The sequence below is a fragment of the Streptomyces eurythermus genome, assembly GCF_014649115.1.
Classification (GTDB): Bacteria; Actinomycetota; Actinomycetes; order Streptomycetales; family Streptomycetaceae; genus Streptomyces; species Streptomyces eurythermus.
In genome coordinates this window covers 1-55,338 of record NZ_BMSK01000014.1, presented here as the reverse complement: position 1 = coordinate 55,338, position 55,338 = coordinate 1, and the positions used below count along the sequence as shown (strand labels likewise).

Below are 55,338 nucleotides of genomic sequence, written 5' to 3'. Positions count from 1 at the left end.
CCGCGTCTCCGGAGGCGATCAGGCGCAGGGAGGCGTCACCGGAGGCGGAGACGGCGTCGTACGCGCCGGTCTTCATCAGCTTGACCATCTCGTCGGAGCTGGCGGCGACCTTGGAACGGACCTGGCATCCCGTCCGCTTCTCGAAGCCGCTGACCCAGTCGGCGCCCGGATCGTTGGAGCCGTCCTCCACATAGCCGGCCCACGCGATCAGGTTGACCCGCCCCTCGGTGCGGCCCAGCTCCGCCGGGGCCTTCAGGGCGGGCGGGTGGAGGCCGGTGGCGGACGAGCCGCCGGACCCGGAGGAGCCACAGGCGGTGGTGAGCAGCAGCGCGGCGGCGCAGAAGGCCGCGGCGCGCGGGGTACGGATGAGACGCACGGCGTTCTCCAGGAGTGGGGGGATCAGGAAGGGAGCCGGACGGCGTGCCGGCGGTGCCAGCGGAGGCGGACCCGGCTGCCGCGGTAGGCGGCGACGTCCGCCGAGGAGGTCTCCAGGTTCTGCTGGAGCGCGGTGAGCCGGCCGCCGCCGTCGAGGTCGACCACGAAGCGGGTGGCGTCCCCGAGGTAGACGACCTCGGCCACGGTGCCGGTGGCGGTGGCGTGTTCCGGCTCGTCCGGTCCGGCGGACTCCCTCAGGACGCGGATCTTCTCCGGGCGGATGCTGTAGGTGCCCGGGGAGCCGGCGATCCGGTGGGCCGTCTCGCCGTCGAGGAGGTTGGAAACGCCGACGAAGGAGGCGACGAACGCGGTCGCCGGACGCTCGTAGATCTCCGCGGGCGTGCCGGTCTGGGCGATCCGGCCCCGGTCGACGACGGCGATCCGGTCGCTCATGGTCAGGGCCTCCTGCTGGTCGTGGGTGACGAGGACGAAGGTGATGCCCACCTCCCGCTGAAGCGCCTTGAGTTCGACCTGCATCTGCTGACGCAGCCTCAGGTCGAGGGCGCCGAGCGGTTCGTCCAGCAGGAGCACGCGGGGGCGGCCGACGAGCGCGCGGGCCAGTGCGACGCGCTGGCGCTGTCCGCCGGAGAGCCGGTCGGGCCGCCGCCGTCCGTACCCTTCGAGGCGGACCTCGGCGAGCGCCTCGCGGGCGCGGGCCAGCCGTTCGGCCTTCGGCACCTTGCGCACCCGCAGCCCGTAGGCGACGTTCTGCTCGACCGTCATGTGCGGGAAGAGCGCGTAGTCCTGGAAGACGGTGTGCACGTCCCTCTCGTACGGGGCGAGGTCCGTGACCTCCTGTCCCGCGAGTTCGATCCGGCCCTGGTCGGGCGTCTCGAACCCGGCGATCAGCCTCAGGAGGGTCGTCTTCCCGGAGCCGGACGGGCCGAGCAACGAGAAGAATTCGCCGTCCCGTATCTCCAGGTCGACGCCGGCGACGGCGGCCGTCTCGCCGAACGACTTCCGAAGTCCCTGCAGCCGGATCGCAATTCCCTCCATACAGGAACCTTTCTGGCGCCATCGACGTTGACCGCAAACCTATGAACTCATAGGTCACGTCTCAAGAGGGCGTTAGGGTAAATCTTCAGTCAACGAGCGAGGTGGTGACGTGAGCCGGCCCGAGACAGACGGCGGCGCCCGCCGGGCCGTCTTCAGCCCGGTGGACACCCGGGCCCGCGTCGACGCGGTCGTCCGCCGCATCGGCGACGCCATAGAGCTGGGTCTCCTCGCCGACGGCGAGCAACTGCCGGGCGAGAGCGAACTGGCCGGACAGCTGGGCGTGTCCACGGTCACCCTGCGCGAGGCGCTCATGGCCTTGCGGCAGCGGGGGCTGGTCACCACCCGGCGGGGCCGCGGCGGCGGCAGTTTCGTCGCGCTGCCCGACGTCCCGGCCGACGACCGGCTCAAGGACCGGCTGCACGACTGGAGTACCGAGGAACTGCGCGACCTCGGGGACCACTGGGCCGCCCTGTCCGGCGCCGCCGCCCGGCTCGCCGCCGAGCGCACCGGACCCGCCGACCTGGAGCCGCTGCGCCGTACGGCACGGGAGTTGGCGCGGGCCACGGACGCGGCGGCGCGCGGCCGGCTGTACGGCCGCTTCCATGTCGAACTCGCCGCCGCCGCGCAGTCCGCGCGGCTCACCCGCGAACAGGTCGCCCTGCAGAGCGAGGTGGGCGCGCTGCCCTGTCTGGTCCTCGCCGAGGACGCATATCGTGAAGAAGTTGCGGACCGGCACCGCCGGGTCGTCGCCGCGGTGCAGGATGGGGCCGACGAAACGGCCGGCGCGCTGGCCGAGCGGTGCGTCAGGGAGTCGGCGGCGCGGCTCGTCGCCGTACGCCTCACCCTCTGACCGCGCCGCGTGAGGTTCCCGCCGGCTGGAGGACACCATGGGCGTCAGGTCCGGGCTCGCCGCCGTCGCCACGGAACCGGAGAGACGGGTCGCCGCGCAGGTGGGCGGTGCGCTGGGGGCCGTGTTCGAGACGGTCGCCGCCACCCGCGCCGAGACGACGGCCCTGCTGCGCCGGGTGGCCGCCGAGGGGCGCCGGCCGGTCAGCCGCGACCTCGCCGCCCTGCGCCCCGGACTGCACGCGCGGCTGGCCCGGGACGCGATCGTCTCCGGTGCCGGTTTCGTCGCGACCCCCGGGCTGCTGGCCGACGCGCCGGCCTGGCTGGAGTGGTGGCAGTCCGGCGCGGACGGTGTCGTACGGCCGCTGCTGCTCGATCTCGACCCCGGCCGGTCGGCCTACTCCGACTACACGCACTGGGACTGGTTCGCGCTGCCCCGCGACACCGGGCGCCGGGCCGTGGCCGGACCGTACGTGGACTACCTCTGTTCCGCCGAGTACAGCCTCACCGTGTCCGAACCGGTGGGTGTCCAGGGGCGGTTCGCCGGGGTGGCGGCGGCCGACGTGTATCTGCGGCACTTCGAGGCGGCCGTGCTCCCGCTGCTGCGCGGCCTGCCCCGCCCGGCCCATCTGGTGAACGCCCACGGCCGGGTCGCCGCCTCCGCCGACGCCGCCCACCTGGCCGGTTCCCTCACCCGGGGCCCGGACTTCGGCGAACTGCTCGACACCGCCCGCCCCGGCACCCACGACGGACTGCGCCTCATCCCGTGCCGGGGTGTGCCCCTGGTCCTGGTCGTGGCGTGAGCCTGTCGTCCACGGTCCGGCGTCGAACGCGATCCGGGCCTGCCAACGCCCTACTCACCGCCTGAGTGTCGGCTCCCGGTCGCGGAGAGGGCGCGCAGATCGTCGAAGGCCCGGACGAGATGGGCGTCCAGGTTCTGTGCGGGGTCGTCGATCCAGGCCTGGGCCGCTTGGTGGAAGGCGGCCCAGCCGGTGTGGGCCGCCAGGCCGGCCAGCCGGCCGGGGACTCCGCGCTGCCGCAGGGCCTCCGCCAGGGCCTCGGTGAGCGAGGCGGCCTTGGCCAGGTCGCGTTCGCGCAGGGCCGGCGTCACCGCGATGATCTTCAGCCGGGGTTCGGAGAACGGGCGGTTGTCCTCCAGGATCCGTCCGGCTCTCCGGAAGGCGCGGAGCAGGACGTCGAGCGGTCGCAGGCCGTCGGGGGCGTCGGCGACCTCCCGCGTCAGCGCGGCACGGAGGTCGGCCTCACCGTCGAAGAGCACCTCGCGCTTGTCGGGGAAGTGCCGGAAGAAGGTGCGCTCGTTGACTCCTGCCCGGGCGGCGATCTCGGCCGTGGTGGTCTGGTCGAACCCCCGCTCCTGGTACAGCTCCAGGGCCGCCTGCTGAAGGCGGCGGCGCGCTTCTGCTCCGCTCCGTGGCATGCCTCGAGGATACCTGAAACGCCAGTGACTGACGCTTCTTGACGCCAGTCACTGGCGCTACGTAGGGTCCGGCCGTACGTAGTGTCAGTCACTGGCGTCAAACGGGAGGGTGTCATGCATGTCTTCGTCACCGGGGGTACCGGCCAGACCGGCCCGGCAGTCGTCGCCGAGCTCGTGGCGGCCGGCCACTCGGTCACCGGTCTGGCACGCTCGGACGCCGCCGCGGCCCGGCTGGAGTCACTGGGGGCCACACCGCACCGAGGCTCCCTGGACGACCTCGACAGCCTGAGCGCCGGCGCCGCGGCCGCCGACGCCGTCCTGCACATGGCCTACGGCGGCGACTTCTCCGACCTCGACGCCATGACGCGGCGCGACCGGACCGCGATCGAGGCACTCGGCAGGCCGTTGGAACACTCGGGCAAGCCGCTCGTCGTCACCTCGGGCACGCTGGTCATGCCCGCCGGCCGGGAGACCACCGAGCGGGACGAGCCCGACCCGGCCGGGATCGCCGCCTTCCGCATCGCGGGCGAGCGAGCGGGCCTGGGGTTCGCCGCGCGAGGAGTGCGCGCGAGCGTGGTCCGCCTCGCTCCCACCGTCCACGGTCCCGAGGACCACGGCTTCATCCCCATGCTCATCGCCACCGCCCGGAAGACGGGCGTGTCGGCCTACATCGGCGACGGCACCAACCGGTGGCCCGCCGTACACCGGCTCGACGCGGCGGTGCTGTTCCGCCTCGCGCTGGAGAAGGCACCCGCGGGCAGCGTGCTGCACGGAGTGGCCGAAAGCGGCGTCACCCTGAAGAGCATCGCGGAGACGATCGCCCGGAGACTGTCCCTGCCCACGGCCTCCCTGACGCCCACCGAAGCCGCCACCCACTTCGTGAGCCCGTTCATGGCCACCGCCTACGGCTTCGACGGCCCCGTCTCCAGCACTCACACACGGAAGCTCCTCGCCTGGTCCCCCACCCACCCGACACTGCTCGAGGACTTGGAGCACGGCGATTACCTGACCGGGCCGACGCCCTGAGCCTTTTTACCGATCCACCAGGGCGTGCGGGTCTCACACGGACATCACCGACTCGTCGGCGACTGGACGTCGCGCCGGCGGGCGGTCGAAGAGCATCACCACGTTGCCATGGAAACGCTGGACGGCTTCGTCGACGCTGCGGATGAATCCTGTCTCGGCGTTGCCGCGGCCGCTGCCCATACTCTTGAACAAAGAGAGGCGGAACCCGGTGATCCGGGCATCGTCGGCCTTGGGCAGCAGGTCCGCCGGCTCGGGGCGCAACCGCTCCAGTGTGCCTCGCGGGCCACCCGTCTCACCGTCGACCAGTGTCTCGATGTGCAGGTCGGCCGGTGCCTCGGCCAACCGCCGGACGAGCCTCTTGACCCAGGCCAGGGGATATCCCTGGGCAGGGGCGGGGATGTCCGTGGAGACCCGGAGCCTGCCAGTCCGCAGATCCGCCCCGACCGACAGCACACCGGACGTGCCGTCGATACGAAGTTCCGCCTGAAGCCGCCCTTCGACGCAAAGCCGGTCTGCCCGGGCCTGGCGCAGTTCGCGCGGGTCCCCGCCACGCTTGCCCCGTTGTACCGGCAGCACCTTGCGCCCGAGTTCGCCGCCAAGTCCGAGGCACACCTGTCGGATGAGCCGTTCCCAGCTCTCCACGACTTCCAGCGCTTTTGGATCGCCCTGGCTCAGAGTCTCGTCGTCGATGCCGTTGCGCACCGGCACCCAGGCGGGTCCCATGTTCTGAAACCCGTGACAGCCGGAATTCTCGTGCTGGAGGTAATGCAGCAGCTCATGGAGCAGCCAGGCGTGCGCCGCGTTGCCGACGCCCTCGTGACGGATCAACACCTGGGCTTGGTAGGCGACTTCCGCCCAGGAAAGGTGCCAGAGGGCCACCTTGTGCTTACGGCGTCCATCGGTCTTGACGTCCACCAGAGGACTACCCTCCAGGGCTACGTCGTTGGACAGCGTGATCACGGCCTCGTAACCCCGCCGCCCGGCGATGTCCATATACGCCTGCACCTGGTCGCTCTTGAGCGCATTACCGTTGGTCTTCGTCTCGATCAACGCAGTCCAGAGCTTGCCTGCCCGCTCGACGCGGACGACACCGTCCGGGCGCCGAGGTGTGTCGCCGTACGGCAGAGAGACCTCGACGAACGTCTCCATACGGCCCGCCGGCGCTCCGAACCCGGCCATGAGTCTTCTGCCGAACTCCGGCACCTGGGCCATCACCGACAGCAGAACCGAGGTGGCGCGGGCCTCCCGGTCCCGGTCGCTCTTGAGTGCCGAGACCGGGAACAACCTCGATTCCCTCCAGGATTCGTTCTCGGCGAGAGACTTCTTCGCCTTCACCGCTTTGGGGAGCGTGATCTTCCTCTTGGCTGTACGGGGGCGCGGCGTCCGGCCGGGCCCTTGGGTCGCTCCCGCCGACCGCCGGGGGGAGGGAACGGCGGGCAGGGCCGACTCGGGAACCGGCTGAGCGGTGACGGCTCGCACCGTCACGCCCTCCTCCTCGGTCGGACCGTCGTCCAGCACGGACTCCGTCGCCGCGTCGTCATCGATGTCGACGCCGAAATCCCTCGCCAGACCGGCCAGTCCTTCGGCGTACCCCTGGCCAACGGCACGGAACTTCCATACGCCGTCCCGGCGGTACAGCTCGCCGAAGATGACCGCGCTCACCGATTGCGCGTCGTCGATGGCGAACCGAAGGATGCCCTCGCCGGCCGCGTCGGACAGAGTGACTCCGAGATCCTCCAGCTCACCGAAGCGGGCGCCACCGTACCGGCTCGCGGCGACGACCATCCTGTCGACGTTCTCCGGTACCGCCGTCAAGTCGAACCCGATCCGGTCCTCATCGCCCCGTTCCGCCGGGACCTTGCCGAGCAACTGCACGCTGCCGTCCGGGGCCACCGGGTTGTTGTAGAAGTAGAAGTCGGCGTCGCTGCGCACCTTGCCGTCCGGTCCCAGCAGCAGGACCGATACGTCAGCGTCTCCTTCACCGCCCGGACTGGCCCAGCGGAGACTGACGATCACCGAACCGACGTTCTCACTCAGAGCCGAAAGCGTCGCGTTCGAGCCCTTCAACATCTCCTGCACCAACAATCCCCCCAGACTGCCTCGTTCACCCAGGCGCACGCCATCCGCCCCCATCGCACCACTCGGTGTGATGTGACCCACAGGCGACGACTGTAACCTCCGGACATCAGCGCCAAGGCCGAAACGGTGGGACGTGGTGCGACGAGGCCGGAGGGGGCTTGGGTGGGTTATGAGTTGCAGGCGGTGATCGCTGGGGACGGGTTGCTGCGCGGGGTGGCACGGGACGTCGCGGGGGCTCGGGTGGTGGGTCTTCGGCAGGGGTTGTCGTTGGTGCCGATGACGGACGAGCTGGTGGACGCCGTCGCGGGCGGCGGTGGTGCGGAGGCTCTGGGGTTCCGGCGGCTGTCGGCGGGCTTCGAGAGGATGCTCGCCGGGTGGTCCGTCGCGGGTCCCCTCGCGTATGTCGAGGCCGAGTACTTCGGCGGTGTGGGTGAGGAGCGTGCCGTCGTGTGGGCGGACGGAAGGTTGGCGCTGGGGCCGCTGGACGCGCCGGTGAAGAGGTGGTTCTCGCGGCCGGCCGGTCCTGTCTCGCAGGCTCTGCGGCGGCTCGGCGCGCGCAGGGGGCTCGGCGGGGACGAATTCGGCGCCGTGGGACTGGACCGGCACCGGTGGACCGACGACTGGGCGGCTTCCGGAGCCGGTTGAGGCTGTTCCCTCGGCTTTGTGCCGATGCGCCGGCTCGGCCCGCCGTTTCCTGGTTCGGCGACGGCTGGCGGCGGAACGGGCGCGCCCGCCGCGTCAGGACGCGTTCCGGCCTGTTCTGCCGGTCAGGGCACGTTCGGGCGGTCCTGCCGGTCAGGGCACGTTCGGGCGGTGCTGCCGGTCAGGACGCCGACAGGGCTATGCCCAGGGTGATCAGGGTGGCGGTCTTCAGGATCTCCAGTGCCACGTACCACAGGTGGCTGCGTGAGCGGGGCAGGTCCTCGCCCGCGAGGACCCGGTCCGACCTGCGGTTGAGGACGGGGCGGACGGCGGCGAGCTGGACGGCGAGGAGTGCCGCCACCGCCGCGGTCAGCGCGATGATCCCGGTCGGTGCGCCGCCCACCGCGACCGTGACGATCACGACGGCCGCCAGGACGGTCTCCACGCCGTTCAGCGCCCGGAACACCAGCCGGCCGATGCCCAGCCCGACGGGGATCGTGACACCCGGGGCGCGGAACTTCAGCGGCGCCTCGAGGAAGGAGATCGCCAGCACCATCCCGAGCCAGACGAAGGTGACCGCGCCGGCGGTGGCGGCGGAGGTGGTGTTCATGGGGGTTACGGGCCTTTCTCCGCCGGGGCGGCGGCTTCCGCGCGTGGCTCAGGAGGCTCGGGCCGCCGACGCGCCGGCCAAGTGGGCGACGCAGGAGTCCGGTTCGGCGAACGGCTCCAGCGCGGTGGCCGTCAGCGGCGCTTCCATCCGGTCCAACGCCCCCTGGATCAGACCCAGATGGAGCGAGCACACCAACCCGCCCTGTTCCTCGGCGAGTTCCAGGAAGGGGCAGTGCCGCAGCCGGATCCGTTCCGGGGGCCGGCCGGGCTCGCCGGCGCCTTCGGCCCGCGGTGCGAAGCCCAGGCCGTCCAGCAGGGCGAGCAGCCGTGCCGTCGACCGTTCGGGCGTCGGTGTCTCGTCCGGCGCGGGCGGGTCCGCCAGATAGCGGCCCCAGGTCCGGCCCGTCTCCCGGGCCTCCGCGCGCGCCTCGGCCGGGTCGGCGGCGGTCCACCGGCTGAGCAGCATGCGGGCCAGCAGCCGGTAGTCGCGCGGGCCGCCCCGGCCCATGCCGGGGCGCGCGGTGTAGACGGTACGGGGCCGGCCGGGCCCGGAGGGCTCCTCGGTCCGGCGCTCCACGAGCCCGTCGGCCACCAGGGCGTCCAGGTGGAACCGCACGCTGTTGGGGTGGAGTCCCATCCGCTCGGCGGCCTCGGCGACCCCGAGCGGCGCGGGCGCCGCGCGCAGTACGTCCAGCAGCGCTCGGCGGCGCGGACTCTCCCGCGTGCTCACGTCCGGACACCCCATCTCCACCGCGGCCGGTTTTCACGAATCCTACATGGATTAATTGTAGAGTGGCCGGGAGTGCGAGCGGGGGATCGTGAGAGCCGAGGGGAACACCAGATGACATCGCCGTCCGCGACCGACACCGGACCGGCCGCCCGCCCGGCGACCCGGCCGCGCGTCCTGTGCGAGACCCGCGCGCTGGCCGAGGCACCGCCGGTGCCCGCCGGGGTGCTGTGGAAGCTGGCCGAGAGCGGGCGCCAACTCGACGCGAACGTGGTCCGGCTGGCCCCGGGCGGCCGGGTACCGGCCCACACCGAGACACAGCTGGACGTACTGGTCCTGGTCGTCGCCGGGGACGGTCTGCTCGGCGACGGCTCCCCGGCCCCGGGGCAGCCGCTCGCCGAGGGCGCCCTGGTCTGGCTGCCGCACGGCTCCGCGCGCAGCATCACCGCCGGCCCGGCCGGGCTGACGTACCTGACCGTGCACAACCGGCGCCCCGGCATGCGGATCGGCTCGCGCCCCGATGCGGCCACGGCGTGACACCCGGGGTGGCCGGGCCGCCCGCACTGACCGTTAGGGTGCCCGCGTGAGTACGTTCACCGATGCGAGCACCCCCGGCCGCCATGACCCGTACGCCACCACCGAGGCCGACCCGCGCGAGGTCGGCCGGGTGCGCACCGAGTACTCCCCGGCCCACGACGGCGACCCCGACCCCGGGGAGATCGTGTGGACCTGGGTGCCGTACGAGGAGAACGACGGCCGGGGCAAGGACCGCCCGGTGCTGGTCGTGGCCCGGGAGGCGGCGGGCACGTTCCTCGCGCTGCAACTGTCCAGCAGGCGGCACGACGGGGACCGGGAGTGGGTGGCCATCGGCGGCGGCCCGTGGGACCGCTCCGGCCGCGACTCCTGGGTGGACGTCGACCGGGTGCTGCGGCTGCACGAGCGGGGCATGCGCCGGGAGGCCTGCGCGCTGGACCGGATGCGCTTCAACCTGGTCCGACAGCGACTGCACGAGCGCTACGGCTGGACCTGACGGCAGGACCGCCGCCCTTCACGCTGCCCGCGCCTCGGGAAACGCCCGTACGAACGCCTCCCGCACCACCGCCTTCGGGGTCCGGTCCAGCACGCCGAACACCACGTGGTCGAACGTGTACGCGAACCGGCCCCCGGGGCCCAGGGCCGCCCGGAAGGCGCCCGCGACCCGCGCCGGGTCGTTCTGGAAGACACCGCAGCCCCAGGCGCCGAGCACCAGCCGCCGGTAGCCATGGGCCGCGGCCGTCTCCAGCACGCGTTCCGCCCGTACCGCCAGCGCGCCCGGCAGTTCGGCGGCCCGCTCCGGCGCCGTACGCCGGATCACGCCCGCGTTGGGGGCGGCGGCCGTCAGGAACCCCACGGGATACGGCTCGGCGAGCAGCCGGCCCCGGTCGTCGCGGAAGACGGGGACGCCCGGGGAGTGGATCACCCGGTCGGTGTAGAACGGGTCACGGTCGGCCCGGTGGTGGTCGTAGAAGCCGCGGGCCGTCAGCAGGCAGGTGTGCAGCGCGGAGGCGCGGCACAGGGCCTCCTCCTGGGCCTGCGCGCCGTTGAGGTAGCCGCCGCCCGGGTTGCGGGCCGAGGCGAAGTTCAGTACGGCCACGGGGGCGTCGGCCAGTCGGCGGGCCGCCTCCAGACTGCTCTCCCCGGTGACCTCGAACCGCGTGCCGCCCTCGGGCCCCGCGCCCGAAGGCGCCGCTCCCGAAGGTCCGACCTCCGAAGGCCCCGCCCCCGACAGCCCAGTCCCCGTAAGCCCCGGCGCCAGAGCCTCTGACGACGAAGCCCCCGGCACCGGCACCGGTTCGGGACCGAAGATCCGGGTGCCCGCCCGCGCGGCCTCGACCGCCTCGGCGATCGGCACCTCCCGGCCGTCCGGCGTCCGGTACCCGCCCGCGGCCACGATCCGCTGTGTCTCCGCGGCGATCCCGCGCAGGCGCGCGCTCACGGCGCCACCCCCGTGGGCGCCGCGACCGCGCCCCGCGCGGTCTCCCCCGTCGTGCTCATGCAGGCATCCTGGGTGATGCTGGTATGCGGCGCAACGGAATTGCGGTCGAGCCCGGAATGTCCGCATCCGCACTCTTGTGCGCGCCCGCCGAAGGGTCTTGGCTGGGATGAGTGCCCGCTCGGCCCGCGCCATGGGCCGATGGCATGCTGGAGCCTCAGGAGGATCCCGACATGTCCGACATACAGAGCGACGGCGGTGACTGTACCGAGCACCGCACCGCCGTCACCGAGGCCGAGGCGGAGGCCCTGATCCGGGGCATCTGCTTCAAGACCGGACCGCCCCGCGCCCTCGGTGTCGAACTGGAGTGGCTCGTCCACTCCCTGGAGCTGCCACAGCTCCCGGTCACACCCGAACAACTCGAAGCGGCCTACGCCACGGTGCGGACCCTGCCCCTGGCCTCGGCGCTCACCGTCGAACCCGGCGGCCAGCTGGAGCTGAGCTCGCCGCCCGCCGCCTCCCTGATGGAGTGCGTCGACACCGTGTCCGCCGACCTGGACGCCGTACGGGCCGCTCTGGCCGGGCACGGCCTCGGTCTCACCGGCCTCGGCCACGATCCCCGGCACCCGCCCCGCAGGTTCCTGCGCGCGCCCCGCTACGACGCCATGGAGACCTGCCTGGACCGCACCGGTCCGGCCGGCCGGCGCATGATGTGCTCCTCCGCCTCCGTCCAGGTGTGTGTGGACGCGGGCCAGGAGGAGCCGGGCCCGCTGGGGCACACCCGGCGCTGGTGGCTGGCGCACCAGTTGGGCGCGGTGCTGGTGGCCGCGTTCGCCAACTCCCCGCTGGCCGGCCTGCGGCGCACCGGCTGGCGGTCCACCCGTCAGCTGATGTGGATGGAGATAGGGCCCGGCCGGGCCGGCGCTCCCCCGCTGGACGGCGAGCCACGGGCCGCCTGGGCCCGGCACGCGCTGGACGCGCCGGTGATGTGCGTCCGCCGGGACAGCGGCCCCTGGGAGGTTCCCGAGGGGCTCACCTTCCGGGAGTGGACCCGTTCCCGGTCGCCCCGGCCACCCACCCGGGCGGACCTCGACTACCACCTGAGCACCCTGTTCCCGCCGGTCCGGCCGCGCGGCCATCTGGAGCTGCGGATGATCGACGCGCAGCCCGGCACGGACGGCTGGCTCGTGCCGCTCGCGGTGACGGCCGCGCTGTTCGACGACCCGGGGGCCGCCGAGACCGCCTACCGGACCGTGAAGCCGCTGGCCGAACGGGCCCTGGACCGGCCCGCCCCGCACAATCCGCTGTGGGCCGACGCGGCCCGGCACGCCGTCGCCGATCCGGAGCTGCGCGAGGCCGCCGACGGCTGCTTCGCGGCGGCCCTGGAGGCGCTGCCCCGGCTCGGCGCCACGACGCGGGTCATCGACGCCGTGGCCGGGTTCCGCGACCGCCATGTCGCCCGGGGCCGCTGCCCGGCCGACGACCTGCTGGACGAAGGACCACCCGGGGGCACCCGCGCCCACGGGAGGAAGGACATCCGCACATGACCGCCCCGGAGACCGGCACCACGACCACCGAGACGGACACCGAGGCGCTGCGCGAGCGGGCGCTGGCCTGCCTCACCACCGCCCGTGCCCGCACCACGCTGCTGACCACCTGTGTCGACGAACCCGACCTGACCGCCCAGCACTCCCCGCTGATGTCCCCGCTGGTGTGGGATCTCGCGCACATCGGCAACCAGGAGGAGCTGTGGCTGCTGCGGGCGGTCGGCGGCCGGGAGGCGATGCGGCCGGAGATAGACAGTCTGTACGACGCCTTCGAGCACCCGCGCGCCGAGCGCCCCTCGCTGCCGTTGCTGCCACCCGCCGAGGCCCGCCGGTACGCGGCCGAGGTGCGCGGCCGGGCGCTGGACCTGCTGGCGTCGGCGGACTTCCACGGCACCCGCCTCACCGAGGCCGGTTTCGCCTTCGGCATGGTCGCCCAGCACGAACAGCAGCACGACGAGACCATGCTGATCACCCATCAGCTCAGGAAGGGCTCGCAGGCGCTGACCGCGCCCGACCCGGACCCGGCGCCGCCGTTCACCGGGCCGGCCGAAGTCCTCGTACCCGGCGGCCCGTTCACCATGGGCACCTCCGCCGAGCCCTGGGCGCTGGACAACGAACGCCCGGCCCACCCCCGGGAAGTGGCCCCGTTCTGGATCGACACCGTCCCGGTGACGAACGCCGCCTACCAGGCGTTCATCGAGGACGGCGGCTACACCACCGGGCGCTGGTGGGACCCGCGGGGGTGGGCGCACATCCGGCGGCACGGCATCACCGCCCCGCTGTTCTGGCAACGGGACGGCGACCGGTGGCTGCGGCGCCGGTTCGGGATCACGGAACCGGTGCCGCCGGACGAGCCGGTGCTGCACGTGTGCTGGTACGAGGCGGACGCCTACGCCCGCTGGGCCGGACGCCGGCTGCCCACCGAGGCGGAGTGGGAGAAGGCGGCCCGCCACGACCCGGTCACCGGCCGCTCCCGGCGCTACCCGTGGGGCGACGCCGACCCCGGGCCCGAGCACGCCAACCTCGGCCAGCGGCATCTGCGGCCCGCCCCCGCCGGCAGCTACCCGGCCGGCCAGTCGCCGCTGGGCGTACGGCAGTTGATCGGTGATGTGTGGGAGTGGACGGCGAGCGACTTCCTGCCGTACCCGGGGTTCCGGGCGTTCCCGTACAAGGAGTACTCCGAGGTGTTCTTCGGCTCCGACCACAAGGTGCTGCGCGGCGGCTCCTTCGCCGTGGACCCGGTGGCCTGCCGGGGCACGTTCCGCAACTGGGACTACCCCGTGCGCCGGCAGATCTTCTCCGGGTTCCGCACCGCCCGTTCGGAGGCCGTCTGATGTGCCGTCACCTCGCTTACCTGGGGCCCGAGGAGCCGCTCGGCCGGCTGCTCGTGGAGCCCCCGCACGGCCTGTACCGGCAGTCGTGGGCGCCGCGCCGGCAGCGGTACGGGACCGTCAACGCCGACGGGTTCGGGGTCGGCTGGTACGCGCCCGGGGATCCGGAGCCGGCCCGCTACCGGCGGGCCGGGCCGATCTGGGCCGACCTGTCCTTCGCCGACCTGGCCCGGGTGGTGCGCTCGGGCGCCGTCCTCGCCGCGGTGCGGGACGCGACGCTGGCGGGGGCGGACGCCGAGGCCGCGGCGGCACCGTTCGCGGCCGGGCGGTGGCTGTTCAGCCACAACGGGCTGATCGCGGGCTGGCCGGACGCGGCGGCACCGCTGGTGTCCGCGCTGCCCCCGGTCGAGCTGCTGTCGCTCCAGGCCCGCACCGACTCCGCGTTCGTCTGGGCGCTGGTCCTGCACCGGCTGCGGGCCGGACAGCCGCCGCGGCGGGCGCTGGGCGAAGCGGTGCGCGAACTGGCCCGGGCGGCCCCGGCGTCCCGGCTGAACCTGCTGCTGACCGACGGGGACACGATCACCGCGACCGCCTGGGGCGACTCGCTGTGGTACCGCGCGGAGCCCGGCCGGAGCACGGTCGTCGCCTCCGAGCCGTACGACGACGATCCGCTCTGGCGGGAGGTCCCCGACCGCACCGTGCTGACCGCGAGCCGCGCCGACGTGCGCCTCGCCCCGCTGGAGGATCCGGCGGCCGTACCCTCGAAGGAGCCCTGCACTTGAGCCCCTTGCACATCACCCGCACCCTCCCCGAGGACGCGACGGAGGCCGCGCTGCGCGCCGACGTCCTCAGCGGCCTCACCGCCACCCCCAAGCGGCTGCCGCCCAAGTGGTTCTACGACGCCCGCGGCAGCGAGCTGTTCGAGCGGATCACCGAGCTGCCCGAGTACTACCCGACGCGCGCCGAACGGGAGATCCTCGCCACCCGGTCCGGGGAGATCGCCGCCGCGAGCGGTGCCCGCTCCCTGGTCGAACTGGGCTCGGGCTCCTCGGAGAAGACCCGCCACCTCATCGACGCGCTGCCCGCTCTCGCCGCGTACGTGCCGGTCGACGTGAGCGAGAGCGCGCTCACGCAGGCCGGGCGGGCGCTCGTCGAGGAGCGTCCCGGTCTCCATGTGCACGCGCTGATCGCCGACTTCACCGCCCCGCTCACCCTGCCCGCGACGCCGGGGCCCCGGCTGGTGGCCTTCCTCGGCGGGACGATCGGCAATCTGCTGCCCGCCGAACGCGCCCGGTTCCTGGCCGCCGTCCGCGCGCTGCTCGCCCCGGGCGACGGGCTGCTGCTCGGCACGGACCTGGTCAAGGACGAGCGGGTGCTGGTCCGGGCGTACGACGACGCGGCCGGGGTGACGGCCGCGTTCAACCGGAACGTGCTGGCCGTGATCAACCGTGAACTGGGCGCCGACTTCGACCCGGAGGCGTTCGAGCACGTCGCCCTGTGGGACGCCGGACAAGAGTGGATCGAGATGCGGCTGCGCTCCCGTACCGCCCAGACCGTGAAGGTGCCCGCCCTCGACCTCGCCGTGGACTTCGCGGCGGGCGAGGAGCTGCGTACCGAGGTGTCGGCCAAGTTCCGCAAGGAGGGGGTGACCGCCGAACTCGCCGCCGCCGGACTGGAGCTGACGCACTGGTGGACGGACGCGCCGGGCCGCTTCGCGCTGTCGCTGAGCGTGGTGCGGTGAGCGGGGCGAGCCGGGTCCGGCGGCTCAGCCGATGTCGGGGGCGAGCGCCTCGGTGATCCTCCGGGAGGCGCGGCGGGCCTCGGCCGCCGGGTCCCCGCCCTGGAGCACCCGGGTCATGTACTCCTTGATCGGGTTGTCGGCCTCGACGTCGGCCCACTGAGGTGTGGTGGGGGTCGCCCGGCCGTGGGCCGCGCCCGCGGCCATGGCGGCGACCCCCTCCGCGCCGGCGACCGCGCCGGCCAGCGTGGTCTTGTTGGGCACGTAGTTCATGGTGCGGGCCAGCTCGGTGTCCCACTTGGTGCCGGTGAGCGCGCCGACGACGGTGGTCGCGGCGAACTGGTCGTCGGTGTTGCGCGGGACGACCAGGTCGGAGCCGCCGGTGAAGACGGTGCCGGGCCGGCCGGCGGTGGGGCCGGGCACGGGGAAGAAGCCGAGCTTGTCCTTCAGGTCCGGGTTCTGCCGGACGATCGACTGGGCGAGCCCGGGTACGGCGATGATCTGCGCGACCTTGCCGCCGGCGAACACCCCGGCCTGCGGCGGGTGTTCCTCGTCGGCGTCCACGGGTCCCGCGCCGAGCGCCTGGAGCCGCCGGTAGAAGTCCATGCCGCGCAGCGCGGCCGGGCTGTCCAGGGTGCCCCGCCACTCGTGGTCCTTCTCCTCGGCGAGTTCGCCGCCCTCGTCCCAGATGAACCCGGAGAGCGTGTACCAGTCCTGGCCCGCGAGGTAAATGCCCTGGTTTCCGCCGGTGTTGAGCTTCTCGGTGGCGGTGAGCCATTCGTCGCGGGTCCCCGGCGGGCGGGTGATGCCGGCCTGCCGGAACAGGTCCTTGCGGTAGATGACGACCCGGTTGGCCGCGTACCAGGGGATGCCGTACTGCTTGTTGCCGTCCTTGCCGGGCTGGGCGAGGCCGGGCAGCCAGGTGTCCTTGCCCCAGTCCCGCATCGACTCCAGCGTGAGGTCCGCCAGCCGGCCGCCGTCGGCGTACAGCGGCACCTGGGTGTTGCCGACCTCGATGACGTCCGGTCCGTCACCGGAGGACTCCTTGAGCGCGCCGCGGACCTTCTCCACGATGCCGGTCCATTCCTGGATGCGGATGTCGAGGCGCAGATCGTCGTGGGTGCGCTCGAAGTCCTCGGTGAACCGCCGCAGGAACTCCTTGGAGGCGCTGTCCTTCATCAGCCACACGGTGACGGTCTTCCGCTCCTGGTGGTCGCCGGGGAGCATCCCGCAGGCGCTGACGAGGGAGCCGGTGACACAGATGAGGGCGAGCAGACGACGTCTCACGAAGGGTCCTGTTCTGTCTGGCAGGTGGTGCCGCGGGGTGCTGGGACAGGGTGGGGGGCCCGACGTGGGGGGACGAGCGCGGAGGCTCGTACGGGTGTGCTGGATTTTGGTATGTACCAATGCGGAGGTCAAGCGCTACCCGGCGGTACGCCCGCGACGCCATGCGGAGCGGGCGCGGATAGTGCACGGTGGAGTACGGCCTGACATGTAAGGAGCACCCGCATGACGAACCACACCTACCGGGTCACCGAGATCGTCGGCACCTCGCACGAGGGGGTGGACCAGGCCATCCGCAACGGCATCGCCCGCGCCGACCAGACGCTGCGCAACCTGGACTGGTTCGAGGTGACCCAGGTCCGCGGCCAGATCGAGAACGGCCGGATCGAGCACTACCAGGTGGGTCTGAAGGTCGGCTTCCGCATCGAGGACAGCGCCTGAGCCGTCCCGGCGCGCGTCAGGTGCGGCCCTCCCGCTCCTGCGCCTCCTCGACCGCGGCCGACTTCCTCGCCCAGCGCGCCCGTACGACGGTGAACCCGGCGCGTTCGGCGTCGTCGCACACCAGCTCGTCGTCGTCCACGAGGACCCGGACCTCACGGTCCCGGGCGAGCCGGCGCAGGATCTCCAGCTTGGTGCGGCGGGCCGGTCTGCGGTCGGCGTCGCGCCGCATGAACACCCGCCCCTCGGGCAGTCCGTGCGCCGCGAGCCAGTCCAGTGTGTCTCGGCGGTACCGCTCGGGCCGGCCGGTGAGATAGACGACCTCGCAGCCGCGGGCGCTCTCCACGGCCAGCGCCACGCCCTCGGCGAGCGGCGGGTCCGCGGGCGCGGCGGCGAAGAACGCGGCCCAGTCCCGCGGCCGGCGCTCCAGGAAGTGCTGACGGTGGGCGGTGTCGGCCAGCGTGTTGTCGAGGTCGAACACCGCGATCGGCGGCCTGTCGCGGTCGGTCACACGGTCACCCTAGCCAGTCGCCGTTCCCCGCGCGCCCGCACGGACATCCGGGAATCCCGCGCGCGTCCCGGCGTTGAACACTGCGTGAGCAGCACAGTGATCAGCCGCACCCGGTTCTCCGTCCTCGACCGCTCGCGCACCCGCGAGGGCCGTCCGCCCGGCGAGGCGCTGCGGGACACCGTCGCGCTGGCCCGGGAGGCGGAGGCGCTCGGTTACCACCGGTTCTGGGTGTCCGAGCACCACGGCGTGCCCGGGGTCGCCGGGTCGGCGCCGACCGTGCTCGCCGCCGCGGTCGCCGCCGCCACCCGCACCGTCCGGGTGGGCACCGGCGGGGTCATGCTGCCCAACCACCGGTCCCTGGTCGTCGCCGAGCAGTTCGGGGTGCTGGAGGCGCTGTTCCCGGGGCGCATCGACATGGGGCTCGGCCGCTCGGTCGGCTTCACGGACGGGGTGCGCAAGGCGCTGGGCCGGGACAAGGGCGACGCCGAGGACTTCGCGGCCCAGCTCGCGGAGCTGCTGGAGTGGTTCACGGGCGGCTCGCCGACCGGGGTGCGGGCCCGGCCCGCCGAGGGCCTGACCGTGCCGCCGTTCGTGCTGGCCCTGGGCGAGGGCGCGCGGACAGCGGCCCGCGCGGGCCTGCCCATGGTCATCGGCGATCTGCGGGGCCGGGAGAAGATGCTGCGCGGCATCGACCAGTACCGCTCCCTGTTCCGCCCGTCCCGCTGGGCGGCCGAGCCGTACGTGGTGATCTCCGGCACGGTCGCGGTCGCCGGCACCGAGGCCGAGGCGCGCCGGCTGCTGGTCCCCGAGGCCTGGTCGCTGGCGTACTCCCGCACCCACGGCACCTTCCCGCCGCTCGCCCCCGCCGAGTCAGTGGAGGCGCGGACGATGACGGCGAAGGAGCGGGACCTGTACGAGTCCGCGCTCGCCGGGCACATCGCGGGCACCCCGGAGCAGGTCGCGCACGAGCTGGAGAGGGTGCTGAAGGAGACGGGCGCCGAGGAGGTGCTCGTGACGACCAGCACCTACGACCGTACGGGGCTGCTGGACTCCTTCCGGCGGCTGGCCGCGCTGTTCGCGCCGGGCCGGTGAGCCCCGGTCCCCGAGATGCGGTTCCGGCGCGGGCCGGTGACCCTGGGAGGGCAAGCCTGTCAGCGACGAGGAGACTGCCATGTCCATGCTGGACAAGCTCAAGCAGATGATCAAGGGCCACGAGAGCACGGCCGACAAGGGCATCGACAAGGGCGGCGACTACTTGGACCAGCGCACCGGCGGCAAGTACCAGTCGCAGGTCGACACCGGGCAGGACAAGCTGAGGGACGAGTTCGGCACCCGGCCGCAGGACCCCGGCAACCCTCCGCGGTAGCGGCGCGCGGGGGCGGATAGAGTTCCCCCGATGCACACCCCTCACGACCCTTACGTCCGCGTCCGCGGCGCCCGCGAGCACAACCTCAAGGGCGTGGACGTGGACATCCCCCGGGACGTGCTGGCCGTGTTCACCGGGGTCTCCGGCTCGGGCAAGTCCTCGCTGGCGTTCGGCACCGTCTACGCCGAGGCCCAGCGGCGCTACTTCGAGTCGGTCGCGCCCTACGCGCGCCGGCTGATCCACCAGGTCGGGGCCCCGAAGGTCGGTGAGATCACCGGGCTGCCGCCCGCGGTCTCGCTCCAGCAGCGCCGCTCGGCCCCGACCTCGCGCTCCTCGGTGGGCACGGTCACCCATCTCTCCAACTCGCTGCGGATGCTGTTCTCGCGGGCCGGCAGCTATCCCCCGGGCGCGGAGCGGCTGGATTCGGACGCGTTCTCGCCGAACACGGCCGCCGGGGCCTGCCCGCGCTGCCACGGCCTCGGGGAGGTCCACGACACCACCGAGGAGTTGCTGGTCCCGGATCCCTCGCTGTCCATCCGCGAGGGGGCGATCGCGGCCTGGCCGGGGGCCTGGCAGGGCAAGAACCTGCGGGACATCCTGGACACGCTCGGCCACGACGTGGACCGGCCCTGGCGCGAGCTGCCCGCCGAAGAGCGCCACTGGATCCTGTTCACCGACGAGCAGCCGGTCGTCACCGTCCACCCGGTGCGCGACGCCGACCGCATCCAACGGCCCTACCAGGGCACCTATATGAGCGCGCGCCGGTATGTGCTCAAGACGTTCTCCGACACCAAGTCGGCCACCCTGCGGGCGAAGGCGGAGCGGTTCCTGACCAGCACCCCCTGCCCGGACTGCGGCGGCAGCCGGCTGCGGCCGGAGGCGCTCGCGGTGACCTACGCCGGCCGGACCATCGCCGAACTCGCCGCGCTGCCGCTGACCGGCCTCGCGGGGCTGCCCGACGGCGACGACGAGACGGCGCGCGTCCTCACGGCGGACCTGAAGTCCCGGATCGCGCCGGTGGTCGAGCTGGGCCTCGGCTACCTCAGCCTGGACCGGGCCGCCCCCACACTGTCCCCGGGCGAACTGCAACGGCTGCGGCTGGCCACCCAGTTGCGCTCCGGACTGTTCGGCGTGGTGTACGTGCTGGACGAGCCGTCCGCCGGACTGCACCCGGCGGACACCGAGGCGCTGCTCACCGTGCTGGAGCGGCTCAAGGCGGCCGGTAACTCGGTGTTCGTGGTGGAACACCATCTGGACGTGGTGCGCGGCGCCGACTGGGTGGTCGACGTGGGTCCCGGAGCGGGCGAGCACGGCGGCCGGGTGCTGTACAGCGGGCCGCCGGCCGAACTGGCCTCGGTGGCCGGGTCGGCGACGGCCGCGTACCTCTTCGACGAGTCGCCCGGTCCGGCGCGGAAGGTCCGCGAGCCGCGCGGCTGGCTGACGGTGGGGCCGGTGACCCGGCACAATCTGCGCGCGGTCACGGCCCGGTTCCCGCTCGGCGTGTTCACCGCGGTCACCGGTGTCTCCGGTTCGGGGAAGTCCACGCTCGTCGGGGAGTTGACGGAGGAACTGCCGGGGGTGGGCCGGCTGGTGCGGGTCGACCAGAAGCCCATCGGGCGCACCCCGCGCTCCAACCTGGCCACCTACACGGGCCTGTTCGACGTCGTACGGAAGGTGTTCGCCGGCACCGAGGAGGCGCGGGCGCGCGGGTACGGCGTCGGCCGGTTCTCCTTCAACGTGCCCGGAGGGCGCTGCGAGACCTGCCAGGGCGAGGGGTTCGTCAGCGTGGAGCTGCTGTTCCTGCCGAGCGCCTACGCGCCCTGCCCGGACTGCGCGGGCGCCCGCTACAACCCCGGGACGCTCGAGGTGTCGTACCGGGGGCGGACCATCGCCGAGGTGCTGGACCTGACCGTGGAGGCCGCGGCGGAGTTCTTCGCGGACACCCCGGCCGCGGCCCGGAGCCTGCGCACCCTGCTCGACGTGGGCCTGGGCTATCTGCGGCTCGGGCAGCCCGCGACCGAGCTGTCCGGCGGGGAGGCGCAGCGGATCAAGCTGGCGAGCGAACTCCAGCGGGGGCGCCGGGGCCACACCCTGTACCTGCTGGACGAGCCGACGACCGGACTGCACCCGGCCGATGTGGAGGTGCTGACGGACCGGCTGCACGGGCTGGTCGACGCCGGGCACACGGTCGTCGTGGTCGAGCACGACATGACGGTGGTCGCGGACGCCGACTGGGTGATCGACCTCGGCCCGGGCGGCGGCGACCAGGGCGGCCGCATCGTGGCGGAAGGCCCGCCGGAGGAGGTGTCCCGGGCCCGGGGCAGCGCGACGGCGCCCTATCTGGCGCGGGTCATGCCCTGATCGCCCGGGACGGCACCGCTCGCGCCCCGGTCATGCCCTGAGGACCGGGCGGCGCGCCCGGATGTCGCCGAGCGGGCGCGCCTGGGCGCCGGCGACCAGGGCCGCGTGGGTCCAGGCCGGCTCGGAGGCGGGCGGCTGGGCGGCGCGGGCCAGGGTGCGGCGGTCGGGGTGGGTGCCCGGCCGGATCAGCGGGCGTATCTCCACCTCGGCGACCAGACCGCGGGTCCGGGCCACCCTCCACAGGGAGGCCAGCAGGGTGTCCTCGCCGACGAAGGCCGCCGCCGTGCCGGGGCCGCCGTCCGGCCGCCGGTAGCGCAGCCCGACCGGTTGCACCGGTACGCCCGCGTCGAGCGCGGCCTGGAAGACGGCCCGGCGGAAGCGGCCCTGGGCGCGTCCGCACCAGGTGCTGCCCTCGGGGAAGGCGGTCACGGCGCCGCCCGCGCGCAGGGTGCCGGCGATCCGGGCCACCGTGCCGGGCAGGGCGCGCAGCCGGTCCCGTTCGAGGAACAGGGCCCCGCCGCGCGCGGCGAGCGCGCCCGCCAGGGGCCACCGCCGCACCTCGGCCTTGGCGAGCATCCGGGCCGGGCGGACGGCGGCGAGCAGCGGGATGTCCAGCCAGGAGACGTGGTTGGCGACGAGCAGCAGCCCGCCGTCCGGCGGGGCGGGGCCGGTGACCCGTACCCGGACCCCGGCGGCCCGCACGAGCAGCCGGCACCACCGCCGGACCCACGCGGCCGGGACCCGCCCCCCGAACGGGGACAGCGCGATCCCGGCCAGCACCAGGGCCGCGAGCGCGGTCAGCCGCAGCACGGCCCGGGGGACGGACGCGGTGGCCCGGACGGGCTCCACGCAGGCGGCCGGGGTGCACGGCGCGGTGGGCAGCCAGCCGCTCATCAGGCCGGGACGAGGGAGAGGAAGTGGCGCAGGTAGCGCGGGTCGACCCGGCGCATGGACAGCAGGACGTAGAGGTCGGCCACCCCGAAGCCGGGGTCGTGCGCGGGCTCCCCGCACACCCAGGCGCCGAGCCGGAGGTAGCCGCGCAGCAGGGCGGGCAGCTCGGTGCGGGCGGCCGGGGCGTGCGCGGGCGCCGTCCACGGCAGCAGCGGCCGGACCCGGAACTCCTCGGGTGCCAGGTGCCGTTCGCGCACCCGCTGCCAGGTGCCGGCGGCGAGGGCGCCGCCGTCGGCGAGCGGTACGGAGCAGCAGCCGGCCAGCCACTCGTGGCCCCGGTCGGTCATGTAGCGGGCTATGCCGGCCCAGATCAGGCCGATGACGGCGCCGTCGCGGTGGTCGGGGTGGACGCAGGAGCGGCCGACCTCGACCAGCCGCGGCCGGATGGCGTCGAGCGCGGTGAGGTCGAACTCGCCGTCGGAGTAGAGCCGGCCGGCGACGGCGGCCCGCTCCGGCGGCAGCAGCCGGTAGGTGCCGACGATCTGCCCGGTCGCCTCCTCGCGGACGAGGAGGTGGTCGCAGTAGGCGTCGAAGGCGTCGATGTCGTGCCCGGGTTCCGGGGTGGCCAGCAGGGCTCCCATCTCCCCGGCGAAGACGTCGTGCCGCAGCCGCTGCGCGGCACGCACGTCGGCCTCGTCGTGGGCGAGGGTGACGGTGTAGCGGGCGGGGGCCGCGGGCTGCGGGGGACGGTCGAGGGTGGGAACGCCGGTCATGGCTTACTCCTGGGCACGGGCCGGGTCGGCAGGGGCGGCGGGCCCGGTGTGCGCGGCCCTCCGCTCCTGTTCTTCCGATGCCGGTTGGCGTGCGCGTGACCGGTGCCGGGAGCGCGGATGTGGGGCCGGTGAACGCCCCGGTCACCCGTCCTGGGTGACGCAGCCGGCGAGCAGCCGCCCGGCCTCGTCCGGATCCAGCACCCGTTCCAGGACGAGGTCGCCCCTCATGTGCGGGAAGAAGCGGCCGGCGGGCCAGCTCCGCTCGTACGGCGGCGGGTCCAGGACGAGCAGCCGTACGCCGTCCACGACGGGGATGTCCGAGGGGGTGCCCTCGTTCCACACCCAGTCGCCGGAGGGGGTGACGAGGTTGAAGGAGCCGGTGGTGTCCACCTGTCCGGGCCGGTCCCGGCAGACGGCGGCCTCCTCGGCGGACGGGGCCCGGCCGGGCAGGTGGCCACCGCCTATGAGGACGTCGGCGAGCAGGGTGTGCAGCTGGAAGTTGTCGCCGATGCCGGTCATGCGCAGGGCGTAGCCGGTGCCGGTGGGGCGGTGCAGGACGACGAGGGGTTCGTCGAGGACGAGCAGGGCGTAGGCCAGGCACTTGAAGTCGTGCCCGGAGTCCTCCTCGACCGAGCGCAGGGTCCGGAAGAGGCGGGTGCGGGTGCCGGCGTCGAGCGCGGTGCGGACGGCGGCGTGGTTGAGCATGGCGACGGCGGCCATCTCCCAGTGGTGCAGGGTGAGCCAGGCGACGGCCTGGTCGGGGTCCACCCGGTCGAGGAGGTCCTCCGGCGGCTCCTCGGCCTGCGGGTCGGGGAAGTCGCCGCCGCCGGTGGCCGCCCAGCGGTCGCAGAACGCGCGGGCGTCGTCGAGGGCCCCGGCGAGGCCGGCGAGGACGTGGGGTGCGCAGGCGGTGGGGTCGGCGCCGCGTTCGACGCACGCGCCGACGAGCACGGCGACGGTGGCGCGGGGGTACGGCGGCATCTCGTCGAGGACCGCCGCCAGCCGTGGCCCGGCCTCCTGGAACTCCTGGTCGTCCGCCTCGCGGAAGTACCGGTGCAGGTCCTGGTAGTACTGCTGCGAGCGGTCCGCGTCCTGCGCGCGGACGGCGGTCTCGAAACCGGCCACGGCATCACTGAACGGTGCCGTCCGCTTGTTCCCGAAGATCATGGCGGCAGGCTACAGGGGGGCCGGAACACCAGACGGGGCCGGGTGAGCACCTCCCCGGCCCCGCCCGCCCGCCTGATGTCGGCGAACGTATCTTCAGGCGGCGGCTACCTCTTGCCGGCCTTCCGGGTGGCCCGCAGCCACTCCTTGTTCATGCTGGTGATGGACATCAGCGGGATGCCCTTGGGGCAGGCCGTGGCGCACTCGCCGGTGAGCGTGCAGCCGCCGAAGCCCTCCGCGTCCATCTGGGCCACCATGTCCAGCACCCGGGTCTCCCGCTCGGGCGCGCCCTGGGGCAGCACGTTGAGGTGGTTGACCTTGGCGGAGGTGAACAGCATCGCCGCGCCGTTGGGGCACGCGGCCACGCAGGCCCCGCAGCCGATGCACTCGGCGTGCTCGAAGGCGAAGTCGGCGTCGGCCTTGGGCACCGGGGTGGCGTGGGCCTCCGGCGCGGAACCGGTGGGGGCGGTGATGTAGCCGCCGGCCTGGATGATCCGGTCGAACGCCGACCGGTCCACCACCAGGTCCTTGATCACCGGGAACGCGGACGCCCGCCACGGCTCGATGTCGATGGTGTCGCCGTCCTTGAAGGACCGCATGTGCAGCTGGCAGGTGGTGGTGCGCTCCGGCCCGTGCGCGTCGCCGTTGATGACGAGGCTGCACGCGCCGCAGATGCCCTCGCGGCAGTCGTGGTCGAAGGCGACGGGCTCCTCACCGGACAGGATGAGCTGTTCGTTGAGGACGTCCAGCATCTCCAGGAAGGACATGTCGGGCGAGATGTCGTCCACCTCGTAGGTGGACATCGCTCCTTCGGCGCCGGCGTTCTTCTGCCGCCAGACGCGCAGGGTGAGCTTCATGCGTAGCTCCGCTGGGTGGGGTGGACGTACTCGAAGACCAGGTCTTCCTTGTGCAGGACGGGGGCCTCGCCGGTGCCGGTGAACTCCCAGGCGGCGGCGTAGGAGAACTCCTCGTCCTTGCGGGCGGCCTCGCCGTCGGGGGTCTGGGACTCCTCGCGGAAGTGGCCGCCGCAGGACTCGGTGCGGTGCAGCGCGTCGAGGCACATCAGCTCGGCGAGCTCCAGGTAGTCGACGACGCGGTTGGCCTTCTCCAGCGACTGGTTGAACTCCTCGCCGGTGCCGGGGACCTTGATGCGGCGCCAGAACTCCTCGCGGATCTGCGGGATGCGTTCCAGGGCCTTGCGCAGCCCGGCGTCGGAGCGCGCCATGCCGCAGAACTCCCACATCAGCTCGCCGAGTTCGCGGTGGAAGGAGTCCGGGGTGCGGTCGCCGTCCACCGCCAGCAGCAGGTTGATCCGGTCCTCGGTCTCGGCCAGCACCTCCTGGACGGCGGGGTGTCGGTCGGTGACCGGGTCCTGGTGGGGGTTGCGGGCGAGGTAGTCGTTGATGGTGGCCGGCAGCACGAAGTAGCCGTCGGCCAGGCCCTGCATCAGGGCTGAGGCGCCGAGCCGGTTGGCGCCGTGGTCGGAGAAGTTGGCCTCGCCGATCGCGAACAGGCCGGGGATGGTGGTCTGCAGGTCGTAGTCGACCCACAGGCCGCCCATCGTGTAGTGCACGGCCGGGTAGATGCGCATCGGCACCTCGTACGGATCCTCGTCGGTGATCCGCTGGTACATGTCGAAGAGGTTGCCGTACTTGGCCTCGACGGCCTTTCGGCCCATGCGCTTGATGGCGTCGGCGAAGTCCAGGTAGACGCCCTGGCCGCCGGGGCCCACTCCCCTGCCCTCGTCGCAGACGTTCTTCGCGGCGCGGGAGGCGATGTCCCGGGGCACCAGGTTGCCGAAGGACGGGTAGATCCGTTCGAGGTAGTAGTCGCGCTCGTCCTCGGGGATCCGGTGCGGCGGGCGGGTGTCGCCCTTGGCCTTGGGCACCCAGATCCGGCCGTCGTTGCGCAGCGACTCGCTCATCAGGGTCAGCTTGGACTGGTGGTCGCCGGTGCGCGGGATGCAGGTCGGGTGGATCTGGGTGAAGCAGGGGTTGGCGAAGTAGGCGCCGCGCCGGTGCGCCCGCCAGATGGCGGTCGCGTTGGAGTTCATGGCGTTGGTCGACAGGTAGAAGACGTTGCCGTAGCCGCCGGAGGCGAGGACGACGGCGTCCGCGAAGTACGTGTCGATCTTTCCGGTGATCAGGTCGCGGGCCACGATGCCGCGCGCCCGGCCGTCGACGACGATCAGGTCCAGCATCTCGGTGCGCGGGTGCATCTCCACGTTCCCGGCGGCGATCTGCCGGGACAGCGCCTGGTAGGCGCCGAGCAGGAGCTGCTGGCCCGTCTGGCCGCGGGCGTAGAAGGTGCGGGAGACCTGGACACCGCCGAAGGAGCGGGTGTCGAGCAGGCCGCCGTACTCGCGGGCGAACGGCACACCCTGGGCCACGCACTGGTCGATGATCTCCACGGAGATCTGGGCGAGCCGGTGCACGTTGGACTCGCGGGCGCGGAAGTCGCCGCCCTTGACGGTGTCGTAGAACAGGCGGTGGATGGAGTCGCCGTCGTTGCGGTAGTTCTTCGCCGCGTTGATGCCGCCCTGCGCGGCGATGGAGTGGGCGCGGCGCGGGGAGTCCTGGTAGCAGAACTGGACGACGTGGTAGCCCTGTTCGGCGAGGGTGGCGCCGGCCGAGCCGCCCGCGAGGCCGGTGCCGACCACGATCACCGTGTGCTTGCGCCGGTTGGCCGGGTTGACCAGCTTGGCCTCGAACCGGCGCTTGTCCCAGCGCTCGTGGATCGGGCCGGACGGGGCCTTGGGGTCGGTGACCGGGGCGCCGGTCGCGTAGTCGGTGTACGTCATGGGTCAGCTCACCACTCCGGTCATGACGCCCACGGGTACGGCGACGAAGCCGGCCGTGAGCAGCAGCGCGAGGACGTTGGCGACGGTCTTCAGGGCGCGGTCGCGGGCGCGGCTGCCGACGCCGAGGGTCTGGGCGGCGCTCCAGAAGCCGTGCCGGATGTGCAGGCCGAGCGCGAGCATCGCGACGATGTAGATGACGTTGCCGTACCAGGTGGAGAAGGTGTCCACGACGTTCTGGTACGGGTGTCCCTCCTGGAAGCCGCCGGAGTGCACGGTGCCGGTGGTCAGGTCGAGGACGTGCCAGACGATGAACAGCCCGAGGATGACCCCGCCCCAGCGCATGGTGCGCGTCGCGTAGCTCGCCCGCGGCTTGCTGTGGACGTACTTGGTGGGGCGGGCCTTGAGGTCGCGGCGGCTGAGCTGGTAGGCGGACGTGGCATGGGCGACCACGGCGACGACGAGGACGACCCGGATCAGCCAGAGCGTCCACTCGTAGTGCATGAAGGGTTCGCCGACGGTGCGCAGCCAGTGCCCGTAGTGGTTGAACTCGTCCGGGCCGAAGAAGATCTTCAGGTTGCCGATGACGTGGGCGACCAGGTACAGCAGCATGATCACGCCGCTGACGGCCATGACCGTCTTCTTGCCGACGGAGCTGTCCCACACGGTACGCGCCATGGACGGCCGTCGGTCCGTCCGCGTTGCCAGAGCCATGGCACAGAACGCTAGGGCCGAAGGTCCCGATCGGTCCAAGACATGGTGTAGCTTGTTTCCATAGGCTGAGGCTATGCTGGCTGGGTGCAGTTCCAGCAGCTCCAGTACTTCGTGGCCGTCGCCGAGACCCGGCACTTCACCCGGGCCGCCGAACGGGTCCACGTGGCCCAGCCGTCGCTGTCCCAGCAGATCAGGGCGCTGGAGCGGGAGCTGGGCGCGGATCTGTTCCTGCGCGCGCGGGGCAACATCACGCTCACCGACGCCGGCGAGGCGCTGCTGCCGCTGGCCCGGCGGATCCTGGCCGACGCGGACACCGCCCGGCACGAGGTGCAGGAGCTGGTGCAGCTGCGGCGGGGGCGGGTGCGGCTGGGGGCGACCCCGAGTCTGTGCACCGGACTGCTGCCTGATGTGCTGCGCGCCTTCCACGACCGGTACCCGGGCATCCGGCTGCTGATCGAGGAGGGCGGCTCGCACGACCTGGTGCGGGAGCTGGCGCGCGGTGCGCTCGACCTGGCGCTGGTCGTGCTGCCGCTGCCGACGCCGGCGCCCGCGCTGACCACGGTGGAGCTGCTGCGCGAGGACCTGGTGGTGGTGTCCTCGCCGGAGGCGCCGGCACCCGGCCGGGGCGCGCGGGTGATCCGTATCGCCGACCTGGCGGGCGAGCGGCTGGTGATGTTCCGGCACGGGTACGACCTGCGGGAGCTGACCGTGGCCGCGTGCCGGGCGGAGGGCTTCGAGCCGGACTTCGCGGTGGAGGGCGGCGAGATGGACGCGGTGCTGGGGTTCGTCCGGGCCGGGCTGGGGGTGGCGGTGGTGCCGCGCATGGTCGCCACCCGGGCCGGGCGCGGGCTGCGGGTCACCCCGCTGGCCCGGCCCGGACTGCACCGTACGATCGCGCTCGCCCACCGCAGCGACGTGGCCCCGCCGCGGGCGGCGCGCGAGTTGCAGCGGATGCTGCTGGAGCGCTGAGCCGCGGACTCAGCCGAGGACGGCGGGCTTGAGCACCTCCTCGCACCAGCGGCGGAAGCCGGTCGGCGCGGTGCCGGGGGTGACGGGCACGCCGGCGCCGTAGAAGTCCTGCTCGTCGAGGGCACGCATCATGTCGGCCAGGCCCTGGGCCGCGGCCTCGGTGGCGCCGTGCCCGAGGAGCGCCGCCTTCTGCTCCTCGGCGCCGACCCGGCGGAAGCGGACCGGCCGGTCCAGCACCTCCGACACCACCCGGGCCATCCCCTCGGGCGTCAGGTCGTCGGGGCCCGCCAGCGGTACGTCGGCCTGGCCGGTCCAGGTGCCGTCGAGCAGCAGCCGGGCCGCCGTGGCGGCGATGTCCCGGGTGGCGCAGGTGCGCAGCACCCGGTCGCCGGGCACGGCCATGGCCAGCTCACCGCCGTCGCGCAGCGCGGCGGCCTGGGCGAGCAGGTTCTCCATCAGGTACGGCGGGCACAGCGCCCGGTGGTGCACGCCGGTGGCGCGGACCTCGTCGTCGGCGGCCAGCGAGGCCGAGATCTGCCCGGCGCGCTCGGCCACCCCGCGGCCCAGGGTGGAGACGGCGACGACCCGCTCGACGCCCTGCGTCGCGATCGCGTCCACGAGCGGCCGGGTGAAGGCGCGGAAGTGGCCTTCGACGCTGTCGGCGGTGAGTGACGGCGGCACCAGCCAGAACACCCGGTCGGCGCCCGCGCACGCCTTGGCCATGACGTCGGGGTCGGCGTGCGAGCCGGTGACGGCCTCCACGCGGGCGCGTACCCGTGCGGACAGGCGGGCGGGGTCGCGGACGACGACGCGCACCGCTCCCGCCGCGTCCCCGGCGTCGAGGAGGGCGGCGAGGACCTGGCCGCCGATCTGTCCGGTCGGGGTGGTGACGAGGATCATGAGGGCTCCGGAAAGGTGTGCTCGATGTGCGGAAGAAGACGTGCCCGAGCCTGCCCGCGGGGTCCCGGGAACTGAAGGACCGGCCGGCTCAGGGTTGTTACCCTCAGGGCAATACCGAGCGGAGGGGGTGCGGGGTGGACTCCCGCCTGTTGCACTACTTCGTCACCGTGGCCGAGGAACTCAACTTCGCCCGCGCCGCCGAGCGGCTGGGCATCTCCCCGCCGCCGCTGTCCCGGGCGATCCGCCGGCTGGAGGACGAGCTGGGGGTGCCCCTGTTCGACCGGACCACGCACCGCGTCGCGCTGACCGAGGCGGGTGAGGTGCTGCTGCCGGAGGCGCGGTTCGCGCTGGACGCCCTCCAGGCGGCCGGGCGGCGGGCGCGGCGCGCGGCCGGGCCGGACCGGAAGCTGGTCCTGGCGGTCAAGGCCGACGGCGACGCGGGGCTGCTGGAGCCCCTCCTGGAGCACTACGCCGCCCGGCCCGGCGCCCTGCCGGTGACGGTCCGGCTGTGCGCGTGGCGGGAACAGCCCCGGCTGCTGCGGCGCGGGGAGGCGGACGCGGCGCTGCTGCACGAGCCGTTCGACCGCACCGGCCTGGACAGCGAGACCCTGCTCGAGGAGGGCCGGGTCGCCGCCCTCGGCCCGGCCCACCCGCTGGCCGGCCGGGACCGGATCGCCCTCGCCGACCTGGGCCTGCGGCCCGGCGGACTGCACCGGTTCCTCGAAGAGACGCGCGGCGTGGGCCGGGACCTCGCCCAGCTGCTCACGCTCGTCGCGCTGGGCGACACGGTGGCCGTGCTGCCGGCCTCCGTCGCCGGCCGCTATCCGCGCCCCGGGGTCGTCTACCGGCCCGTCACGGACGCGCCGCCCTCGCTCCTGGCGATCGCCTGGCCGCAGCAGTCCCGCTCCCTGGCCACGGCGGCGCTGGTCCGCTCGGCCACCACCGTGGCCGCGACGGCGCGCGGCACGGGGGCCGGCGCCACGGTGCCCGCGGATGCGACCGCCCGCACCCTCCCGTCCACGGGCGAGCGGCGGACCGGCGCGACCGCCGCCGGCGGACCGGCCGCCCAGCCGCTCCCGGGCGCCCATGCCTGACCGGCCGGCCCGGCGGCCCACAGCGGTCCGCGCACCCGCGAGGAGAAGCCCGCCGGCCGGTGTCGACCGCCCGGCACCCGTGCCGCGGTCCGCGCACGCGCGAGGAGGAGCCCGGCAGGGCGCTCCCGGGAGTCCCGTCGCGCGTGGCCGGGAGCGGGACGACGGGACGGCCACCGGGACCGGTCCGCCCGGCCGCTCCCGGCCACGCGCGGCGCGCGCGATGCCGCCGCGGTCATACGAGTTGCCGGCGGCATCGCGCCCGGGGCCGCGGGAGATCCCCGCGCCGCGCGGGGCGCGAGGTGGGGAAAGGACCGGTGGACCGCGGGAGTCCCGGCGCCGGTCAGCCCGTCGCGTCCACCAGGGTCAGGTCGTGGAGCCGCTCCGGTGGGCCGGGGCGGGCGTAGTACCAGCCCTGGGCCGTGTCGCAGCCCAGTATGCGCAGCTGCTCGGCCTGGGCGCCGGTCTCCACGCCCTCGACGGTGACCGCCAGGTCGAGGCTGTGGGCGAGGGAGACGATGCCCTCCACGATCTTCAGGTCGACGGGGTCGGCGGGGAACCGCTGCATGCCCTGGGTGAAGGAGCGGTCGAGCTTGAGGATGCTGACCGGCAGCCGGCGCAGGTTGGCGAGGTTGGAGTATCCGGTGCCGAAGTCGTCCAGGGCGATGTCGACGCCCATCTCGGCGAGCCGGCGCAGCGGTTTGAGGAGGTCGTCGTCGGCGCCGATGAGCGCGGACTCGGTGACCTCCAGGCACAGCGCGTCCGGGGCGACGCCCGCGCGTTCGAGGATGTCGACGGTGTCCTGCACCAGCCCCGGGTGACCGAGCTGGCAGGGCGAGAGGTTGACGTTGATCCGCAGCGGGCCGGCCTGCCCGCCGTGCCGTTCGCGCCAGGCGCGGGCCTGCCGGATCGACTCCTCCAGCACCCAGCGGCCGAGCGGCACGATCAGGCCGGTGTGCTCGGCGAGCGGGATGAACCGGTCCGGGCCGAGCACCCCGTGCTGCGGGTGCAGCCAGCGCACCAGGGCCTCGGCACCGCGCACACTGCCGTCGCCGAGGTGCACCAGGGGCTGGTACTCGATGAAGAACTCGCCGCGTTCCAGGGCGGTCGGCAGGGCCGTGGTCAGGCCGTGCCGGGTGATGGCGCGGGCGTCGGCCTCGGGGTCGGCGAGTTCCGCGCGGTTGCCGCCCGCCGACTTCGCCCGGTACATGGTGATGTCGGCGCTGCGCAGCACCTCGGCGGCGGTACGCTCGCCGGCCGGTCCCTCCACGATGCCCAGGCTGCCGCGGACCAGCAGATCACGGCCGTCGATGCTGATGGGGGTCACGAGCGCGTTCATGATGCGCTCGGCGAGTTCGTCGACCCCGCGCTCGGTGCCGGGGCCGGTGGTCAGGGCCACGAACTCGTCGCCGCCGAGCCGGGCGACCATCTCGCCGGGCGCGGTCGCGCAGGACTGGAGCCGGTCGGCGACCTCCACCAGCAGCCGGTCTCCGGCCGCGTGCCCGAGGCTGTCGTTGATGGTCTTGAAGCCGTCCAGGTCCAGGTAGCACAGGCCGAACCGCTGGCCCTCGCCCGCGTTCAGGGCCTTCTCCAGCCGCTCGAAGAACAGCGTCCGGTTGGGCAGGCCGGTCAGGGCGTCGTGGGTGGCCTCGTAGCGCAGCCGCAGATTGAGCAGCCGGCGCTCGGTGGTGTCCTCCATGAGGGCGAGCTGGTACTGCGGGCTGCCGTCTGCGTCCCGCAGCAGCGAGACGGTCAGGTTGGTCCACAGGACCGTTCCGTCGGGCCGGTTGAACGCCTTCTCCACGTGGTAGTGCTCGCGCTCGCCACGCACCAGCTCCTCGTACAGCCGCCGGATCTGCGGGGCGTCCTCGGGGTGCACCCAGTCCTGCACGCGCCGGCCGCGCAGGGTCTGCTCGGACAGGCCGAACATGCGCAGCAGCGCCTCGTTGACCTGGAGGACGTTGCCGCGGAGGTCGGCGATGCCGATCCCTATGGCGGCGCCCTCGAAGACCGCGCGGAAGCGGGCCTCGCTGGCGTGCAGCGCCTGGGCGACCACGCCCTGTGCCCGCAACGCGGCCTGGGCGATGGCCTCCTGCTCGGCACGGGTGCGCTCGCGCAGCGCCTGGGCGTAGCCGGCGGCCATCGCGTGCTGCAACCGTGAGGAACGCAGCCGCAGTTCGTCCTGGGGGCCGTCCTCGCCGCAGTACAGCACCAGGTAGGCGTCGACGCAGTCCAGGGTGCGGGCCAGCGCCTCGGGGTCGGTGCAGTGCGCGTCGACCAGGGCGGCCCCGACGGCCTTCGCCGCGTCCGCGTCGAAGTTGCGGGCGCGCAGCAGTTCGCTCAACCGGCGGGCGAGCGGCAGGAGTACCTCCGCGAACTCGGCGCGGGTCAGCGAGGTGGAGGTCACCGGGTAGACCGCCCGGCTCCAGATGGTCGTCAGGCGGAGCAGTCTGTCCTCCAGCCCGTCCGGTTCCGCGCTCACGCCGAACGCCCCACGCCGGCGAATCCGGCAAAGGCGTACGGATCCTCGTCCTCAGGTGCCGAGTCCGGGCGCCAGTGCGGCATCTGCACCAGTCCGGGTTCCACCATGTCGTACCCCTCGAAGAACCGCGCGACCTCGTCGCGCGAGCGCATGATCAGCGGGTTGCGAATGTCCTTGTATACGTCCACCGCTCCCTCGGCCCGCTCGGCGGACAGCGGGATTCCCTCGTACGAGGCATGGGTGAGGATCAGCAGGCTGCCGGGCGCGAGCGCCTCCCGCAGCTCGGCCACCGCACCGTACGGGTCGTCCGCGTCGTCCACGAAGTGCAGTATGGCAACGAGCAGCAGCGCCACCGGACGCTTCAGGTCGATGAGCCTCTCCAGCCGGGGGCTGGTCAGGATCTCCTGGGGCTTGAGGAGGTCGGCGGCGATCACGTCCGCGTCGTCGTTGTCCGCGAGCACGGCCTCGCTGTGCGCGACGGCCACCGGGTCGTGGTCGACGTAGACCACCCGGGCGCCCGGTACGGCGGCTTGGGCCACCTCGTGGACGTTGCCGAACGTGGGGATGCCGGAGCCGATGTCGAGGAACTGGGTGATGCCCTCGCCGGCCGCGAACCGCACCGCGCGGCGCATGAACGCCCGGTTGGCCTGCATGACCTTCGGCAGGCCCGGCATGAACTCCATGGCCCGGCGCGCCGCCTCCCGGTCCACCTCGAAGTTGTGCGAACCGCCCAGGTAGTAGTCGTAGATCCGCGAGACGCTCGGCACCGAGATGTCGATGCTGCGTGGGGCCCAGGCAGGACGCTCCATAGATGTCTCCAAAGCGTGGACAGGTGTAGGCGATCCGGTGTTCGAGCTGAGGCTACTGATCGCCCGCCAAAGGAGCGACCCGAAACGGAAATTGACCATCCGTTCCCGGTCACTGCCTGCGGCAAGTGCCCGTACGACCCCGGTCCGTGACCATGTGACGGCCTCGCGGCTCCCGGCGCGCACAACGATCCGCCCCCTCCGTGCGGTACGGAGGGGGCGGAGCTTCGGCCGCGCGCCGGGCCGGGGCGGGTGGTCGGCCCTGGGGAGGTGATCTATTCGCCCGGCGCGCGGACCGGCTTTCCGTCGGGCGAGACGGCGAACCAAGTGCCGCCCACGCCCTGGCCGTTGGTGTCACCCGGCGCCTTGTCGCCGGAGAAGGTGTAGACGGGCCAGCAGTCGACGGTCATCTGCCGGGTCCCGTCGGCGCGGGTGAAGGGCATGAGGCCCTTCTTCTTCACGCCCACGGTGTCGTCGGCGGCGACCGGAGCGACGGCCGGCCACTTCTCCAGGCAGGCCCCGGCGCAGTTCGAGACGGACTTCGGCCAGGCCTTGTCCTTCATGAAGCGGTAGACGGTCATGCCCTCGCGGTCCACGACGATCTCCCCGAGTTCCGGGTCCTTGCGGACGGACAGGCCGGGCATCCCGGACGGCTCGGCCTTCTTGCCGGTCGGGGCGAGCGCGAACCAGGTGCCGCCCACTCCCTGGCCGTTCACGTCACCGGCGTTGACGTCCTTGGCGTAGCGGTACGCGGGCCAACCGCCGATGGTGAGCTGCCTGGAGCCGTCGGCGCGGGTGACCTCGCCGAGCAGCGCCCGGTCGACGCCGGCGCCGGCGGTGGCGTCGTCGGCGGGGACCGGCGGCCAGGTGGTGGCGCAGTCGCCGGAGCAGTTGGACTTCGGCGGGTCGGCGGTGTCCTTGTCGAACCGGTAGAGGGTGAGGCCGGAGCCGTCGGTCAGCACCTTGCCGAGTTCGGGGTTGCCCGCCACGGTGAGCTTGCCCGCGGGGGTGACCGGGGCCGTGGAGTCCTGGGTGCCGTCGGCGCCGTAGCCGTTGCCCGCGCCGATCGCGGTGCTGCCGCCCGGGTTCGCGTCGTCGCCCGCCGCGACCGTCGCCCCGGCGTTCCGCGCCGCCGACGCGGGAGTGGTGCTGTTGTCCTGACCGCACGCCGTCGTCAGCGCCAGCACCGTGGCGGCCGTGGCCACCAGTGAGGCGGTCCGCCAGGAGGTCTTCATCGTCAACTCCCCATCGTCACCTGGATACCGCGACGCCTGCCGCGCCGCCGCACGGCCATGGGTACGCGGGGACGGGGCCGCCGTGTTCAACGGCGGGCGGAATTTCCCTCCCCGGCCTCGGTGGGGTGCGGTGCCCGGCCGGCGGCGCGGTCGGCATATGCGGCTGTTCCGTCCGTCAAACCTCCGGTGGGTCGATCTCCCTCTTTCGGAGCAATCTCGGGCCGCTGTGGGGTAATGCGGTCCCCCGCACCTGATGATCAGCGTCGTGCATGGACCCGAAGTGACCCGATGCGCACCCACCGCACGGGTGCTGGCCCTGCTGACACTGACCTGGGCCCTGGTGGGCTGGCCGGCCGGCACCGCGTCGGCCGACGCCTGCGCGTACGCCTCGACGGGCCCGGACGGCACGGTGGCGGTCGCCCACGCCGGCGGGCACCACCGGCCCCACCCGCCTGGCCACCACCACCGGCCCCACCCACCGGGCGGCCACCACTGGCCCGACCCGCCCTGCCCGAAACCGCCGCCCCCGCCCCCGTGCCCGCCCGAGCCGACACCCACGCCCACTCCCCCGCCGAAGCCCACACCGCCCCCGTCGCCGACGCCGACCCCGCCACCACCCACTCCGACGCCCACACCCGAACCCACCCCGACACCCACCCCCACACCACGGCCACCCACCCGGCCCGCCCCGGCGCCCCCGGCACCCCGGCCCACGCCCACCCCCGTCACCCGTACCCCCGCGCCCGCCCCGGTCCCCGATCCCCCGCCGAAGCCCACGCCCACGCCCACCCCGCGGCCCTCCGCGTCCCCCGTGAGCTACCCGGTGTACCACCCGCACGCCGTCCGCCGTCCGGCGCGCCGGCACACCACTCCCGTCACCTACGTCCTGCTCATCACCGTCCCGGCGATCGTGGCCGTCGCCGCCCTGCGCCCGCGCTGACGCGCCGGCCCTCACTCCTGGAGGCACCAGTTGTCGGATTGGCTTGTTCTCGTCCTCGCGATGGCGGGGGCCTGTGCCGTGGTGGTCGTCATCACACTGGTGCGGCAGCGGACGGCCTCCGAGGACGAGGATCCCAGCGAGACCCCCGACGTCATCGAGTACATGACGATGTGGATCGGCGTCATCTACGCCATCGTCCTGGGCCTGGCCATCGCGGGCGTGTGGGAGGCCCGCAGCGCCGCGCAGGACCATGTGCAGGCGGAGGCGCAGGCACTGCACGAGATCTCGGAGCGGGTGCGCGTGTACCCGCCGGAGGTCCGGGACCGGGTCCGCGCGGACGTGGACGCCTACGTCGGGTACGTCGTCCACACGGAGTGGCGGCGGATGGCGGTCGAGCAGCAGGTCACCGACCGCGGCGGCGAACTGCTGGGCCGCGTCCGGGCGGACGTCACCGACTACCGGCCGGGGAACGACTTCGAGGCGCAGGCCTACCAGCCGCTGCTGGACCAGATGGCCGCCGCCGACCAGGCGCGCAACGCGCGCGCCGACGCCACCGGGGTCACCATGCCGCCGGTCGTGTGGTGGGGTCTGATCACCGGCGGGCTGATCACCATCGGCATGGTGTTCGCGCTCCAGATCCGGCGCACCGGACGGGAGTTGGCGCTGGCCGGGCTGTTCTCCGCGACCATCGCCTTCATGCTGTTCCTCATCTGGGACTTCGACGCGCCGTACAGCCGCGGCATCGCGGTGACCGCGGAGCCGTTCCTCACCATGTTCCCGGGCGCCGGCGGCTGACTTCCGGCCACGACGGGCCCGCGCCCCCGCTTCCCCGCGCGACGCGGAGCCGGGGCGGAGGCCCGTCGTCCTGTGGGTACCCGGCGCGGAGACGGTCCCGCCGGCCCCGGCGACCTCCGTGGCGCACCGTGGGCTCAGGCCCCCTTCGCGTGCCGGCGGCGCATCCAGAAGGCGCCCCCGCCGACCAGCGCCGTGGCCACCAGACCGCCGCCGATGGCCATGTCGGTGGGCGTCGCGCCGCTGGTCCGGCTGCCGCCGAGGCCGCCGTTGACACCGCCGAGCACGGTGAAGGCGTCCCGGCGGGTCAGGGTGCGGCCGTCGCAGCGGACGGTGACGTCGTACCGGCCTCGGCGGGCGGCGCGGTCGACGAAGGCGACGCCCCGCGCGGTGTCGTCGCGGAACGACTCCAGCCGGATGGTGCCGAAGGCCTCGGAGCTCGCGGTGCCGCCCCGGCAGCCGTTCACGATGATGGTGAGGCGGCCCCCGGCCGGCAGCGCGTCGGGCGTGACGAAGATGTCGTCGCGCGAGTTGCCGAAGCCGTCGTCACGGCCCTCGCCGCCGTTCCCGCGCCCGAAGTCGCCTCCCCGGTCGCCGAAGCCCTCGCCGCCACGGCCGTTGCCCTCGCCCCCGCGTCCGTTGCCCCCGCCTTCCCCGCCACGGCCGTTGCCCTCGCCTCCGCGCCCATTTCCCTCTCCCCCGCGCCCGTTCCCCTCGCCGCCGCGCCCGTTGCCCTCGCCGCCACGGCCGTTCCCCTCGCCCCCACGGCCGTTGCCGTTGCCGTTGAAGTTCCCGTTTCCGTTGCCGTTGAAGTTGCCGTTCCCGTTCCCGTTGAAATGGCCGTTGCCGTTGACGTTGCCGTTCCCGGGGAAGACGCCGTTGCCGTTGAAGGTGCCGATGTTGCCGGTGCCGGGGACGATGACTGTGGTGTCGGTGCCGCTCGGCCCGCCCCCGTTGCCCATGCCGTCCGCGACGGCCACGGGGACGGCGAGCCCGAGGACGGCGACCGTGGTGCACGCCGCCGCCAGGGCACGTTGGTTGCGCATGTGTTCCTCCGCGGGAGGTCACCGGGTCCCGTCCCCGGTGGATCGGCGAGAAGCACCTCCCGGGACGACCCTCGGGCGCGCGGAACACGCCCGCATGTCGAGAATGGTCCGTCCTGGTGAGCCGACACACCGGCGTATCACCACACAATCGGATATTGCCGCAGGTCACGGACCGTCAGAAAATTCCTGTGAACGGCAACTCGGATGGCTCACCGAGCGTGCGGCCGGCCACCCGTTCGCCGATCGCCCCGTCGCCCGCCGCCCGCGCGGGACTTAGCGTTTTCCCATGCGCGATGGACGTGGCGCGACCGCGTCGAGAGGGGATGGCGAATGTCTGCGTCCAAGCTGGCCTTGCTTGCCGAAGAGGAGGAGCGACGGAAGAGGCGCGCCCCGTGGGGCGTGATAGCGCTGGTGCTGCTGACCGGTCTGGCCCTCATCCGCAACGGCTCCGGCGAGTTCGACGCCGGACCGCCGCAGCCCGCCTCCGCGGCGGCCCCGGACGCACACGCCACCCTCGGCGCCTTCGCGCCCGCGCCCGCCGCGCTGCCGTTCTCCCCCGTACGACGGGTGCGGATCCCGGCGATCCGGGTGGACGCGCCCGTCGTACAGGTCGGGCTGGACCCGGAGGGCTGGGTCGCCGCACCGCCGCCGGAGAACCCCGGCCAGGCCGGCTGGTTCACCGGCGCGGTCTCTCCCGGGGAGAAGGGCACCGCGGTCATCGTCGGCCATGTCGACAACAAGCAGGGCCCCGCGGTGTTCTACGGCCTCGGGGCGGTGCGGAAGGGCAACCAGGTCGAGGTCCTGCGCCAGGACGGCAAGACCGCCGTGTTCGAGGTCTACGGCGTCGAGGTGTTCGCGAAGAACGCCTTCCCCGGTGACCGCGTCTACGGCTCCAAGGGCACCCCGGAACTGCGGGTCATCACCTGCGGGGGCGGCTTCTCGAAGCAGAACGGCTACGACGGCAACGTCGTCGTCTTCGCCCGCCTGGCCGCGGTCGTCTGAACCGGGGTGAGGACCGGGGAGCCCTCACACCCGTCGGCGCGGCACGGTGAGCTGATAGCCGGAGTCGAGCAGATGGGGCAGCCATTCGCGGATCGCGCGGACGGTCTGCGAACGGTCGCCCCCGGCGTCGTGGGAGAGCACCACGACGCCGGGGGCGGCGCCGCTCTCCACCTGGTCGACGATGGTGTCGGTGCCGGGCTCCATCCAGTCGGTGGTGTCCACGGTCCAGGCCATCGGCTCCATGCCCAGCTCGGCGCCGAGCTGGAACGTGGCCCGGTTCCAGGCGCCGTAGGGCGCGCGGAACCACTGGGGGCGGTCGCCGTAGGTGTCCTCGATGATGTCGCTGGTGCGCTCCATCTCGGAGCGGATCTCCTTGCGGCCCAGGGTCGTCAGCAGCGGGTGGGTCCAGGTGTGGTTGCCGACGACATGGCCCTCCTCGGCCATTCGGGCCAGCAGTTCCCTGTTGTCCACGACGCACTCCCCGCAGACGAAGAACATGGCCCGGACCTGGTGCCGGGCGAGGGTGTCGAGGATGTGCGGGGTGTAGTCCGGGTGGGGGCCGTCGTCGAAGGTCAGCACCATGCGCCGGCCGCGTCCGTCGATCCGCAGGATGGGTTCGTCGCGCACCTTGAGCTTTCGGGGCGGGGTGCGCGGTGGTCCGTATCCGGTGAGCGGCTGGAGCCGGAAGGCGGAGGGCCCCAGGGCCGGGCGGGCCTGGGGGCCGGGTGCGGGTGCGGGGGCGGGGGCCGCGGCGGCCCGGACGGTCTCCTCGCCGTCGCTCGCCAGGACGGCTCCCGCGGTGCCCGCCGAACCTAGCGCGGCGACACCGGCGAGGAGCATCCGGCGCCGCGTGAACAACTGATCCTTCTGCATGACCCATCAGTCGCCCGGCCGGACTCCGCCGCACCGCAACGCCGTCGGTGCGGCGCGGTAATGCACCCGGACAGCGGAGCGGACGGACGCTTCCGCAGCAACCCGGTCCCCCGCCCGCACGCTTCCGCGGCGGCCTCCCCCACACGTTTCCGCGGCGGCGGGCCCCGGACCTGCGGGGGAAGCGTGGATTCCGCTAGCCTCGGGGCGTGACGGAACAGCACGAACAGCCCGCGCACACGTTCGAGCGGGGCACGGACGGCCCGAAGGTCATCGTCGTCGGTGTGGACGGCTCGGACTCCTCGCTGCGCGCCGCCGCGTACGCCGGCGGCCTGGCCCGGCGCCAGCACGCACTGCTGGCCGTGGTGTACGTGCAGCCGGTCCTAGCGGCGGGCGCGGCCCTCGGGGCGCCGGTGGCCGACACGACCGACGAGATCGCCGAGGACCTGATCACGCAGATCCGGGAGGCGGCCGAGCGGGTCAAGGGGATATTCGAGGTGCGCTGGGAGTTCCACACCTTCCGCGGCGACCCCTACAGCGGGCTGGTGAAGGCGGCGGACGAACTGAAGGCGGACGCGGTGGTGGTGGGCGCGTCGGAGCAGGCCGGCCACCGGATCATCGGTTCGGTGGCGGTCCGCCTGGTGAAGGCGGGCCGCTGGCCGGTGACGGTGGTGCCGTAGGCCACCGGCGGCGGCGCTCCGGCCCGCACCGGCGGGCGCGAGGGACGGACCCGGCGGCGCGCGAGGGGGCGGACCCGGCGGGCGCGAGGGACGGACCCGGCCGGTACCCGGACGGCTCCCCGGGCCGTGCGTGGCGTCTTCCCTGGGCGGCGGTGCTGAGACATCATGATCCGCCGTCAGCCGTTGCCGTGGGCGAAGAGGTGAGACGCATGGGCAGGCTCCGCGCGGGCCAGGGAATTCTCCGCCGCAAACCCATCGAGCACATCGAGGAGACCGAGGTCGGCGAGGGCACCCGGCTGGAGAGGTCGCTGGGGCTGTGGCAGCTCACCGCGATCGGGGTGGGCGGCATCATCGGCGCGGGCGTGTTCACACTGGCCGGCACGGTGGCCAACGGCACGGCCGGGCCCGCGGTGCTGGTGTCCTTCCTCATCGCCGGTGTGGCGAGCGCCTGCGCGGCACTGTCGTACGCCGAGTTCGCCGGGATGATCCCGAAGGCGGGGTCGGCCTACACCTACGGGTACGCGGTGCTCGGCGAGTTCGCGGGCTGGTTCATCGGCTGGGACCTGCTGCTGGAGTACACGGCGATCGTGTCCGTGGTGGCCATCGGCATCTCCGGCTACTTCGGCTTCCTGGTCAAGGAGATGGGCGCCGATCTGCCGCGGTGGATGCTGGGCGCGCCCGGCACCGGCGGCGGGCACCGGGTCGATCTGTTCGCGGCCGTGCTGTGCCTGCTCATCGCCTGGCTGCTGACCCTGGGCATCCGCAGCGCGGCCCGGTTCGAGACGTTCGTGGTCGCCCTGAAGGTGCTGGTGGTGCTGCTGGTGATCGGGGTGGGCGTGTTCCACATCGACACCGGGAACTACCACCCGTTCTTCCCGTACGGGCTCGGCGGGGCGTTCACGGGCGCGGCCACGGTGTTCTTCGCGGTGTTCGGCTACGACGCGATGTCGACGGCGGCCGAGGAGTCCAGGGACGCCCAGCGGCACATGCCGAAGGCGATCATCTACTCGCTGATCATCTCGATGGTGCTGTACGTGGCGGCCTGTCTGGTGCTGACGGGCATGCAGAACTACAAGGAGATCGACAAGGAGAGCGGCTTCTCCACGGCGTTCAAGTCGGTGGGCCTGCGCGAGCTGGCGGACGTGATCGCGGTCGGGGCGATCATCGGCATCCTCACGGTGATGTTCACGTTCATGCTGGGCGTGACCCGTGTGTGGTACTCGATGTCCCGGGACGGCCTGCTGCCCACGTGGTTCGCCAAGACACACCCGAGGCGGCATGTGCCGACCCGGGTGACCTGGATCGTCGGGGCGGCGTCCGCGGCCATCGCCGGGTTCGTCCCGATCGCCGAGGCGGCCGAGCTGACCAACATCGGCATCCTGCTGGCGTTCGTGGTGGTGTGCGCGGCGGTGATCGTGCTGCGCTACCGGCAGCCGGACCTGCCGCGCACCTTCCGCACGCCGGGGATGCCGGTCGTGCCCGCGCTGGGGGTGCTCTTCTCCGTCTGGCTGATCACGTTCCTGCAGTGGCAGACCTGGGTGCGGTTCGCGATCTGGTTCGCGCTCGGCTGTGTCGTCTACTTCGGCTACTCCTACCGGCGTTCGGTGCTGGCCACCAGGCGGCCCGGCGACTGATCACTCGGCCATGACCAGGCCGTCCTGCCCCGCCCCCCGGCTGAGGACCACGTCCCGGATCCGGTCGCGGGCCCCTTCCAGTTCGGCGCCCTGGGCGATGGCCCGGCCCAGCTCGACCACCCGCCCGGCGTCGAGGTCGTACAGCTGGGGGACGAACTCGGCCCGCACCACCCGCCAGGGCCCGCCCGGCCGGTCCGGCGGGGCGAAGGTGAAGCGGCCGAGCGTGGACTCGTTGCCGCGCGGGTCCTGGGCGCCTTGCTGGTCGCGGAGCGGCCCGGCGATCTGGTCGCCCAGTCCGTAGACCACCCAGGTCCCGTTGACCTTCTCGTACGCCTGGGGGACGTGGGCGGAGGTGCCGAGGATCAGGTCGATGTCCGGGTGGCCGTCCGTGGCCGAGGCGGTGAGGCGTCCGGCGAGGGTGAGCTGGAGCCGGTCGGGTGCGTCCTGGCCCTCGGTGCCCCAGTCCAGGGAGACCACGACCACGTCGGCGCCGCCCCGCCGGGCGGCGCGGGCGTCGGCGATGATCCGGTCAGGGTCGATCAGGTTGACCGCCCAGGGCTGGTCGTCCGGCGGCGGGTGGCCGGTGGCGGAGGTGTACGACAGGTGGGCGACCCGGGCGCCGCCGGCCCGGTGGAGCACGACCGAGCGGGCCTCGGTCTCGCTGCGGGCGGTCCCGGTGTGCCGCAGCCCGGCCCGGTCCAGGGCGTCCAGGGTGCGTCCGACGCCGGCGGCGCCGTCGTCCAGGGCGTGGGCGGAGGCGGTGGAGCAGCCGTCGTAGCCGGTGGCGGCGAGGTCCTCGGCGAGCCGCGGCGGGGCGGTGAGCGGGGGCCCGCCGGTGGGGTCGCCCTCGGGGCCGTAGCCGGTGGCGAGGTGACACAGCGCCAGGTCGGCGCCCGAGACGACCGGTTGGACGGCGGAGAGCATGGGGCGGAAGTCGTGGCCGTCGCCGCCGGCGTCGTAGGCGGCCCGTTCGAGGACGGTGGCGTGCGGCAGGATGTCCCCGGAGGCGACCAGGGTGAAGGGGCCGGCCGCGGCGGGCGCCGGGGGTGCCGCGTGTCCCGGTGTGCCGGGTTCCCGGTACTGGTTCCGGCAGGCCGCCCCGGCCGCGAGGACGGCGGTCAGGACCAGCGCCACCTGCTTGGTGCGTCCGATCATCAACTCACCCCAGAGTCGTCGTGTGGACAGACGAAGCCGTGACGGGCATATGGGTATGAATCTGATGCGTCGGATAAACAGCCCGGCTGGGGTCGTTAGCCCGTCCGGTCTCCCGGGCACCGCCCCGCCGGTGTCCCGGGCACCGCCCGGCCGACCGTTCGCCGACGCGATCGACCGTCCGTCGCACAACCCGGTCCGCCCCCTGTCCGCCGGGCTCGGCCTGCGCTGCCATACGGCCATGACGGCCGGAACCTCACTCACCCACGGGACGACGACCGCCGAGCACGAGCTGGCCGCGCTCCAGCGCGAGCACGGCGGTCCGCTGTTCGCCCTGCTGCTCAGGCTGTGCGACGGAGACCGCCAGCGCGCCGAGGACCTCGTCCAGGAGACCCTGGTGCGTGCCTGGCAGCATCCGGAGGCGCTGCACGCCGACGACTTCGACTCGGTGCGGCCCTGGCTGCTGACCGTGGCCCGGCGCCTGGCGATCGACGCCCGCCGGGCGCGGCGGGCCCGGCCGCCCGAGACCGGCGACGAGGTCCCCGAGAACGCGCGGGTGACCGCCGATCACGCCGAGCGGGCCGCGGCGATGCTCGATGTCCGGGAGGCTGTGAAGACACTCACTCCCGCCCACCGTGACGTGCTCGTACTCGTGTATTTCCGTGGGGCCAGTGTGGCGGAAGCGGCCGAGGCCCTGGGGATCCCACCGGGTACCGTGAAGTCCCGCGCGTACTACGCGCTGCGCGCCCTGCGCGGGGTCCTCCCGGGTTACGCGGCCGACCTGCGGTGAAACCGGAAGGCTGGTCAAACCTCGGTAAAGCGCCTTGCTGTGGCCGCCGTTCGGGCATGGGCTGTCCTCATCCGCGTTCCGGACGGGGGTCCGGGCCCGGGGTTCGGGCGACGCGTACGCACCGGAGGAAGGGCAGGAAGGGATGCTGCACAGAGGTCACGAGAGCACGGACGGCGCCGGCGGCGGTGAACTCGCCGTCCCGATGGCCTGGTTGTACGCCGAGTACATCGCCGACGAGCTGCTGCGCACCGGCGATCTGATGCCGCCGACGTCCTTCGAGTTCCGGGCCGGCCGGGACGCGCTGGCGCTGACCGTCTTCCTGTCCGACACCGACGGGGAGCTGTCCGGCATCCGGGTGATCTCCCAGCTGGAGAACTGGATGGCGCTGACCGCCTACGACCAGCCGTGGCGGGACTGGGTGCGGGCGCGCATGGCCGAGCGGACCGAGCGGGCGGCCGGCACGGGCGCTCCCTGCCCGGATCTGGCGCTGGCCGCCGACGCCTGGCGCTGGCTGGAGGAGACCGAGCTGCTCGCGCCGGACCTGGACGCGGTGCCGGGCGGCGGCCCGGTGTTCGGGGAGGACGACGGGCCGAAGGTGTGGACACCGGCCTGGCGGCTGGGGCTGCCGCTCGGGCACCTCGCGATCCACCTCTTCTGAGTCCTCCGCCCGTCTCTTTCGCGCCCTCCGCGTCGCGCACGGGACCGGGGGCCGGGCCGCCGCGCCTTCCTCGGTCACGATTGTGTGCGTGCCTTGAGCGATCCGGTGGTCCGCCGCGTACGGGTGGGGGCAAGGAGCAGCCCCGCCCGCACCCATCGGCACGAGGATTCGGCATGAGGTCCCTGGAACGGCATCGCGACGCCGGCGCGTACGCGCTCGGCGTGCTGGACGAGGCGGAGGCCTTCCGCTTCGAGGACCACCTCATGGAGTGCCCCCGGTGCGCGGCCTACGTGACCGGGTTCGGGCCGACCACCCGGCAGCTGATGCTCTACCGCCGGGCCACTCCGCCGTTCGTGCACCCCGTGGCCCAGCCCGGGCCCCGGCTGCTGGACCGGCTGCTCGGCGAGCTGGCGCACCTGCGCCGGGTGCGCCGCCGGCGGCTCGGGTACGGGCTGGCCGCCTCGGTGGTGCTGGCCGTGGCCGGTCCGGGGATCGTGGCGTTCGCCGGACATCCGGAGCCGCCGGACGCGCGGGCCACCCGGGTCGCCTCGGCCACCGATCCGCGTACCGGGGTGTGGGCGCGGGTCACCTCGGCGGACGAGGAGTGGGGCGGCGAGCTGCGCGTGGAGGTCGCCGGCGGCGCCGGGCCGCCGCGCGTCTGCCGGCTGGTCGCGGTCGGCCGGGACGGCACCGAACAGGTCGTCGCCGGCTGGACCGGCCCGGACGCGGGCGGTAGGCCGACGACCGCGCTGGGGGCCACGGCGCTGCGCCCGGACCGGATCGCCCGCTACGAGGTCCGCACGGCGGAGGGGAAGGTGCTGGTCACGGTCCAGGGGCGGTGACGGGGCGCACCGCCGGCCTCACTTCAGCAGCCGGGACAGCCTGCGGTCGGCCAGCGGCTTGCCGCCCGTCTGGCAGGTCGGGCAGTACTGGAGCGAGGAGTCGCTGAAGGAGACCTCGCGGATGGTGTCGCCGCACACCGGGCAGGGTTCACCGGTGCGGCCGTGGACGCGCAGACCGCCCTTCTTCTCCGCCTTCAGCCGGCCCGCCGCCATCCCCCGGGCCCGCTCGACCGCCTCGCCGAGCGTGCCGCGCAGCGCCGCGTAGAGCCGGTGGGTCTCCTCCGGGGTGAGGGAGGCCGCGAGCTTGAACGGGGACATCCGCGCGGCGTGCAGGATCTCGTCGCTGTAGGCGTTGCCGACGCCCGCGATCAGCGACTGGTCGCGCAGGGCGCCCTTCAGCTGCCGCCGTTCGCCCTGGAGCAGGGCGGCGAAGCGGTCCTCGGTGAAGTCCTCGGCGAGCGGGTCCGGGCCGAGGCGGGCGATGCCCGGCACCTCGGCGGGGTCGCGGACCACGTACACGGCGAGGCGTTTCTGGGTGCCGGCCTCGGTCAGGTCGAAGCCCTCGCCGCTCTCCAGCGCCACGCGCAGCGCCAGCGGGCCCTTGCCGGGCCTGGGCGGGCCGTCCGGCAGCCGGTCCCGCCACTGGAGCCAGCCCGCCCGGGCCAGGTGGACGACCAGGTGGAGTCCGCCGTCCGTCTCGATGTCCAGGAACTTGCCGTGCCGGCGCACGGCCGTCACCTCGGCGCCCTCGACCGCGCCGGGCGGCGGGTCGTACGTCTTGAGCACGCTGACGGCGACCGGCAGCAGCCGCGCCACCCGGCGGCCGGCCAGGTGTTCGGTGAGGAAGTCCGTCAGCGCTTCCACCTCGGGCAGTTCGGGCATACGTACAGGGTGCCATCCGGCACCGACAACGCCACGCCGCCGCCGGACGCGGTCGCTACGGCAGCCGGAACTCGCACCACACCGCCTTGCCGGAGCCCCGCGCCTGGACGCCCCAGGCGTCGGCGAGCCGCTCCACCAGGAGCAGGCCGCGGCCGAACACACCGCTCTCGCCCGCATCGCGGCGCCGCGGCAGGGCGCTGGAGCAGTCCTCGACCTCGATGCGCAGCCGGCGCTCGGAGCCCTCCAGCACCCGTACGGTGACGATCGCGGAGCCCCCGGTGTGCAGCAGGGCGTTGGTGATCAGCTCGTCGGCCACCAGCTCGATCTCGTCGGCCGGTGCGCGGGCGCCCCAGGTCCCGGCGGCGGCGCGGATCAGGTGCCGGGCCTGGGCGAGGGCCTCCGGATCGCCGGCCGCCACGTGCTGCCGGAGCCGGCGGCCGGGCCGGGCGGCCCGCGGGGTGCGGCGGCGCAGCAGGAGCAGTGCCACGTCGTCTTCGCCGCCACGCTCCTCGGCCGCCTGGATCAGCCGGTCGGCGAGGGCCTCCACCTCGGCGGGCCCCTCGCACACGAGCCCCATGAGGCCGGACATGCCGTCGTCCAGATCGGTGCCGGGCAGCTCCACCAGTCCGTCGGTGCACAGCAGCAGCGTGCTGCCGGGGTCGAGCTCCACGGTGGCGACGGGGTACTCCAGCCGCCCGAACTCGGCGGACAGGCCGAGCGGCAGCCCGCCCTCGACGGGGACGCGGGCGCAGCGGCCGTCGCGGTGGCGCAGCAGCGGGTCGATGTGCCCGGCGCGGACCATCTGCACGACCCCGGTGGTCAGGTCGGTCTCGGCGTACAGGCAGGTGGCGAACCGGTCGGTGTCGAGTTCGTGCAGGAAGACGGAGGCCCGGGCCATCACGGTGGCCGGGGTGTGGCCCTCGGCGGCGTAGGCGCGCAGCACGATCCGCAGCTGGCCCATGACGGCGGCGGCGTGTGTGTCGTGGCCCTGGACGTCCCCGATGACCGCGCCGACCCGGCCTCCCCCCGAGGGGGTGTCCCCGGGCAGCGGGATCAGGTCGTACCAGTCGCCGCCGATGTCCCGGCCCAGGGCGGCCGAGCGGTAGCGCACCGCGATGTCGGCGCCGCGCACGCTGGGGATGGAGCGGGGCAGCATGGCCTGCTGGAGGCCCTGGGCGAGGTCCTTCTCCTGCTCGAAGAGCATGGCCCGCATCAGGCTCTGCGCGATGCTGCTGCCGAGGGCGACGAGGACGGCGCGTTCCTCGGCGGAGAAGCCGCGCCGGTCGTCGTAGAGCAGGCCCATCGCGCCGATCGGGCGGGCCTGGGCGATCAGCGGGAGATAGGCGGCCGAGGTGATGCGCAGGCCGGTGAGGTGCGGCCACAGGATGGGGTAGTGCGCGGCGAACTCCTCCGGTGACTCGATGAACCGGGGGCTGAGGGTGCGGACGACCTCGCTCATCGGGTACGGCTCGTCGATCCGGGTGACCCGGGTGCCGGGGACGAAGCTGCCCGCGGGGCCCTCGGCCACCAGCCGGATCCGGCCGGCCTCCACCAGGCCCATCACCAGGCTGGTCGCGCCCAGGTGGCGGACGCCGTGGGTGTCCTTGAGCACGTCGATGACGTCCTGGACGCTGCGGGCGTGGGCGAGGGCGGCGGAGATGACCTGGACGACGCCGGTCTGCTGCCGGAACGCCTCGTCCTGGGCGGCCCGGAGGCTGCGTGCCGTGCTGTCGGCGAGTTCCTCGGTGGCGTCGCGGAGGATGCCGACGACGCGGTGCGGGCGGCCGGAGTCGTCGCGGCGCAGGCGGCCCCGGGTGTGGGTCCAGCGCATGGTGCCGTCGCGGCAGCGGATGCGGAAGTAGGCGCTGTAGTGGTCGCTGCCGTCCTTGATCGCCCGGGCGACGGTCGCGTCGAGCCGGGCGGCCTCCGGCGGGGGCACCCGGAGAGCGTTCAGGGTGTCCAGGCGCCCGTCGTACTCCTCGGGCGGCAGGTCGAGCACCTCGAGGGCCTGGGCGTCCAGGTGGAACAGACCGGCGTCCAGGTCCCAGTCGAAGCTGCCCATGCCGTTGAGCGCGAGGACCGGGTCCGGGCGGACGGGCCGGTCCCCCGGGAGTGACAGGGCGCTCGCACCCCGATCGGCCATGGGGCCACCTTGCCAGGATCCGGCTGATTCTTCGACTCGCCGGCCGGGCCGCGGGCGAGAGGGGCCCACGTTCAGGCGCCGCCGGCCGCGGGGCGACCCGGGGTTCCGGCCCCGCCGGGGACGCCGGACACGGACCCACCGGGCACATCGGACACCCCGGCCGTGCTGGGCGTCCCGGGAGCGCGGGCGGCGGACGGGGCCGTGGGCGTCCGGGCCGGGGCCGCCGGGGTGGGCGGGGCCGTCCGTGCCGGGTTCCCGCGGGGCGTTGGGGACGGGCTGGCGGTGGCCTGGGCGGGCGGGGGGACGACGCGGTCCCGGCGCACGTCTTGGCCGGTCCGGCGTTCGGTCCAGGTGCGGTGCCCGGAGTCGACGAGGGTGAGGCTCGTGACGGCCCGGGGCGCCGGGCTGACCACGATCACCTTGTTCGGCCGGTACCCGGGCCACGGTGTGCCCCGCGCGCTGGCCCCGCCGCGGGTCGGCGCGGGCGGTGCGAGCGGGTTGCCGCAGGCGCAGCGCACCCGGGGCAGGCCCCGGTCGTCCACCAGGACGGCGGTGCCCGCCTGGAGCACGGCCTGGTAGTCGTCCGCCCGGCGGCCTTGGTAGGCGTGGTTGGTGACGCGGGTGTCGGCGCCGAGCACGACCGGGGTCAGGCCGCGCAGATAGGCGGGGAGCGCCGCCCGCCGGACCCCGACGACACCGGCGAAGGCGTCGGCCCTGGCCGGGTCCGCGGCCAGGTAGCGGATGTGCCGCTCGACATCGCAGCGGGCGACGCGCGGGGTGCCCCGGTACAGGCCGGGGGTCGCCCCCGACACGGTGCGGGCCGCGCGCAGGGGCGCCGCCAGCTCACCGGCGGACATCTTGGCGCCGATCCGGGGGGACTCGGAGGCGGCGGGGCCGGTCGCCGCGGAGTCGGTGAAGGGCCCGGGCCCCCGTTCCCCGACGGCCTGGAGGAAGACGAGATCGCCCACCCGGGTCTGCTTGACACCGGCCCCCGCGCAGCCGGCGGCCAGCAGCGCCACCGACAGCACGCAGGCCGTGACCAGGGTTCGGGTGGGTATCCGCACCGCACACTCCACATCACTATGGGTGATTACGCCCTATTGTTGGCATCGCCCAGGTTTGGCTGGCAACTCGGGGAACGCCGCGCCGGGAGTGGCGACGGCGACGCCGTACGGAAGGGCGCGCACAGCCGTGGACTGGTTCACCGCACCCGACTACTGGCTGAGCCGGCTGGTCCTCCAGCGGGCTCTGGCCGCCCTGTACCTGGTCGGGTTCCTGACGGCGGCCCTGCAGTTCCGGGCCCTGCTGGGCGAGCGCGGCATGCTGCCCGTCCCCCGCTTCACGGCCCGGGTGCCCTTCCGGCGCGCGCCCAGCCTGTTCCAGCTGCACTACTCCGACCGCTTCTTCGCGGGGTGTGCCTGGGCGGGCTGCGCGGTGTCGGCGGCGCTGCTGGCCGGGGCGGACTCGGCGCTGCCGCTGTGGGCGGGGATCGTGCTGTGGCTGGTGCCGTGGGCGCTGTACCTGTCGATCGTCAACGTGGGCCAGACGTGGTACGCGTTCGGCTGGGAGTCGCTGCTGCTGGAGACCGGTTTCCTGGCCGCGTTCCTCGGCAACGACGAGGTGGCGCCGCCGGTCGTCGTGCTGTTCCTGCTGCGCTGGATCCTGTTCCGGGTGGAGTTCGGCGCGGGGCTGATCAAGCTGCGCGGCGACGCCTGCTGGCGGAAGCTGACCTGTCTGGACTACCACCACGAGACCCAGCCGATGCCGGGCCCGCTGAGCTGGTTCTTCCACCGTCTGCCCCGGCCGCTGCACCGGGTGGAGGTGGCCGCCAACCACGTCACCCAGCTGGTCGTGCCCTTCCTGCTGTTCACCCCGCAGCCCATCGCCTCGGCCGCCGCCGCCCTGATGATCCTCACCCAGCTGTGGCTGGTGCTCTCGGGGAACTTCTCCTGGCTGAACTGGATCACCATCGTGCTCGCCCTGTCCGCGCTGCGGCTGCCGGCGACGGCGCCGTCGGTGCCCGCGGCGCCGCTGTGGTACGAGGCGCTGGTGCTCGCGGTCGGCGCGCTGCTGGTCTTCCTCAGCCACCGCCCCGTGCTGAACATGATCTCCCGCCGCCAGGTGATGAACCGCTCCTTCGACCCGCTGCACCTGGTGAACACCTACGGCGCGTTCGGCAGCGTCAGCCGGATCCGCTACGAGGTGGTGATCGAGGGCACGCTGGACGAGCGGCCGCACCCGGACTCGGACTGGCGGGAGTACGACTTCAAGGGCAAGCCCGGTGATCCCCGGCGCTGGCCGCGTCAGTTCGCCCCGTACCATCTGCGCCTGGACTGGCTGATGTGGTTCGCCGCGCTGTCGCCCGCGTACGCCGGTGAGTGGTTCGGCGGCCTGGTGGAACGCCTGCTGGAGAACGACCGGGACACCCTGGGGCTGCTGCGCCGCTCCCCGTTCCCGCCGGACACCCCGCCCCGCTATGTCCGGGCCCGGCTGTTCCGCTACCGGTACACCGACTGGCGGGAGCTGCGGGAGACGGGGGCGTGCTGGGAGCGGACCTACGTGCGGGAGTATCTGCCGCCGACGCGGCTGGCGTAGCCGGCTCGGAGGGCGTGGGCGACGGTCACGGTGGCCCCTTCCCCGCCGGCAGGCCGTCGTCGCGCAGCTCCTGCCAGAAGGCGTCCGGCACAGGCGTGGTGAACTGCTCGGCGCAGTCGTGGACTTCGGCCGCCGAGCGGGCGCCGGCCAGGACACTCGCCACGGCCGGGTGCGCGGCGCAGAAGGCCAGGGCGGCGGCGCGCAGGGTGGTGCCGTGCCGCTCGGCCGCCGCCTTCAGCCGCAGGGCGCGGTCCAGCAACCGGCGTGGGGCGCGGGTGTAGTCGTACGTCGCCCCGGGCTCCGGCGCGGCCAGCAGGCCGGAGTTGAAGGCGCCGCCGACGACCACCGACACCCCGCGCCGCTGCGCCTCGGGCAGCAGCGCGTCGGCCGCGCTCTGGTCGAGCAGGGTGTACCGGCCGGCGCACAGCACCACGTCCACGTCGGTGTCGCGGACGAACCGGGTGAGCATCCCGGCCTGGTTCATGCCGGCGCCGATCGCGCCCACCACGCCCTCCGCGCGCAGCCGTTCCAGGGCCGGATAGCCCTCGCGGAAGGCCTGTTCGGCGTGGTCGTCGGGGTCGTGGAGGTAGACGACGTCGACCCGGTCGAGGCCGAGGCGGTCCAGGCTCGCCTCCAGGGTGCGGCGGACGCCGTCGGCGCTGAAGTCCCAGACGCGCCGGTGGGTCGCGGGGACGGCGTAGCCGTGGGCGCGGTCGTCGCCGGTGCCGTCGGCCGGCTCCAGGCGGCGGCCGACCTTGGTGGAGAGGGTGTAGCTCGCGCGGTCGAAGGAGCGCAGGGCCGCGCCCAGGCGCCGTTCGGACAGGCCGAGGCCGTAGTGCGGGGCGGTGTCGAAGTAGCGGATGCCGCGTTCCCAGGCGGCCTGGACCGCCGCGTGCGCCTGCTCGTCGCTCACCGGGGTGTAGAGGTTGCCGAGTGCGGCGGCGCCGAAGCCGAGCGGGGTGACCTGGACGCCGGTGCGGCCGAGGGCGGTCACGGGTGGGCCGCCGGCCGCGGCCGAAGGCCCTGCATGCCGCCGTCGACGGCGAGCGCGGTGCCGGTGGTGGCACCGGCGAGGGGGCCCGCCAAGTAGGCGATGGCGGCGGCCACTTCGGCGGCGGAGACCAGCCGTCCGGTGGGCTGGCGGGCCTCCAGCGCGGCGCGTTCGGCGGCCGGGTCGGGGGCCGCGTCCAGCAGCCGGCCGATCCACGGGGTGTCCACCGTACCGGGGTTGACGCAGTTGACGCGGATGCCCTCGCGGACGTGGTCGGCGGCCATGGCGAGGGTCAGCGAGTACACGGCGCCCTTGGTCGCGCTGTACAGGGCGCGCTGCGGCAGGCCCGCGGTGGCCGCGATGGAGCAGGTGTTGACGATCGCGGCGTGGGCGGAGCGGCGCAGGTGCGGAAGGCAGGCGCGGGCGGTGCGGACCATGCCGAGGACGTTGACGTCGAAGACGTGCCGCCACTCGGCGTCGGTGTTGTCCTCGACGGTGCCCTGGGCGCCGATGCCCGCGTTGTTGACCAGGATGTCCAGGCCGCCCAGCGCGTCGGCGGCCTCCTGTACGGCGGCGCGCACCGAGGCGTCGTCGGTGACGTCGGCGCGCCATGCCCGCATTGGTCCGGGCACGCGGTCGGGGTCCAGGTCGAGTACGGCGACCTGGGCGCCGCGCTCGGCGAGGAGCTCGGCGGTGGCCCGGCCGATGCCGGACGCGCCCCCGGTGACCAGGGCCTTCAGGCCCGTGAAATCGCTCATGCCGACTGTCCCTTCCGGCCGTCGGGACCGGCGGACCAGTAGGTGCCGCCGGGAAAGGTGTAGTGCGCGAGGGCTTCCGGGCGCAGGGCCGCGGAGAAGCCGGGCGCGGTGGGTGCCGTGTAGTGGCCCGCGCGGAGCACCACCGGGTCGAGGAAGTGCTCGTGCAGGTGGTCGACGTATTCGATGACCCGGTCCTCGGTGCTGCCGGAGACGGCCACGTAGTCGAACATCGCCAGGTGCTGGACAAGTTCGCACAGGCCGACGCCGCCGGCGTGCGGGCAGACGGGGACGCGGAACTTGGCGGCGAGCAGCAGGACGGCGAGGTTCTCGTTGACGCCGCCGACGCGGGCCGCGTCGAGCTGCACGATGTCGAGCGCGCCGGCCTGGAGGAGCTGTTTGAAGACGATCCGGTTCTGGGCGTGTTCGCCGGTGGCGACCTTGACCGGTGCCACGGCCCGGCGGATCGCCGCGTGGCCGAGGATGTCGTCGGGGCTGGTGGGCTCCTCGATCCAGTACGGGTCGAACCCGGCGAGCGCCCTGGTCCAGGAGACCGCCTCGTCCACGTTCCAGCGCTGGTTGGCGTCGAGGGCCAGGCGGATGTCCGGTCCGACGGCCGCGCGGGCCACCCGGCAGCGGCGCACGTCGTCCGCGAGGTCGGCGCCGACCTTCAGCTTGATCTGCCGGAAGCCGTCGGCCACCGCCTGGCGGGCGAGCCGGGCGAGCTTGTCGTCGTCGTAGCCGAGCCAGCCGGGCGAGGTGGTGTAGGCGGGGTAACCGGCCTCCAGCAGGTGGGCCGTGCGCCGGCCGGCGCCCTCCCTGCCCCGGCGCAGCAGTGTCAGCGCCTCGTCGGGGGTGAGCGCGTCCGTCAGATAGCGGAAGTCGATCTGGCGCACCAGCCACTCGGGCTCGGCCTCGGCGAGCAGCCGCCACAGGGGCCGGCCGGCGCGCTTGGCGGCGAGGTCCCAGACGGCGTTGACCACGGCGCCGATCGCCATGTGCAGCACGCCCTTCTCGGGGCCGAGCCAGCGCAGTTGGCTGTCGCCGGTCAGGTCCCGGTACAGCGTGCCCGGGTCGGCGCACAGCTCCTCGACGGACCGGCCGACCACATGGTGACGCAGCGCGTGGATCGCGGCGACCTGGACCTCGTTGCCGCGTCCGATGGTGAACGCGAAGCCGTGTCCCTCCGGTCCGTCCTCGGCGTCGGTGCGCAGCACGAGGTAGGCGGCCGAGTAGTCGGGGTCCGGGTTCATCGCGTCGGAGCCGTCGAGTCCGCGCGAGGTGGGGAACCGGATGTCGTAGGTGTCGACCGCGGTGATGCGGACGGGCGTCGGGGACACGGGGGGCCTTTCGGTCCGGGTGGTGATCGAGCGCGGCCGGCCGAGCGGGGTGCGGGCGTTCGGGGTCCGGGAGGCGGGCTGGGGTCCGGGAGGCGGGTTCGGGATCCGGGAGGCGGGGGTACGCCGCATACTTATCAGACCACTGAGCCGCTACGACAGCCTAGTGCACCGAATACCGCCGCCTGTCACTCAAAGTGGTCGGACCACCCGCCTGGCTAGACTGCCACGCACCCGGTGACTGGAGGAGTGGCGTGGACGATGCGGCCCCGCGCAAGGGCACGGTGACCCAGCGCGCCGTCGAGGAGATCAAGGCGATGATCGCCGAGGGCCGGCTGGAACCGGGCCAGCGGCTGCCGACCGAACGGGACCTCGCCGTACAGCTGGGCATGTCCCGCAGCTCGACGCGGGAGGCCATCCGCGCGCTGACGGTCATGGGGGTGCTGGACGCGCGGCACGGCTCGGGCATCTACGTCGGCGCGCTGGAGGCCGGCGACCTGCTGGAGACCTTCGGGGTGGTCGCGGACCTGTCCCGGGGGCCGCGCCTGGTGGAGCTGCTGGAGGTGCGCCGGGTCCTGGAGTCCGCGGCGGCCGCGCTGGCCGCCGCGCGCATCACCGACGAACGACTGGCAGCCGTGGAAGCCCACTTGGCGGCGATGAACGCCACCGACGACCCGGAGGAGATCCTCTCCCACGACCTCGCCTTCCACCGCGAGATCGCGTCCGCCGCGGGCAACGCGACGATGGCCGCCATCCTGGACGGCCTGTCCTCGCGCACCTTCCGCGCCCGCGTCCGGCGCGGCCGCCAGGAACAGGACGCCATCGCCCGCACCCGCCGCGAACACGCCGCCATCCACCGCGCCCTCGCGGCCCGCGACCCGGAGGCCGCACGAGCGGCGGCAGCGGCCCACGTGGGCGAGGTGGAGGAGTGGCTGCGGGGCCGGGTCGAGGGCTAGCTGTACTGACCCGTGAGGTTGGGGACGCGGCTGGCGGGTGGTTGCCCTTTCAGCGCGGTGTGTCCGCGGTGGTGATTGTAGGTGTGCAGCCACTGCGGGAACGCT

Annotated in this window: 54 protein-coding genes and 1 pseudogene (1 of these 55 only partly in view); 26 read left to right on the top strand and 29 right to left on the bottom strand. The window is 73.7% G+C overall.

The window, feature by feature from the left end:
- Both IE251_RS25855 and IE251_RS25850 read right to left on the bottom strand, forming a co-directional pair.
- Positions 1–376: the 5' end (the start) of an ABC transporter substrate-binding protein gene (locus IE251_RS25855; protein ID WP_189755420.1), read on the bottom strand. Its footprint begins 824 nt before the window's first position; only the first 376 of its 1,200 coding nucleotides appear in the window; the start codon lies at positions 374–376; the stop codon falls past the left edge of the window.
- Positions 377–399: 23 nt separating this feature from the next.
- Positions 400–1,431 carry an ABC transporter ATP-binding protein gene (locus IE251_RS25850; RefSeq protein ID WP_189755419.1) on the bottom strand — a complete coding sequence of 344 codons (1,032 nt, stop codon included), beginning with the start codon at positions 1,429–1,431 and terminating at the stop codon, positions 400–402.
- A 109-nt stretch (positions 1,432–1,540) separates the two neighbouring features.
- Between IE251_RS25850 and IE251_RS25845 the strand changes: the two genes are divergently transcribed.
- Both IE251_RS25845 and IE251_RS25840 read left to right on the top strand, forming a co-directional pair.
- The gene (locus tag IE251_RS25845; RefSeq protein ID WP_189755418.1) at positions 1,541–2,281 is read left to right on the top strand and encodes a FadR/GntR family transcriptional regulator; all 741 of its coding nucleotides are present in this window, start codon (positions 1,541–1,543) and stop codon (positions 2,279–2,281) included.
- 37 nt (positions 2,282–2,318) lie between these two features.
- On the top strand, positions 2,319–3,080 hold the full coding sequence (locus IE251_RS25840) for a cache domain-containing protein (protein ID WP_189755417.1): 762 nt from the start codon (positions 2,319–2,321) through the stop codon (positions 3,078–3,080).
- Between the two features lie 50 nt (positions 3,081–3,130).
- Here IE251_RS25840 and IE251_RS25835 read toward each other — a convergent pair whose 3' ends face one another.
- Positions 3,131–3,715, bottom strand: a complete 585-nt coding sequence (locus IE251_RS25835; RefSeq protein WP_189755416.1) for a TetR family transcriptional regulator — start codon at positions 3,713–3,715, stop codon at positions 3,131–3,133.
- Between the two features lie 114 nt (positions 3,716–3,829).
- Here IE251_RS25835 and IE251_RS25830 point away from each other — a divergent pair, with 114 nt between their 5' ends.
- Positions 3,830–4,741, top strand: a complete 912-nt coding sequence (locus IE251_RS25830; RefSeq protein ID WP_189755415.1) for an SDR family oxidoreductase — start codon at positions 3,830–3,832, stop codon at positions 4,739–4,741.
- Between the two features lie 33 nt (positions 4,742–4,774).
- Here the strand turns inward: IE251_RS25830 and IE251_RS25825 are convergent, their stop codons facing one another.
- Positions 4,775–6,811, bottom strand: coding sequence for a TerD family protein (locus IE251_RS25825; protein WP_189755559.1), 2,037 nt, complete (start codon positions 6,809–6,811; stop codon positions 4,775–4,777).
- Positions 6,812–7,096: 285 nt separating this feature from the next.
- Here IE251_RS25825 and IE251_RS25820 point away from each other — a divergent pair, with 285 nt between their 5' ends.
- On the top strand, positions 7,097–7,465 hold the full coding sequence (locus IE251_RS25820; protein WP_200692092.1) for a hypothetical protein: 369 nt from the start codon (positions 7,097–7,099) through the stop codon (positions 7,463–7,465).
- A 178-nt stretch (positions 7,466–7,643) separates the two neighbouring features.
- Here IE251_RS25820 and IE251_RS25815 read toward each other — a convergent pair whose 3' ends face one another.
- Positions 7,644–8,072: a hypothetical protein gene (locus IE251_RS25815; RefSeq protein WP_189755414.1), complete on the bottom strand. Its 429-nt coding sequence runs from the start codon at positions 8,070–8,072 to the stop codon at positions 7,644–7,646.
- Positions 8,073–8,120: 48 nt separating this feature from the next.
- On the bottom strand, positions 8,121–8,801 hold the full coding sequence (locus tag IE251_RS25810) for a helix-turn-helix transcriptional regulator (RefSeq protein ID WP_229896934.1): 681 nt from the start codon (positions 8,799–8,801) through the stop codon (positions 8,121–8,123).
- 111 nt (positions 8,802–8,912) lie between these two features.
- Between IE251_RS25810 and IE251_RS25805 the strand changes: the two genes are divergently transcribed.
- The gene (locus IE251_RS25805) at positions 8,913–9,335 is read left to right on the top strand and encodes a cupin domain-containing protein (protein WP_189755413.1); all 423 of its coding nucleotides are present in this window, start codon (positions 8,913–8,915) and stop codon (positions 9,333–9,335) included.
- A 46-nt stretch (positions 9,336–9,381) separates the two neighbouring features.
- Positions 9,382–9,828, top strand: a complete 447-nt coding sequence (locus IE251_RS25800) for a type II toxin-antitoxin system PemK/MazF family toxin (protein WP_189755412.1) — start codon at positions 9,382–9,384, stop codon at positions 9,826–9,828.
- A gap of 18 nt (positions 9,829–9,846) precedes the next feature.
- Here IE251_RS25800 and IE251_RS25795 read toward each other — a convergent pair whose 3' ends face one another.
- Positions 9,847–10,773: a TIGR02452 family protein gene (locus IE251_RS25795; RefSeq protein ID WP_189755411.1), complete on the bottom strand. Its 927-nt coding sequence runs from the start codon at positions 10,771–10,773 to the stop codon at positions 9,847–9,849.
- 230 nt (positions 10,774–11,003) lie between these two features.
- Here IE251_RS25795 and egtA point away from each other — a divergent pair, with 230 nt between their 5' ends.
- Genes egtA through egtD form a run of 4 tightly spaced genes read left to right on the top strand, consistent with a single transcriptional unit; the run spans position 11,004 to position 15,389 of the window.
- On the top strand, positions 11,004–12,317 hold the full coding sequence (gene egtA / locus IE251_RS25790) for an ergothioneine biosynthesis glutamate--cysteine ligase EgtA (RefSeq protein ID WP_189755410.1): 1,314 nt from the start codon (positions 11,004–11,006) through the stop codon (positions 12,315–12,317).
- Positions 12,314–13,651 carry an ergothioneine biosynthesis protein EgtB gene (egtB, locus tag IE251_RS25785; protein ID WP_189755409.1) on the top strand — a complete coding sequence of 446 codons (1,338 nt, stop codon included), beginning with the start codon at positions 12,314–12,316 and terminating at the stop codon, positions 13,649–13,651. Before egtA ends, egtB begins: the two co-directional genes overlap by 4 nt.
- The gene (gene egtC, locus IE251_RS25780; protein WP_189755408.1) at positions 13,651–14,430 is read left to right on the top strand and encodes an ergothioneine biosynthesis protein EgtC; all 780 of its coding nucleotides are present in this window, start codon (positions 13,651–13,653) and stop codon (positions 14,428–14,430) included. The genes egtB and egtC overlap by 1 nt, the downstream gene beginning before the upstream one ends.
- Positions 14,427–15,389, top strand: coding sequence for an L-histidine N(alpha)-methyltransferase (egtD, locus tag IE251_RS25775; RefSeq protein WP_189755407.1), 963 nt, complete (start codon positions 14,427–14,429; stop codon positions 15,387–15,389). The genes egtC and egtD overlap by 4 nt, the downstream gene beginning before the upstream one ends.
- Positions 15,390–15,413: 24 nt before the next feature.
- Here the strand turns inward: egtD and IE251_RS25770 are convergent, their stop codons facing one another.
- Positions 15,414–16,673, bottom strand: coding sequence for an extracellular solute-binding protein (locus tag IE251_RS25770; RefSeq protein ID WP_189755406.1), 1,260 nt, complete (start codon positions 16,671–16,673; stop codon positions 15,414–15,416).
- A gap of 222 nt (positions 16,674–16,895) precedes the next feature.
- Here IE251_RS25770 and IE251_RS25765 point away from each other — a divergent pair, with 222 nt between their 5' ends.
- The gene (locus tag IE251_RS25765; protein WP_030607157.1) at positions 16,896–17,111 is read left to right on the top strand and encodes a dodecin; all 216 of its coding nucleotides are present in this window, start codon (positions 16,896–16,898) and stop codon (positions 17,109–17,111) included.
- Between the two features lie 16 nt (positions 17,112–17,127).
- Here the strand turns inward: IE251_RS25765 and IE251_RS25760 are convergent, their stop codons facing one another.
- Complete coding sequence (locus IE251_RS25760) at positions 17,128–17,619, bottom strand: phosphatase domain-containing protein (protein WP_189755405.1); 492 nt, start codon at positions 17,617–17,619, stop codon at positions 17,128–17,130.
- An 84-nt stretch (positions 17,620–17,703) separates the two neighbouring features.
- Between IE251_RS25760 and IE251_RS25755 the strand changes: the two genes are divergently transcribed.
- From IE251_RS25755 to IE251_RS25745, 3 genes are all read left to right on the top strand, one after another.
- On the top strand, positions 17,704–18,711 hold the full coding sequence (locus IE251_RS25755; RefSeq protein WP_189755404.1) for an MsnO8 family LLM class oxidoreductase: 1,008 nt from the start codon (positions 17,704–17,706) through the stop codon (positions 18,709–18,711).
- A gap of 79 nt (positions 18,712–18,790) precedes the next feature.
- Complete coding sequence (locus tag IE251_RS25750) at positions 18,791–18,985, top strand: antitoxin (protein WP_030780424.1); 195 nt, start codon at positions 18,791–18,793, stop codon at positions 18,983–18,985.
- Positions 18,986–19,015: 30 nt separating this feature from the next.
- Positions 19,016–21,346, top strand: a complete 2,331-nt coding sequence (locus IE251_RS25745; RefSeq protein WP_189755403.1) for an ATP-binding cassette domain-containing protein — start codon at positions 19,016–19,018, stop codon at positions 21,344–21,346.
- A 30-nt stretch (positions 21,347–21,376) separates the two neighbouring features.
- On the opposite strand, the gene IE251_RS25740 is transcribed toward IE251_RS25745, so the two are convergent.
- From IE251_RS25740 to IE251_RS25715, 6 genes are all read right to left on the bottom strand, one after another.
- On the bottom strand, positions 21,377–22,240 hold the full coding sequence (locus IE251_RS25740) for a lysophospholipid acyltransferase family protein (protein WP_189755402.1): 864 nt from the start codon (positions 22,238–22,240) through the stop codon (positions 21,377–21,379).
- Positions 22,240–23,010, bottom strand: coding sequence for a GNAT family N-acetyltransferase (locus tag IE251_RS25735; protein ID WP_189755401.1), 771 nt, complete (start codon positions 23,008–23,010; stop codon positions 22,240–22,242). Before IE251_RS25735 ends, IE251_RS25740 begins: the two co-directional genes overlap by 1 nt.
- A gap of 141 nt (positions 23,011–23,151) precedes the next feature.
- Entirely contained in the window at positions 23,152–24,177 is a 1,026-nt protein-coding gene (locus IE251_RS25730; RefSeq protein WP_189755400.1) for a hypothetical protein, read from the bottom strand.
- 104 nt (positions 24,178–24,281) lie between these two features.
- Complete coding sequence (locus IE251_RS25725; protein WP_189755399.1) at positions 24,282–25,031, bottom strand: succinate dehydrogenase/fumarate reductase iron-sulfur subunit; 750 nt, start codon at positions 25,029–25,031, stop codon at positions 24,282–24,284.
- Positions 25,028–26,974, bottom strand: a complete 1,947-nt coding sequence (locus IE251_RS25720; RefSeq protein ID WP_189755398.1) for a fumarate reductase/succinate dehydrogenase flavoprotein subunit — start codon at positions 26,972–26,974, stop codon at positions 25,028–25,030. The genes IE251_RS25725 and IE251_RS25720 overlap by 4 nt, the downstream gene beginning before the upstream one ends.
- A 3-nt stretch (positions 26,975–26,977) precedes the next feature.
- Entirely contained in the window at positions 26,978–27,649 is a 672-nt protein-coding gene (locus IE251_RS25715) for a succinate dehydrogenase (protein WP_189755397.1), read from the bottom strand.
- Positions 27,650–27,769: 120 nt separating this feature from the next.
- Here IE251_RS25715 and IE251_RS25710 point away from each other — a divergent pair, with 120 nt between their 5' ends.
- The gene (locus IE251_RS25710) at positions 27,770–28,654 is read left to right on the top strand and encodes a LysR family transcriptional regulator (RefSeq protein ID WP_189755396.1); all 885 of its coding nucleotides are present in this window, start codon (positions 27,770–27,772) and stop codon (positions 28,652–28,654) included.
- A gap of 9 nt (positions 28,655–28,663) precedes the next feature.
- On the opposite strand, the gene IE251_RS25705 is transcribed toward IE251_RS25710, so the two are convergent.
- The gene (locus IE251_RS25705; protein WP_189755395.1) at positions 28,664–29,554 is read right to left on the bottom strand and encodes an NAD(P)H-binding protein; all 891 of its coding nucleotides are present in this window, start codon (positions 29,552–29,554) and stop codon (positions 28,664–28,666) included.
- 134 nt (positions 29,555–29,688) lie between these two features.
- Between IE251_RS25705 and IE251_RS25700 the strand changes: the two genes are divergently transcribed.
- Positions 29,689–30,648: a LysR family transcriptional regulator gene (locus IE251_RS25700; RefSeq protein WP_189755394.1), complete on the top strand. Its 960-nt coding sequence runs from the start codon at positions 29,689–29,691 to the stop codon at positions 30,646–30,648.
- 340 nt (positions 30,649–30,988) lie between these two features.
- Here the strand turns inward: IE251_RS25700 and IE251_RS25695 are convergent, their stop codons facing one another.
- The 3 genes from IE251_RS25695 to IE251_RS25685 all read right to left on the bottom strand — a co-directional run bounded on the left by IE251_RS25695 (position 30,989) and on the right by IE251_RS25685 (position 35,168).
- A complete protein-coding gene (locus IE251_RS25695) occupies positions 30,989–33,127 on the bottom strand; it encodes a putative bifunctional diguanylate cyclase/phosphodiesterase (RefSeq protein WP_189755393.1) in 2,139 nt (712 codons plus the stop codon).
- On the bottom strand, positions 33,124–33,936 hold the full coding sequence (locus IE251_RS25690) for an SAM-dependent methyltransferase (protein WP_189755392.1): 813 nt from the start codon (positions 33,934–33,936) through the stop codon (positions 33,124–33,126). The genes IE251_RS25695 and IE251_RS25690 overlap by 4 nt, the downstream gene beginning before the upstream one ends.
- A 272-nt stretch (positions 33,937–34,208) precedes the next feature.
- Positions 34,209–35,168: an SCO0930 family lipoprotein gene (locus IE251_RS25685; RefSeq protein WP_189755556.1), complete on the bottom strand. Its 960-nt coding sequence runs from the start codon at positions 35,166–35,168 to the stop codon at positions 34,209–34,211.
- A gap of 811 nt (positions 35,169–35,979) precedes the next feature.
- Between IE251_RS25685 and IE251_RS41750 the strand changes: the two genes are divergently transcribed.
- Entirely contained in the window at positions 35,980–36,108 is a 129-nt protein-coding gene (locus IE251_RS41750) for a hypothetical protein (RefSeq protein ID WP_268253343.1), read from the top strand.
- Between the two features lie 30 nt (positions 36,109–36,138).
- On the top strand, positions 36,139–36,903 hold the full coding sequence (locus IE251_RS25680; RefSeq protein WP_189755391.1) for a bestrophin-like domain: 765 nt from the start codon (positions 36,139–36,141) through the stop codon (positions 36,901–36,903).
- A 134-nt stretch (positions 36,904–37,037) separates the two neighbouring features.
- Here IE251_RS25680 and IE251_RS41920 read toward each other — a convergent pair whose 3' ends face one another.
- Positions 37,038–37,946, bottom strand: a complete 909-nt coding sequence (locus IE251_RS41920; protein ID WP_189755390.1) for a hypothetical protein — start codon at positions 37,944–37,946, stop codon at positions 37,038–37,040.
- 330 nt (positions 37,947–38,276) lie between these two features.
- Between IE251_RS41920 and IE251_RS25670 the strand changes: the two genes are divergently transcribed.
- Positions 38,277–38,948 (top strand): class F sortase, encoded by a 672-nt coding sequence (locus IE251_RS25670; RefSeq protein ID WP_189755389.1) that lies wholly within the window; start codon positions 38,277–38,279, stop codon positions 38,946–38,948.
- A gap of 24 nt (positions 38,949–38,972) precedes the next feature.
- Here the strand turns inward: IE251_RS25670 and IE251_RS25665 are convergent, their stop codons facing one another.
- Positions 38,973–39,821, bottom strand: coding sequence for a polysaccharide deacetylase family protein (locus IE251_RS25665; protein ID WP_189755388.1), 849 nt, complete (start codon positions 39,819–39,821; stop codon positions 38,973–38,975).
- A 206-nt stretch (positions 39,822–40,027) separates the two neighbouring features.
- Here IE251_RS25665 and IE251_RS25660 point away from each other — a divergent pair, with 206 nt between their 5' ends.
- Together IE251_RS25660 and IE251_RS25655 are read left to right on the top strand one after the other, a co-directional pair.
- Positions 40,028–40,498 carry a universal stress protein gene (locus IE251_RS25660; RefSeq protein ID WP_189755387.1) on the top strand — a complete coding sequence of 157 codons (471 nt, stop codon included), beginning with the start codon at positions 40,028–40,030 and terminating at the stop codon, positions 40,496–40,498.
- Positions 40,499–40,707: 209 nt separating this feature from the next.
- Positions 40,708–42,132 carry an amino acid permease gene (locus IE251_RS25655; protein ID WP_189755386.1) on the top strand — a complete coding sequence of 475 codons (1,425 nt, stop codon included), beginning with the start codon at positions 40,708–40,710 and terminating at the stop codon, positions 42,130–42,132.
- Here the strand turns inward: IE251_RS25655 and IE251_RS25650 are convergent, their stop codons facing one another.
- Positions 42,133–43,287: a CapA family protein gene (locus tag IE251_RS25650; protein ID WP_189755385.1), complete on the bottom strand. Its 1,155-nt coding sequence runs from the start codon at positions 43,285–43,287 to the stop codon at positions 42,133–42,135.
- Positions 43,288–43,525: 238 nt separating this feature from the next.
- Here IE251_RS25650 and IE251_RS25645 point away from each other — a divergent pair, with 238 nt between their 5' ends.
- From IE251_RS25645 to IE251_RS25635, 3 genes are all read left to right on the top strand, one after another.
- A complete protein-coding gene (locus IE251_RS25645) occupies positions 43,526–44,074 on the top strand; it encodes a sigma-70 family RNA polymerase sigma factor (RefSeq protein WP_030786479.1) in 549 nt (182 codons plus the stop codon).
- Between the two features lie 142 nt (positions 44,075–44,216).
- Entirely contained in the window at positions 44,217–44,732 is a 516-nt protein-coding gene (locus IE251_RS25640) for a hypothetical protein (protein ID WP_189755384.1), read from the top strand.
- A gap of 173 nt (positions 44,733–44,905) precedes the next feature.
- A complete protein-coding gene (locus tag IE251_RS25635; RefSeq protein WP_189755383.1) occupies positions 44,906–45,574 on the top strand; it encodes a zf-HC2 domain-containing protein in 669 nt (222 codons plus the stop codon).
- Between the two features lie 18 nt (positions 45,575–45,592).
- On the opposite strand, the gene IE251_RS25630 is transcribed toward IE251_RS25635, so the two are convergent.
- The 3 genes from IE251_RS25630 to IE251_RS25620 form a co-directional block, all read right to left on the bottom strand.
- Positions 45,593–46,456, bottom strand: a complete 864-nt coding sequence (locus IE251_RS25630) for an Fpg/Nei family DNA glycosylase (RefSeq protein WP_189755382.1) — start codon at positions 46,454–46,456, stop codon at positions 45,593–45,595.
- 55 nt (positions 46,457–46,511) lie between these two features.
- Complete coding sequence (locus IE251_RS25625) at positions 46,512–48,599, bottom strand: SpoIIE family protein phosphatase (RefSeq protein WP_189755381.1); 2,088 nt, start codon at positions 48,597–48,599, stop codon at positions 46,512–46,514.
- A 71-nt stretch (positions 48,600–48,670) separates the two neighbouring features.
- Complete coding sequence (locus tag IE251_RS25620; RefSeq protein WP_189755380.1) at positions 48,671–49,663, bottom strand: DUF6777 domain-containing protein; 993 nt, start codon at positions 49,661–49,663, stop codon at positions 48,671–48,673.
- Positions 49,664–49,790: 127 nt separating this feature from the next.
- On the opposite strand from IE251_RS25620, the gene IE251_RS25615 reads away from it, so the two are divergent.
- Complete coding sequence (locus IE251_RS25615; protein ID WP_189755379.1) at positions 49,791–51,194, top strand: lipase maturation factor family protein; 1,404 nt, start codon at positions 49,791–49,793, stop codon at positions 51,192–51,194.
- Between the two features lie 25 nt (positions 51,195–51,219).
- Here IE251_RS25615 and IE251_RS25610 read toward each other — a convergent pair whose 3' ends face one another.
- The 3 genes from IE251_RS25610 to IE251_RS25600 are packed head-to-tail and all read right to left on the bottom strand — an operon-like array spanning position 51,220 to position 54,280.
- A complete protein-coding gene (locus tag IE251_RS25610) occupies positions 51,220–52,188 on the bottom strand; it encodes an aldo/keto reductase (RefSeq protein ID WP_189755378.1) in 969 nt (322 codons plus the stop codon).
- Positions 52,185–52,943, bottom strand: a complete 759-nt coding sequence (locus IE251_RS25605; protein ID WP_189755377.1) for an SDR family NAD(P)-dependent oxidoreductase — start codon at positions 52,941–52,943, stop codon at positions 52,185–52,187. The genes IE251_RS25610 and IE251_RS25605 overlap by 4 nt, the downstream gene beginning before the upstream one ends.
- Entirely contained in the window at positions 52,940–54,280 is a 1,341-nt protein-coding gene (locus IE251_RS25600) for an L-fuconate dehydratase (RefSeq protein WP_189755376.1), read from the bottom strand. Before IE251_RS25600 ends, IE251_RS25605 begins: the two co-directional genes overlap by 4 nt.
- A 251-nt stretch (positions 54,281–54,531) precedes the next feature.
- Here IE251_RS25600 and IE251_RS25595 point away from each other — a divergent pair, with 251 nt between their 5' ends.
- Complete coding sequence (locus IE251_RS25595; protein ID WP_189755375.1) at positions 54,532–55,233, top strand: FadR/GntR family transcriptional regulator; 702 nt, start codon at positions 54,532–54,534, stop codon at positions 55,231–55,233.
- Here the strand turns inward: IE251_RS25595 and IE251_RS25590 are convergent.
- Positions 55,230–55,338, bottom strand: a pseudogene (locus IE251_RS25590) (IS481 family transposase); the annotation flags it as partial. The gene IE251_RS25595 and the pseudogene IE251_RS25590 overlap by 4 nt on opposite strands.

Bases quoted from the DNA above. Each gene is read 5' to 3' on its own strand.
- IE251_RS25850 (WP_189755419.1), bottom strand. From the start codon at position 1,431: ATGGAGGGAATTGCGATCCGGCTGCAGGGACTTCGGAAGTCGTTCGGC.
- IE251_RS25840 (WP_189755417.1), top strand. From the start codon at position 2,319: ATGGGCGTCAGGTCCGGGCTCGCCGCCGTCGCCACGGAACCGGAGAGA.
- IE251_RS25835 (WP_189755416.1), bottom strand. From the start codon at position 3,715: ATGCCACGGAGCGGAGCAGAAGCGCGCCGCCGCCTTCAGCAGGCGGCC.
- IE251_RS25830 (WP_189755415.1), top strand. From the start codon at position 3,830: ATGCATGTCTTCGTCACCGGGGGTACCGGCCAGACCGGCCCGGCAGTC.
- IE251_RS25825 (WP_189755559.1), bottom strand. From the start codon at position 6,811: ATGTTGAAGGGCTCGAACGCGACGCTTTCGGCTCTGAGTGAGAACGTC.
- IE251_RS25820 (WP_200692092.1), top strand. From the start codon at position 7,097: ATGACGGACGAGCTGGTGGACGCCGTCGCGGGCGGCGGTGGTGCGGAG.
- IE251_RS25815 (WP_189755414.1), bottom strand. From the start codon at position 8,072: ATGAACACCACCTCCGCCGCCACCGCCGGCGCGGTCACCTTCGTCTGG.
- IE251_RS25805 (WP_189755413.1), top strand. From the start codon at position 8,913: ATGACATCGCCGTCCGCGACCGACACCGGACCGGCCGCCCGCCCGGCG.
- egtA (WP_189755410.1), top strand. From the start codon at position 11,004: ATGTCCGACATACAGAGCGACGGCGGTGACTGTACCGAGCACCGCACC.
- egtB (WP_189755409.1), top strand. From the start codon at position 12,314: ATGACCGCCCCGGAGACCGGCACCACGACCACCGAGACGGACACCGAG.
- egtC (WP_189755408.1), top strand. From the start codon at position 13,651: ATGTGCCGTCACCTCGCTTACCTGGGGCCCGAGGAGCCGCTCGGCCGG.
- IE251_RS25765 (WP_030607157.1), top strand. From the start codon at position 16,896: ATGACGAACCACACCTACCGGGTCACCGAGATCGTCGGCACCTCGCAC.
- IE251_RS25750 (WP_030780424.1), top strand. From the start codon at position 18,791: ATGTCCATGCTGGACAAGCTCAAGCAGATGATCAAGGGCCACGAGAGC.
- IE251_RS25745 (WP_189755403.1), top strand. From the start codon at position 19,016: ATGCACACCCCTCACGACCCTTACGTCCGCGTCCGCGGCGCCCGCGAG.
- IE251_RS25740 (WP_189755402.1), bottom strand. From the start codon at position 22,240: ATGAGCGGCTGGCTGCCCACCGCGCCGTGCACCCCGGCCGCCTGCGTG.
- IE251_RS25735 (WP_189755401.1), bottom strand. From the start codon at position 23,010: ATGACCGGCGTTCCCACCCTCGACCGTCCCCCGCAGCCCGCGGCCCCC.
- IE251_RS25730 (WP_189755400.1), bottom strand. From the start codon at position 24,177: ATGATCTTCGGGAACAAGCGGACGGCACCGTTCAGTGATGCCGTGGCC.
- IE251_RS25725 (WP_189755399.1), bottom strand. From the start codon at position 25,031: ATGAAGCTCACCCTGCGCGTCTGGCGGCAGAAGAACGCCGGCGCCGAA.
- IE251_RS25720 (WP_189755398.1), bottom strand. From the start codon at position 26,974: ATGACGTACACCGACTACGCGACCGGCGCCCCGGTCACCGACCCCAAG.
- IE251_RS25715 (WP_189755397.1), bottom strand. From the start codon at position 27,649: ATGGCGCGTACCGTGTGGGACAGCTCCGTCGGCAAGAAGACGGTCATG.
- IE251_RS25705 (WP_189755395.1), bottom strand. From the start codon at position 29,554: ATGATCCTCGTCACCACCCCGACCGGACAGATCGGCGGCCAGGTCCTC.
- IE251_RS25690 (WP_189755392.1), bottom strand. From the start codon at position 33,936: ATGGAGCGTCCTGCCTGGGCCCCACGCAGCATCGACATCTCGGTGCCG.
- IE251_RS25685 (WP_189755556.1), bottom strand. From the start codon at position 35,168: ATGAAGACCTCCTGGCGGACCGCCTCACTGGTGGCCACGGCCGCCACG.
- IE251_RS41920 (WP_189755390.1), bottom strand. From the start codon at position 37,946: ATGCGCAACCAACGTGCCCTGGCGGCGGCGTGCACCACGGTCGCCGTC.
- IE251_RS25670 (WP_189755389.1), top strand. From the start codon at position 38,277: ATGTCTGCGTCCAAGCTGGCCTTGCTTGCCGAAGAGGAGGAGCGACGG.
- IE251_RS25665 (WP_189755388.1), bottom strand. From the start codon at position 39,821: ATGCAGAAGGATCAGTTGTTCACGCGGCGCCGGATGCTCCTCGCCGGT.
- IE251_RS25655 (WP_189755386.1), top strand. From the start codon at position 40,708: ATGGGCAGGCTCCGCGCGGGCCAGGGAATTCTCCGCCGCAAACCCATC.
- IE251_RS25650 (WP_189755385.1), bottom strand. From the start codon at position 43,287: ATGATCGGACGCACCAAGCAGGTGGCGCTGGTCCTGACCGCCGTCCTC.
- IE251_RS25645 (WP_030786479.1), top strand. From the start codon at position 43,526: ATGACGGCCGGAACCTCACTCACCCACGGGACGACGACCGCCGAGCAC.
- IE251_RS25640 (WP_189755384.1), top strand. From the start codon at position 44,217: ATGCTGCACAGAGGTCACGAGAGCACGGACGGCGCCGGCGGCGGTGAA.
- IE251_RS25635 (WP_189755383.1), top strand. From the start codon at position 44,906: ATGAGGTCCCTGGAACGGCATCGCGACGCCGGCGCGTACGCGCTCGGC.
- IE251_RS25630 (WP_189755382.1), bottom strand. From the start codon at position 46,456: ATGCCCGAACTGCCCGAGGTGGAAGCGCTGACGGACTTCCTCACCGAA.
- IE251_RS25625 (WP_189755381.1), bottom strand. From the start codon at position 48,599: ATGGCCGATCGGGGTGCGAGCGCCCTGTCACTCCCGGGGGACCGGCCC.
- IE251_RS25605 (WP_189755377.1), bottom strand. From the start codon at position 52,943: ATGAGCGATTTCACGGGCCTGAAGGCCCTGGTCACCGGGGGCGCGTCC.